This window comes from Methylobacterium gossipiicola, assembly GCF_900113485.1.
Taxonomy (GTDB): Bacteria; Pseudomonadota; Alphaproteobacteria; order Rhizobiales; family Beijerinckiaceae; genus Methylobacterium; species Methylobacterium gossipiicola.
Genome location: NZ_FOPM01000030.1, coordinates 1 through 41,210 on the forward strand (window position 1 = coordinate 1; position 41,210 = coordinate 41,210).

Genomic DNA, 41,210 nt, shown 5'->3' on the forward strand with positions numbered 1-41,210 from the left:
CAAACGGTCGAAACAACAAAAGACCCCGCGACAGCTACGGCTGTCGGTCCGCTTGCCGAACACCCCGATGTGCTGCGCCGGTCTGGTGGTTTGAGCGGTGTGCCCAAAACCCGATCCCATCTCGAACTCGGCCGTTAAACGCACCAGCGCCCATGGTACTGTGTCTCAAGACACGGGAGAGTCGGTCGCCGCCAGACCTGCACAGCACATCACAACAGTCCCTCCAAACGATCCGCCTTTGCCAAAACGGCAAACACCCTGGCGCGGGGTGGAGCAGCCCGGTAGCTCGTCAGGCTCATAACCTGAAGGTCACAGGTTCAAATCCTGTCCCCGCAACCAAACAAAACCAAAGCCCTCGACCCAAAAGGTCGAGGGCTTTGCGCGTTCGGGAAAGCCGTCACGATGTCCGAGCCGCAGCCCGTCCTCATCCCGAGACCGCATCAGGTGGAGGCCGCCCGAGCGATCCTGGCGGCACGGGCGGCGGGGAAACCAGGCTTCCTCCTCGGCGACATGACCGGTCTGGGAAAGACGTTATCGGTCTGGAGCGCCCTGACGCGCATGCCGGAAGCGGATGTCCTCATCGTCTGCCCCAAGGGGGCCATGCCGCAATGGCGACGGACCATCGCGCGATCCGGCTTGGCCGGGAAATCCGTCACCCTGATCAATTACGAGCGAACCAAATCGCTCATGGCCCCGTCGCCAGCGATCAAGCGGCGCTCGGCCCGCGCGAAGAACAACGCCCTGGCCAAACATGGCGCATTGAAGCGGAGTTGGGCGCTGGTCGCGTTCGACGAGAGCCATCGCCTACGCAATCCCACCGCGCAACAGAGCCTGATCTGTCGCCATCTCGCCGAGGCCGCCCGGTTCACGGTCTATCTCAGTGCAACGGCGGGCCAGGCGCCGCACGAACTGTCCTATCTCGGCCGTCTCCTCGGGGCCGCCGCCGGAGCGCCCTGCGAGACCGTCGCGGAGTTTCGCGATCTGCTGCGGCGGCTCGGGATCGGCGGGGCGAAGGGGCGATGGGCCAACTGGCGCTGGGAGGCCAACGCCCGCGACTGTGCCGTGATGGCCGATCTCCTCTATGCCGGGCCGAACGCCATCGGCCTGCGTCGGCGCCCGAGCGACATCGCGGGTTGGCCGGAGGTGCAGCGCGAACTCGCCGCAACCGCCCTCGATCCCGCTTCGCGCAAGCTCTACGTGGCGAACTGGCGTGCCTTCCGCCAGAGTTGGGGCCTGCTCGGCGGCAGCGCCCGCCGCCCGGCCGGGTGGGCCGCCGATCTGCGGTTCCGGCAGAAGGCGAGCTTGCTGCGCGTCGACGGCACGGTGGATTTCGTCGAGACCCTCCTCGACTCCGGACAGGCCGTGGCCATCTCCGTCGCCTTCCTCGAAACGGGAGCGGCCCTCGCCGAGACCCTGACCCGGCGGGGTTGGCGAACGGGCAGCATCGACGGAACGCGGGACGCGGCCGTCAACGAATCCGAGCGGTTGGCCTTCCAGAGTGGCGGGCGCGACGTGATGATCTTCACCGTAACGGAGTCGATTTCGCTTCATCGCAATGAGATGCCGGGGGGCGACGCCGTGCGGGCCTTGGTGATCCACGACATGCGCCACAGTGCGATTCAACTGGCGCAGATCGAAGGCCGCTGCCATCGCGACGGCGAACAGGCGACGATCTACTATGCCTTCGCGGAAGGCACGGTGGAGGAAGCCATCACCGCGACGGTGCTGCGCCGGATGAGGGCCATGGAGGCGATGGCGGGGGAGGATACGGCGCTCCTCGACGCCATCGCGGCCCTCATCGAGGCGACGCCGGAAGAGACGTCGGACTTCGCTGCCGAATCGCCGATCCCCCTCGCGAAAACCGCCGCGATACCGTTTCCCGAGATCGGATGAGCCAAGGACGATCAGGGTCCCTTCATATGTCGAGCCTACGGTTCTGTCTCGACGATTCGGGAAAAAGCGCCGGGAGACGGTCGTAAAGGCCCGCATGCTCTGCGACTTGATCGGAAATCGGATTTCACTCGCGCGGATGATGCCGTAAGGCGAAGCCATGTCAGACTTGGAAACTCTTCTCGATCGCCTGAAGAAGGCTCAGCGCGATCTCATCCTGGACGCCGCGAAGGTCGCGATGCTGCCCCCCGACAGTATGCTTCGCCGGATCGCCGACCTCGAGAATACCATCGCGGCCGTCGAGGCGCTCATCGATGAACAGCGCCACGCCCGCCCCTGATCGCCGGGTCCTGGAAACACCGGACGGCCGCTACATCGTGGTGAAAGGGCGCCTCTGGCGACGGGCGCGACCGGATCTTCCCACCCCTGAGCGAGACCGGCTGGTTCATGACCTCATGGATGCCCGCCGTGGGGTGAAGGCCGGCCGGAAAGCCGGCGACGATGGCGCCATCGCGACGGCACGGGCCGCCGTCGACCGGGCGAAGCAGGGGCTGGGCGAGCGCGGCCCGGTCTGGTGGACGGATGGGGCACCGGATCTCAACCGACGCCTCGCCCGCAACACGCCCTACGCCGAGTGGTATGCGTGCCAGGCGGACCCGAACTGATCCCCGGCCCCGGAAACGCAGTTTCGAGGTCGCCCGCACTGGACCCCGGGCAGGGCGTCGCCTATATTGGGAATGCGGTTGATGACCGATTCGTAATAACGTTTCAGGACCCGGAGGGCAGTACTCCGGCGCCTCCACCAAAAACGCATTCGGCGACCCATTGCGGGGTGCGTTTCTGATGGGGGCGAAATAGGATCGACTGGGCGGTAAAGGGATCGCGAGTTCAGTTTCACTTCGGTGAAATACGATGCGACTGTCGGTAAGGTTTCGACCGGTTTGGCGTAGGCAACCCCTATTCCAGGCATCTGACCAAAACTCTAAATGCCAACGATAACGTTGTCATGGATGCCCGCCTCGCGGCGTAAGCATCTTGCGGTAGGGTAACCGTCGAAACAGAACCCGGGGCCTCGGCTCCGGGACCCATCTCTTCCCATTTTTCGAGACATCGGCCGGATCGCGGACACCGCGAAGATCCGGCTTTTGTCGTGAACTGGATAGCAGAAAGCCCCGTGGCGGATCGCGGGGCTCGTCGATGATTTGCGCTCCGACGCGGCCTCCACGAAGTCCGTGGAGGCCGGGCCGTTTTAGACGGACGTCGTCGGATAGGAGCGAACCCGGGTGCGTCCCTCGGCGGGATTGGCATAGGCCGGCGGATGCGGGGCGGCGGCGACCTGGGGGGCCGTCCAGCCCTCTGCGCGCCAGCCCTCGGCGCGCTCGTCGAGGTCGATGGAGCCGTGCTCTTCGAGGATGTCCATCACCGAACCGGCGCGGGTCTCATCGGCGCGGACCGTGACCAGGGTACCGCCGCGACGGACGCCTTCGGAATAGGTATGCGCGTCCGTCTCACTCAGTCCCGCTCCGGTGAGACCGCCGGCGAGTCCGCCCGCCGCCGCGCCGATGCCGGCCCCCGTGAGGGTGGCGACGAGCCATCCGGCCGCGACCACGGGTCCGACACCCGGGATTGCCATGAGTCCGAGGCCCGTGAGGAGGCCGGCGGCACCACCCAACACGGTCCCAACGGTGGCACCGGTGCCGGCGCCCGTCGCGGCGCTCTCAGTGGTGTCGGTCCGGTCGGCGTTGGACGTCGGCGCCGTGACCCGTCCCGCGTGACGGTCGCCCTCGTTGCTACCGACGATGCTGATATCGCTGTGGGGAATACCCAGGGCCTCGATCTTCGCGACGGCAGCGCTGGCATCGTCGTAATCGTCGTAGAGGGCCGTGATGGTCTGCTGTGCCATGGTGGACTCCTGTTCGGATCCGAAACGAATGGATGGCGACGCGCTTACGGCTGCGCGGCGACGTTGCCCTTGAAATCGACGCCGACCTTCACGGGCTTGCCGTTGAGCAGGGCGTCGGCGCGCCAGATGCCCTTGTCGTCCTTCATGAGACCCTTGACGTCCTTGTAGCCGGCCTCGGTGAGACGGTGGTGGGTCTGCGCCTCGGTGAAGCTGTTGGCCCCCTCTTCGAGCTTGGCACCCGTGGCGGCGTGGGTCGTGCCGGGCTTGGTCATGTCGGGCTTGTCGGTGTTCGGGCGCGTCACCGCCTCCTGCCCGCCGGACGTGGCACTGGACTTCGCGTCGGGTGCAGGCGTTCCCGTCACGGTGGTCTGAGCCAGGGCCGGGCCGGCGCCGAGGACCGCTAGGAACGCGAGGGTTTGCAGAGTCCGGTTCACGGTCTTCTCCTTGTCTTGAAGACCCATTCAATCATCGAGACCGCAGGATCGTTCCGCTTTTGAAAGGGCCGCCCGTCTCGTGCACTCGCTGGCGCCGAGACGTGTTTGAATGACGCCCCTCCTCGAAGGGCAAGCTCTACGCAACACGTCGCGGGAAGATCCGCTGCGTCGTCTTGAAGACGGCCCTCACCAAACATTTCCATTCGGCGCGACAGGGCGTATGCGCCGCTTCGATCATGCGAATTCTTGTCAGCCTACGCCATCGGCGGACTCGGTGTCCGGTGGGGTCCGCTCCTCGACGAGCCGATCCTCTGGAGGATCGACGGGTGGAAACAATTGCGACAGCCCTCGGGCAACCCCGTGCAACACGGGAGCGAGGGCGATGGCGCCGGAATACAGGACGGAGTTGGTTTCGTTCACGGACCCATGCTTTCCCGAATACCTCTCCGCTGGCGACGCGCGACTGCGTCGAACCATGAAGATGCCTGGCAGGGACGTTCAAGTCGTCAGACAGCGATGGTTTCCATCGCATCGATAAAAAGTCCCCCGTCGGCGGCAACGATCTTGCCCCAGCGGAATGAAAGCCGCGCCTTTTCCAAGCGAATCGGTGCGCGCGAAGCGGCGATATCTAAGCCATTTCATGCCGGCCACGGAGGCGGGCCGATCGGTTACACAACCCCTCGGACGACGGGGCGTCGGCGGTCTTTCACCATCCGCGACGAACTGTGAATTCATGTGGGAACTGTTCAGATTGAGGATCCGTTAACGGCTCATCCCAGCGTGCGGCGGGGATCGAGAGCGAGCGCCGATTTTTCCATGACCCGAGCCCGACCTTTCGTGCGCAGTGGCATCGCCGCCGCGCTTCTGCTCCTTCCCATTCTCCCAGGCACGGCCATGGCCGCGGATGACGGTTTGGGTGGGCTGTTCCAGCGCCTGTTTCAGCCGGATCCGCCGGTGGCGATGCAGCCGGCGCCCATGCCGGTTGTCGCGGCCCCGTCCCCACGGCGGTTGGATGTCCGCCGGGCCGCCCGAGCCTTGAATACGCGGCACCGCTCCATCCGCTACGCCGCCCTGCCCAAGGCCGAGCCCCTCAAGATCCGCATCACCGACCGGCAGACGCCCATCGACATGAAGGACGGTGCCGCCGCCGCTTTCCTGAAGGACCCGACCCTGCGCCCCGGCGACATCGTGGTGATGAACGACGGCGCGAAGGTGTTCACCGGGAACCCCGACAAGCCTCACGCCGCCCGCGATTTCGAGAGCATCGGGCGCTCGGCGTTCATCGACCGGCACACCCGCAGCCAACTCTCTGCCATGGTCATGCCCGTGGGTGCCATTCCGGCGGCGGAAGCGCGGCGGATCGCGGCCCGCGCGCGCAAGGTTCCGCTCATCACCACGCTGTCGGCGCCCGTCGAGACCGCAGCCATGCGGATTATCGCGCCCTGGACAGTGGCGGCCTCGAAATAGACTTCCGTTCCAATCGGCCGTCTCGGATCAGCGAGACGCGATAGCCTCCCTTGTCCGATGTGGTTCCGCTTGATGGAACGGGTCGCCGGACCAGCCAGTCCGCGCGGCGTTTGAAGACAACCGAACGCCGCCTTTCCGAGGGAAAGAACGGCGTTCGGAGGAGGGACAGGGCGATTTCAATTGCCCCCGCTCATCGTTCCGGGCCGCCGAGAGCGCCCTCTGCCCCGAAGGAACGCGCCGGGGGCACGATCCAGAGCTCCGGCCCGGCAAGGTCTCGCACCATCAGCACTTTCCGAATTCCGGCCCCCGCTGCGCAGCCGCGGGAAGAGGCCGGATACGGTTTCCGATCGACGGCTTCGGATTGGCGGGGTGACAGAGGCTCCTTCCCCTGAAGGGAGAAGGAGCCCGCACCGGCCAAAGACCGAATGGATCATCCGAAAAACAGTCTGACATCCGATGCGATCCCCCCGTAAAGGGGGGAGGGCGCCGGCAGGCTTGCTAATACACGTCAGCCTGATACCGCCCGGTCTTCTTCAGATGGGCCAGGTACGCCACCGCCTCGTCGGGATTCTTGCCGCCGTATTGGCTGGCGACGTCGATGATGGCCCGCTCCACGTCCTTGGCCATGCGCTTGGCGTCACCGCAGACGTAGAAATGCGCGCCGCCTTCGAGCCACTTCCAAAGCTCGGCGCCGTTCTCGCGCATCCGGTCCTGGACGTAGGTCTTCTCTCCGCCGTCGCGGGACCAGGCGAGCGACAGGCGCGTGAGCACCTTCTTGTCCTTCAGGCCGTTCAGCTCATCCTTGTAGAAGAAGTCGGACGCCTGTTTCTGGTGGCCGTAGAACAGCCAGTTGCGGCCCGGCGCCTGCGTGGCATCGCGTTCGCGCAGGAAGGCGCGGAACGGCGCGATGCCGGTGCCGGGGCCGACCATGATAACGTCCTTCGACAGATCCTCCGGCAGGGCGAACCCGTGCGCCTTCTGCAGGTAGACCCGGACCTTCATGCCCTCGGGCAAGCGCTCGCCGAGATGGGTCGAGGCGACGCCCAGCCGCAGGCGCGAGCGGTGGCTGTAGCGAACGGCGTCCACCGTGAGGGAGACCCGGCCCGGATCGGCCTTCGGCGAGGACGAGATGGAGTAGAGCCGGGGCTGCAACTCGTCGAGGGCCTCCAGGAACACCTCCGCGTCGGGGCGCGCCCCGGGGAACTTGTGCAGCGCGCCCAGCACATCGAGATGGGCGGCATCGCCGTCCGGGTCCTCGCCGGCGGCCAGCGCCTGCGCCTTCTTGCGGGCTTCGCCCGAGGTGAGGAGCGAGAGGAGCTGGTAGAGCCCGTCCGGCGCCCCACCGAGGGCGTACTCGGTCAGCAGGCGGTCGCGCAGGGTCTTGTCGCCGATCTTGCGCTCGGGGCGGGCGCCGAGTTCGGCGATGACGGCATCGACCAGGGCCGGGGCGTTGGCGGGGAACAGCCCGAGGGAATCACCGACCACGTAGTCGATGGGCGTACCGGTGAGATCGATCTCGATGTGCCAGGTCTCCTTCTCGCCGCCCGGCGCGTTGAGGCGCAGGCGCGAGAGGAAGGTCGCCTCGACAGGGTTTTCGCGGCACAGGCCGAGGGGCCCGAGGGTCGGCTCGGCCTTCGGCACGGCCGGGTCGGCGGCCTTGGGGGCAGCCCCGCCGCCGGCGCCGAATTCCTCGTCGAGCTTCTTCAGCATCCGGAGCGTGTCCTTGCCGCCGGGCTGGCAGAGGTTCAGGCGCTCCTCGCTCTTGAGGAAGATGGCGTTGGCGTAGTCGGCGCAGTTGTAGCCGCACTGGCCGCAATCCTGCTGCGCCATGGCGGCCATGAGCTTCTGCGCCTCGGACCGATCCTTGGCGAGATCCATCCGATCGGGCAGCGGCATCGAGGGGTCGTGCCACGGCGCGTCGTCGTTGTCGGCGAGTTTGGGTCCGCCGGGGGCGTCGCCCGGAGCCAGGGCCGTGGCGCCCTCGACGGCGGGGCCCAGGAGGGCGGCGAAGTAGCCCGACAGCCACGCGCGCTGGTCGGGATTGAACGGGGCGTTCTCCGGGATGAGAACGAGCGGGGGGGCGACGTGCTCGCTCATGCGGCTGCCTTCAGGACGGGTTGCTCTTCGGCGCTGTCGCGCAGGGAATCGGGGCCGGTGCGCAGGGTGAAGGCCTGGAAGCTCTCCTCCGGACCCTGGCGGTTGCCGAGGTAGCTGCGCAGGAGCGCCTCGATCCGGGCCGGGCAATCCTCGGCCTTCACGGCCTTCCAGATCTCGGTGCCGATCTTCGGGCTATCCCCGAAGCCGCCCCCGACCACGATGTCGTAGCCCTCCACCGTGTCGCCCTCCTCCGAGACGACTACTTTCGCGCCGATGAGCCCGATATCGCCGATGTAGTGCTGGGCGCAGGAATGGTGGCAGCCGGTGAGGTGCACGTTCACCGGCACATCGAGCTCCTTGAGATTGGCCTCGATGTAGTCGGCGATGGCGAGGGCGTGACCCTTGGTGTCGGAGGCGGCGAACTTGCAGCCGCGGCTGCCGGTGCAGGCGACGAGGCCGGCGCGGATGCTGGACGCCTGCGTCGTGAGTCCCAGGGCCGCGACGCGGCCCTCGACCTCGGCGACCTTGGCGTCGGGCACGCCGGAAAACAGAAAGTTCTGCCACACGGTCATGCGGATGGCACCGTCGCCGCACTCGGCGGCGATCTTGGCGAGCGCCCGCATCTGGTCCGTGGTGAGCTTGCCCACCGGCAGGATCACCCCGATCCAGTTGAGGCCGGGCTGAACTTGGCTGTGCACGCCGACATGGGCGAAGCGGTCCATGGGGCCGCGCGGGGCGACATGGGCGGGATCGACCCGGTCGAGCGTGTAGCCGAGCTCGGCCTCGACGGCGGCGAGGTACTTGTCGAAGCCCCAGGCGTCGAGGACGTACTTCATCCGGCTCTTGTTGCGGTTGGTGCGATCCCCGTTCTTGATGAACACCCGCAGGATCGCGTCCGCGACCTTGTTGCAATCCGCCGGCTTCAGGACCACGCCGGTGTCGCGGGCGAGATCCCGGTGGCCCGAAATGCCGCCGAGCACGAGGCGCATCCACACGCCCGGGGCGACGGCTGCGCCGTCGAGCACCCGCACGGCCTGGAAGCCGATGTCGTTGGTCTCCTCGAGGACCGGCATGACGCCGCCGCCGTCGAAGGCGACGTTGAACTTGCGCGGCAGACCGAACAGCGAACGGTCGTTGAGGATGTGGTTGTGCCAGGATTTGGCGAGCGGCCGCGTGTCGAGGAGTTCCTGCGCGTCGATGCCGGCCACCGGCGAGCCGGTGACGTTGCGGATGTTGTCGGCACCGGCCCCGCGCGCCGTGAGGCCGAGATCGACGAGGCCGTCGAGGAACGGCTGCCCGTGCTCCGGCGCGATCTCGCGGACTTGGAGGTTGGCGCGGGTGGTGACGTGGCTGTAGCCGCCGCCATGGGCATCGGCGAGATCGGCGATGCCGGCGAACTGCCAGTGCTGCAGGATACCGTTGGGGATGCGCAGGCGGCACATGTAGGAATTCTGGGCTGGCGCCACCCAGAACAGGCCGTGATAGCGCCAGCGGAAATTGTCCTCGGGCTTCGGCGCCTTGCCCGTGGCCGCCTCGGCGATGAGCCGGTTGTGGCCGTCGAACGGGTTCTCGGCGCGCTTCCACTTCTCTTGGTCGCAGAGCTTGCCGCCGGCCTTCACCGTGGCGTCCTGGGCCTTGATGTGGATCGCGTCCGGCCCCGTGGGTTCGGCCGGCGGGGTCGCCGCTTGCCCGAGGGCGAGGCCGCCCGTGAGGCGGGCCGCGGAGATGCCGGAGGCGAAACCTTCGAGGTAGCGCTTCTGCTCGGCGTTGAAATCGTCAGCCATGAAAGCCTCCGTCACGCTGCGAGGGGTTGAGGGGCAGGGGGAGAAGGGGTTTGACGCCCGAACATGAGGTCGTCGCGGTGCCCCGCGATGGGGGCGCCGCCGCGGATGAGCTCCTTGCACCAACCCTGTTCGGCGATGTCGCCGACGAAGACCGCGCCGATGAGCCGGTCGTCGGCGATGATGAGCTTGCGATAGAGGCCGAGGCCCGGATCGCTCAGGACGATGGTCTCGGCGCCCTCCGGCGCCTCGATGGCGCCGGCCGAGAACACCGGCAGCCCCGAGACCTTGAGGCTGGTGGCGAGCGACGTGCCCGGATAGGCCGCCGCCTCGCCGACGAGGTGGCGGCTTAAGGTCTCGGCCTGTTCGTAGGCCGGCTCGACGAGGCCGTAGACCACGCCCCGGTGCTCGGCGCATTCGCCCAGAGCGTAGATGCGGGTATCGGAGGTCTGCATCCGATCGTCGACGGTGATGCCGCGCGCCGTGGCGAGACCCGCGGCCTGCGCCAGGGCGACGTTGGGGCGGACGCCCACCGACAGGACGACGAGGTCGGCCGGCAGCACGGACCCGTCCGACAGGACCAAGCGTTCGACCCGGCCGTCGCCCTCCACCGAAGCGGTGTCGGCCCGGAGCAGCACGCGCACGCCGCGCGCCTCCATGGCACGCTTCACGAGGCCGGCGGCGGCGTGATCGAGCTGGCGCTCCATCAGCCGGTCCATGACGTGGAGGAGCGTGGTGTCGATGCCGAGCCGCGCGAGACCGACGGCGGCTTCGAGCCCGAGCAACCCGCCGCCGATCACGATGGCCTTGGCGTGAGCGACGGCGGCCTCGCGGATGGCGGCGACGTCCGCGAGATCGCGGAAGGTCAGCACACCGGGCAGGTCCATGCCCGCCTTGGGCAGGCGGATCGGCACGGAGCCGACGGCCAGCACGAGCTTGTCGAAGGGCAGGACGTGGGTCTCGCCCACCACCACAAGGGCGTTCTCGCGGTCGATCTGCGTCACCGGCGCGCCCGTGATGAGGCGGATGCCGTGCGCCTCGTACCAGTCGAGCCCCCGGAAGGCGCAAGCCGCCTCGTCGACCTCGCCGCCCAGCAGCGACGAAAGCAGGACGCGGTTATAAGCCGCCCGAGGCTCGGCGCCGACGACGGTGACGTCGTACCGGCCCGGCGCCCGCTCGGTGAGGCGCTCGAGAAACCGCAACGACGCCATGCCATTGCCGATGATGACGAGTCTTTCCTTCATCGCGCGCGATCGGATCCTCAGGCCGCGAGGGACAAGGGCGATGCCCCCCCGTTCAGGGCGCGAACTCGGTGATCGAGAAAACCATCACGCATCGAAACCGACATCCTCGCAGGGCTGCAGAGCGCCAAAACAGAAAGCCGCCGACCAAGCACATCCATCGAGCGCGCTCACACGCCCAGGGGGAGTCTCGGGTCAGCGGCTCTGCCGACGGATAAGGCCCGTCGCCTTTGACGAGCGTGAATGTCCAAGCAGGAGCCGTGCCAACGGGCGGATCGCAGTGCGGAAAGCCCTATCGGACGTGTCGGAGAACCGCTTGACGGTTCGCGCGGAGTTTCGACGGGCGCGTCGAAGGCGGTCTTTCGGAACCGGAGACGTCTTTCGGATTCTGGCGCCCGCCCTGCACAATCGAAAGGCACGATGGCGATGGCGCGGGCATATCCCTTCAGGGGGAGACGGTGCCTTCGCCCCAGGCGGCGTCGTACAGGTCCGGTCGGTAGAGGGCGCGGGCGCGCTCGGTCAGGGCCGGCGTGAGGATGATCTGGGCCGCCGCCGCCATCCGGTCGAGCAGCCAGTCGACATGGCTCGGCCTCGGCCGCTCGATATCCGCGCCGAAGGTCACGAAGTTCGCGGCATCCCGCCGCGTACCGTCGGAATCGACCGCCACCGTGCCGGCCAGGGCGCCGCGGACGAGGCCGGGCGCGATGTCGAGATGGTCCGGACCCGCGAGCAGGCGGGCGAGTTCGTCGTGATTGCGGGGGTCGGCGCACCAGCGCCCCGCCAGGCTCACGGCCCGCACCAGGGCGCCGCTCGCCGCCGCCGCGTAGGGCGGCAGGGCGAGCACCTTCTCCGGACAGTCCGGCGCGAGTTCGCAACCGAAGGCGGCGATGCGGCCGTAACCTTCGTCCACCGCGAGGCTGTTCCAGGGCGTTCCGGCGCAGAAGCCGTCGATGTGTCCGGCCTGCAGGGCCTCGGCGATGCGGGGCGGCGGGATCACCACCATCCGGATCGCGGCATCGAGGTCGAGCCCCCCGCGGGCGGCGAACAACCGGAGTTGGTAGGTGTGGCTCGAGAACGGATGCACGGTGCCGAGGGTCAGCGGACGTTCCCGTTGCGCCCGCTCCCGCGCCACCCGCCCGAAGGCGGACGCCACGGCGTCGAGATCTTCGTCCCCCGGGGCCATCTCGGCCCAGAGGTCGCGGGATACCGTGATGGCATTGCCGTTGAGATTGAGGGCCAGGGGCACGGCGAGCCGGGTCTCGGGGCCGCTGATGCCGAGGACGCTGGCGATGGCGAGGGGCGCCAGCATGTGGGCGCCATCGAGGAGGCCGAGGGCCAGCTTGTCCCGCAGGGTCGCCCAGGAGGATTCGCGCACGAGGTCGACGCACAAGCCCTCGGCGGCGGCGAACCCACCCTCTACAGCGACGACGAGGGGGGCCGCATCGACGAGCGGAACGTATCCGAGGGCGAGTCTCATGGGTTGCGTTTCATCCGAGAAGGTCCGCCGCCGTCACGATGGCGCGGGCGATGTCGGCGATCTTGCGCTTCTCGTTCATGGCCTTGCGCCGCATCATCCGGTAGGCCTCCTCCTCGGGCATGCCCTTGGCGGTCATGAGGATGCCCTTGGCCCGCTCGATGAGCTTGCGGTCGGCGAGCTCGCCCCGCGCCTCCAGCAATTCCCGTTGCAGCCGCGCGAAGGCGTTGAAGCGCAGGATCGCGATGTCGAGGATGGAGCGGATGCGCTGCGGCTGCAGGCCGTCGACGACGTAGGCCGAGATGCCCGCATCCACCGCCGCCTGCATCATCGGCACGTCCGAGCGGTCGACGAACATGGCGACGGGCCGCTCCACGTGACGCGACAGGCCGGACATCTGCTCCAAGATGTCCCGGCTCGGGCTCTCGACATGGATCACCACCACGTCCGGGTTGAGGGCGGCGACGCGGGCCGGCAGGTCGGCGGTGTCGGGCAGGATCACGACGCGGGCGATGCCGGCGGCCGCCAGACCTTCTTCCAAGATCGCGGCACGGGCCGGGCTCGGGTCGATCACGGCCACGGTGAGGGAGGGCTCGGTCATCGGAGTCCGACAGGAAGGCTGCCGTCCGCTGATCGCACGCCCCCCCGATTTTCGGCAAGAGCGCGTGTCGGGCAGGGTGACATTATAGGCCGTGCCAGCGAGGGGACGCGCCCGTGGGGATGGCCGACCGCGAATCGGGGACCGGTTACGCGCGCGAAAGAAAATAGCCCAGCTTCCGCCGCAAACCGCCCCGCTTATGGGCGTGGGGATGGCGAACGATTGCGGGGATGCCGGGATGACGGTGCGACACCACTGCGGGTCCGTCGACGAGGGGCTCAGCCTGGAGGCCACCTCCGGCGTGACACCGCCCCTTCTCCCGACCCTGGTCGTCGCCCTCGTGCTCGGCGCCGCCTCGCTCCTCTGCCGCGAGCCCGATGCCCCCACGTCGACGGCCCCGACGACGGCCATCAGCACCACCCTGGCGCCGCGCAGCGTCGCGGAGCCGCGCAGCGTCGTGGAGCCGGTCACCACGGGATCGATCGCCGAGACCTTCGTGCCCGCCACCCTCGCTTTCCCGCGTCAGTTCCCCCTCGTCCTCACGGCGCAGGCCGTCGCTCCGCCGCAGGCATCGGCCCGTCGGCCCGCCGCTCCCCGCGTGGCGACCCTGCGCCGGACGCCCCCCGCCAAGCCTCCGGTCCCGGCCGAGGCCGTGCGCGGGGAGGCGGCGCCGGCGGACCCGATCGCGGGTATCGACACCGCCAGCCGCGGCGCGTCGGACGATTCGATGCCAAACTGGTCCCTGCCCGACTTGGCCCTGCCCTTCGCCCCGGCGATCGAGACGGCGGGCCGGGTGCGCGATTTCGTCGGCGGTCAGGGGGCGATGGCCCGCACGCAGGCCACGGCCCTGAGTGTCGCCGTGGTGGAGGTCGTCGAAGCCCTGCGCTGAGCGCATCGCGGTTTCGCGCCGGTTTCCTGTGCCGTCGCCGGTCAATCGCCTGGCCTACCCTGGACCCTGCCCCCTCGGCGGACTAGGTGGACGCCATCGACGATGCATCGCCGCGAGACGGGACGCATCGGGGGGCGGACGAGGGCCGGAATGGCAGGACGGATCGAGGATTACGCGCTTGTCGGCGACGGCCGCACCGCCGCCCTGATCGGGCGCGACGGCAGCGTCGATTGGCTGTGCTGGCCTCGTTTCGATTCCGCCGCCTGCTTCGCCGCCCTCCTGGGCACCGAGGAGCACGGGTTCTGGAAGCTCGGCCCCACCGATCCGACAGCGAAAACCTCGCGGCAGTACCGGCAAGGCAGCCTCGTCCTCGAAACCCAGCACGAGACCGGAACCGGCTGCGTCCGGGTGACGGATTACATGCCGGCCAATGACGGCTCGCACCTCGTGCGCATCGTCGAGGGGCTGTCGGGCGAGGTCGCCATGCACATGCGCCTCGCCGTGCGCTTCGATTACGGTCTGGCCGTCCCCTGGGTGTCGCACAACGAACTCGGGGACCTGCGCGCCATCTCGGGGCCGCACAAGGTGGTGCTGCGGACCCTCGTGCCCCTGCACGGCGAGAACCAGACCACGGTGGCCGATTTCACCGTGTCGGCGGGCGAGAGCGTCGCCTTCACCTTGAGTTACGGCCCGTCGCACGAGGACGATCCGCCGCCAATCCAGCCGCGCAAGGTGCTGTTCGAGACCGACCGCCACTGGCGCGACTGGTCGAGCCGCGCCGCCCATGGCACCCCGTGGGACGCGATCCTGCAGCGATCGCTCCTCACCCTGAAGGCGCTTATCTACCATCCCACCGGCGGCATCGTGGCCGCGCCCACCACCTCCCTGCCGGAGGAGATCGGCGGGGTGCGCAACTGGGATTACCGGTTCTGCTGGCTGCGCGATTCCACTTTCACCCTCATCGCCATGATGGATGGCGGCTACCTCGACGAGGCCCGCGCCTGGCGCGACTGGCTGGTGCGGGCGGTGGCGGGCAATCCGGAGCAGGCCCACATCCTCTACGGCATCGCCGGCGAACGCATGCTGCCGGAAATTGAACTCGACTGGCTGCCCGGCTACGAGAATTCGAAGCCCGTCCGCATCGGCAACGCCGCCGTGGAGCAGTTCCAGCTCGACGTCTACGGCGAGATCTTCGACGCCCTGTATCAGGCGCGCCAGCGCGGGCTGCTCGGCGATGCCGATGGCTGGCGCGTCGGCAAGGCGCTCCTGCGCCACCTCGAAAACGTCTGGAACACCCCCGACGAGGGCATCTGGGAGGTGCGCGGCGGGCGCCGCCACTTCGTCCATTCCAAGGTGATGGCCTGGGTCGCCTTCGACCGGGCGATCCGCTCCTACGAGGAGGGCGAGCCCTACGACGCCCCCGTGGATCGCTGGCGCACGATCCGCGACCAGATCCACGCCGAGGTCTGCGAGAAGGGATTCGACACGGAACTCAACAGCTTCGTGCAATCCTACGGTTCGAAGCGCCTCGACGCGAGTCTGCTCCTCATCGCCCATATGGGCTTCCTGCCCCAGGACGATCCGCGCGTGGTGGGCACCGTCGAGGCCATCGGCCGGACCTTGAGCCGCGACGGCTTCATCCTGCGCTACGACACCGAGGACCAGACCACGGACGGCCTGCCGGGCGACGAGGGCGCCTTCCTGCCGTGCAGTTTCTGGTACGCCGACAACCTCATCGGTCTCGGCCGCTGCGAGGAGGCGCGTGCCCTCATCGAGAAGCTCATCGGCGTCTGCAACGATGTCGGCCTCGTGTCGGAGGAGTATGACGTCAAGGGCAAGCGCCTCGTGGGCAACTTCCCGCAGGCGTTCAGCCACGTCACCCTAGTGAACACCATCCTGAACTACAGTCGGGCCAACGGGCCGGCGAAGGAACGGGGCGCCCACGCCCCGGAGGAGGTGCACGAAGGTGCCTGCCTCCGGGCGGATCGGGCGGCGGGCCGCGCGACCGTGCCGGCCTGACCCGGGCGACACGACGGGACATCGAGACGGGCGGAGCCGGCATCAGGCCGACCCGCCCCACGGGACGAGGGCCGATCCGCGCGGCGGGCGGTCCCAGACGAGAGTTAAGGAAGGCAGGACCATGAGCGGAGCCGACACCAAGCCGAGCGAGGCCCTCAGCGCCATCGACAAGCTCAGCATCGACACCCTGCGGACGCTGGCCATCGACGCGGTGCAGAAGGCCAATTCCGGCCATGCCGGTGCCCCGATGGCCCTGGCGCCCGTGGCCTATACCCTATGGAACCGCTACCTGCGCTACGATCCGGCCCATCCGCATTGGCCGAACCGCGACCGTTTCGTGCTCTCGGCCGGTCATGCCTCGATGCTGCTCTACGGCCTGCTGCATCTCGCGGGCGTCGCCCAGACGGATGGCGGCAACGAGCCGGCCGTGTCCCTCGACGACATCAAGAACTTCCGCCAGCTCGACAGCAAGACGCCGGGGCACCCGGAATACCACTTCACCACCGGCGTCGAGACCACCACGGGGCCGCTCGGCCAGGGCGTCGCCAACTCCGTCGGCATGGCCATGGGCGGCCGCTTCCTCGGCGAGACCCTGAACCGGCCCGACCTGCCGCTGTTCGACTTCAACGTCTACGCCATCTGCTCGGACGGCGACCTCATGGAGGGTGTGGCGGCCGAAGCCGCCTCCATCGCCGGGCACCTGCGCCTGTCGAACCTGTGCTGGATCTACGACAACAACACCATCACGATCGAGGGGCATACCGAGCTCGCTTTCTCCGAGGAGGTGGCGACGCGCTTCCTCGGCTATGGCTGGCAGGTGCTGCGGGTGGCCGACGCCAACGACGTCCACGCCATCTCGGGCGCCCTCGAGACCTTCCTGCAATCGAACGATCGCCCGACCCTCATCATCGTCAACTCGATCATCGGGTTCGGCGCGCCGAAGAAGCAAAACACCTCCAAGGCGCATTCGGACGCGCTCGGCGAAGAGGAAGTGAAGGGCGCCAAGCGCGCCTATGGCTGGCCCGAGGACGCGCAGTTCCTCGTTCCCGACGGGGTGCGTGAGAACTTCCAGGCCGGCATCGGCGAGCGCGGCGCCGCCCTGTTCGCCGATTGGGAGCGGTTCGTGGGGCAGGCCAAGGCCGACGATCCGGCGCTCGCGCAGGAGATCGACGCCCTTCTTTCCGGCCGCCTGCCCGAGGGCTGGGACAGGGACATCCCGGTCTTCCCAGCCGACGCCAAGGGCCTGGCGACGCGCGAATCGTCCGGCAAGGTGCTCAACGCCATCGCCAAGCATGTGCCGCATCTGCTCGGCGGCTCGGCCGATCTCGCCCCGTCGAACAAGACCAAGCTCGAATTCGAGGGCGCCGGCACCCTGTCGCCGTTCGAGCCCGGCGGCCGCAACATCCATTTCGGCGTGCGCGAGCATGCCATGGGGTCGATCGTGAACGGCCTCGGCCTCGTGGGCCTGCGCGCCTACGGCGCCACCTTCCTGGTGTTCGCCGACTACATGCGCCCGCCCATCCGCCTCGCGGCCCTCATGGAGCTGCCGGTCTTCCACGTCTTCACCCACGATTCCATCGGGGTCGGCGAGGACGGACCGACCCACCAGCCGGTGGAGCAGCTGCTCTCCCTGCGGGCGATCCCCGGCCTCGTCACCCTGCGCCCGGCCGACGCCAACGAGGTCGCGGAAGCCTACCGCGTCATCATGGGCCTCAAGAACCAGCCGGCGGTGCTGGCCCTCTCGCGCCAGCCCCTGCCGACCCTCGACCGTTCGACCTATGCCAGCGCCGCGGGCGTCGCCAAGGGCGGCTACGTGCTGGCCGACAGCGACGGCACGCCGGACGTCATCCTCATCGGCACGGGTTCCGAGGTGCAGCTCTGCGTCAGCGCCTATGAGGCCCTGAAGGCCGAGGGCGTGAAGGCCCGCGTGGTCTCGATGCCGTCCTGGGAGCTGTTCGAGTTCCAGGACGAAGCTTACCGCAATTCGGTGCTCATCCCCGAGGTGCTGGCCCGCGTCGCCGTCGAGCAGGGTTCGGTCATCGGCTGGGACCGCTACGCCGGTTCGGCGGGCACGATCATCGGCATGCACACCTTCGGCTCCTCGGCGCCGATCAAGGACCTTCAGACGAAGTTCGGCTTCACCCCCGAGAAGGTGCTCCAGGCGGCTCGCGACCAGATCGCCCGACACAAGAAGTAGAACGGGGCCGGGGGGCGGAACTCCCGCCCGCCCTTCGACCCTTCGCATGAACTTCGAGACATCGCGCGTCTCCCATGCGGGCACCGGCCCCTGGGATCGGGCATTGAACCAACGCTACGATCTCCGCCGCGCATCGGTGCGGCGGATCGAGACGACGGACGACCGAGGAGTTTTCGCATGAATCCGCTCAAGGCGCTCTTCCCCGAACAGGGCCAGGCCGTGTGGCTCGACTTCGTCGCCCGTGGTTTCGTCCTCGACGGCAAGCTCAAGGCCCTGGTGGACGAGGACGGCCTGCGCGGCGTGACCTCGAACCCGTCGATCTTCGAGAAGGCCATCGGCGGCTCGGCGGAATACGACGCCGCCCTGAAATCCGTGATGGACGAAGGCGACGCGCGGGTCATCGACCTCTACGAGGGCTGCGCCATCGCCGACATTCAGGCGGCGGCCGACGTGCTGCGCCCGGTCTACGAGGCGAGCGACGGGGCCGACGGCTACGTCAGCCTCGAAGTCTCGCCCTACCTCGCCCTGAACACCGGGGAAACGCTCGAAGAGGCGCGGCGCCTGCACAAGGCGGTGGCCCGCGACAACCTCATGGTGAAGGTGCCGGCGACGCGCGAGGGTATTCCGGCGATCCGGGCGCTGACGGCCGACGGCATCAGCATCAACGTCACCCTGCTGTTCTCCGTGGAGACCTACGAGGCCGTGGCCCGGGCCTTCATCGAGGGACTGGAGGAATTCGGCGCCAAGGGCGGCGACGTTTCGAAGGTGGCGAGCGTCGCGAGCTTCTTCATCAGCCGCATCGACGTCACCGTCGACAAGGCCCTCGATGAGCGGATCGCTGCCACGGAGGACGCCGACGAGAAGGCGGCCCTGGAGGCCCTCAAGGGCAAGACGGCCATCGCCAACGCCAAGCTGGCTTACCAGCGCTACAAGGCGGTGTTCGCCGAGAGCCGGTGGCAGGCCCTGGCTGCGAAGGGCGCGAAGGCGCAGCGCCTCCTGTGGGCCTCTACGGGCACCAAGAACAAGGCCTATTCCGACGTGCTCTACGTCGAGGAGCTCATCGGCCCCGATACCGTCAACACCATGCCGCCCGCCACCATGGACGCGTTCCGCGACCACGGCACGGTCAAGGCCGCCATCGAGACCGACCTCGACGGCGCCCGCGTGGTGATGGACGGGATCGCCCGCGCCGGGATCGACATCGAGCAGGTCGGCGATCAGTTGGTCGACGAGGGCGTGCAGCTCTTCATCGACGCCGCCGACAAGCTTCTCGGGGCGGTCGCGGGCAAGCGCATCGACTTCCTGGGTCCCAAGCTCGACGGCCAGACCCTGGTCCTGCCCGAACCCATCGCGGCGGAGGCCAGGAAAGCAACGGAAGCTTGGCGCGCATCCGGCGCCATCCGGCGCCTGTGGGCGCACGACAAGACCGTCTGGTCGAATGCCGACGAGGACAGGTGGCTCGGCTGGCTGCGCATCGTCGAGGACGAGCTTACCCACGTCTCGGACTATACCGCCTTCGCGGACGACGTGCGCCAGACCGGCTTCACCGACGTGGTGGTGCTCGGCATGGGCGGGTCGAGCCTCGGCCCCGAGGTCCTGGCCGAGACCTACGGCCACCGCGAGGGCTTTCCGAAGCTGCGCATCCTCGATTCCACCGATCCCGATCAGGTCCGCGAGACGGAAGCCGCGATCACCCTGGAGACGACGCTGTTCATCGTCGCCTCGAAATCCGGCTCGACCCTCGAGCCCAACGTGTTCCGCGATTATTTCCTCGGCCGGATGAAGGCGACCGTGGGCGAGCGTGCCGGCGCGCATTTCGTCGCCGTCACCGATCCGGGCTCGGCCATGGAGGCGGCGGCCAAGGCCGACAACTTCCGGAAGATCTTCTACGGGGTGAAGCAGATCGGCGGGCGCTACTCGGTGCTCTCGGCCTTCGGCCTCGTGCCGGCGGCGGCCTCCGGCATCGACGTCGAAGCGTTCCTGAACACCGCCCGCACCATGGTCCGCTCCTGTGGGCCTGCCGTTCCGCCGGCCCAGAACCCCGGCGTGCTGCTCGGCACGGCGCTGGGGGCGGCCGCCCTTCAGGCCGGCCGCGACAAGGTCACGTTCATCGCCTCGCCCGGTATCGATACGTTCGGCGCCTGGGCCGAGCAGCTCATCGCCGAATCCACCGGCAAGGACGGCAAGGGCCTGATCCCCATCGACGGCGAGCCCGCCGATGTCCCGGCCGTCTACGGCCACGACCGGTTCTTCGTGTACCTGCGCCTCGACAGCCGCGCCGACCCGCGCCAGGACGAGGCCGTGCGCAACCTCGAACGCGAGGGCCATCCCGTGGCCCACATCACCCTCGCCAACCTCGAACAGCTGCCGCAGGAATTCTTCCGCTTCGAGATTGCCACGGCGGTGGCGGGGGCCTTGCTCGGCATCAACCCGTTCGACCAGCCCGACGTGGAAGCGAGCAAGATCGAGACGAAGAAGCTGTTCGACGCGGCCGAGGCGAGCGGCTCGCTGCCCGCCGAGACGCCGCTCTTCTCCGACGACACCCTCGCGCTCTATGCCGACCCGAGGAACGCCGAGGCCCTGCCCGCCGCCGAGGGGATCGACGCGGCCCTCAAAGCTCACCTCGCCCGCGCCAGGACGGGCGATTACGTGGCCCTGCTGGCTTACGTTTCCCGCAACGCCAAGCACCACGCGATCCTGCAGGAGGCCCGCATCCTCCTGCGCGACAAGACCCGCCTCGCCACCTGCCTGGAGTTCGGGCCGCGCTTCCTCCACTCCACGGGGCAGGCCTACAAGGGCGGACCGGACACGGGGGTGTTCCTCCAGATCACCGCCGATCCGTCGGAGGATCTCGCGATCCCCGGCCGTAGCCTCGGTTTCGGCACCGTGGTGGCGGCCCAGGCGCGTGGCGATTTCTCCGTGTTGGCCGAGCGTGGGCGGCGGGCGCTCCGCGTCCACATCAAGGGCGGCGACGTCGAGGCCGGGCTGAAGCGCATCGCGGCCGCGATCAAGGCCGCCGTGGCCGGCTGATCGGAACGCGGCACACGACTCCTGCGAACACCGGGCTTCAGCGAAGGAGATCACCGATGCAACTGGGCATGATCGGCCTCGGCCGGATGGGCGGCAACATCGTCCGCCGCCTCCTGCGCGACGGGCATACGGCCGTGGTGTTCGACCAGAACCCCGAGGCCGTGGCGGCCCTCGTGGCCGAGGGCGCGACGGGGGCGGCGAGCCTCGAAGACTTCGTCGAGAAACTCGATGCCCCCCGCGCCGCCTGGGTGATGCTGCCGGCCGGCGCCATCACGGAGGGTACGGTGGCCAAGCTCGGCGATCTGATGGCCGCCGGGGACGTGATCATCGACGGCGGCAACTCGTTCTACAAGGACGACATCCGCCGCGCCGCCGACCTTGCGCCGAAGGGCCTTCACTACGTCGATGTCGGCACCTCCGGCGGCGTCTGGGGCCTGGAGCGCGGCTACTGCATGATGATCGGCGGCGACACCGAGACCGTCACGCGCCTCGACCCGATCTTCAAGACCCTGGCCCCGGGCGTGGGCACCATCCCGAAGACGCCGGGGCGCGAGGGCCGCGATGCCCGGGCGGAAGCGGGCTACATCCATGCCGGGCCGAGCGGAGCCGGGCACTTCGTCAAGATGGTCCATAACGGCATCGAGTACGGCCTGATGCAGGCCTATGCCGAGGGCTTCGACATCCTCAAGCACGCCAATTCGCCGGACCTGCCCGAGGGCCAGCGCTTCGACCTCAACATCGGCGACATCGCCGAGGTGTGGCGGCGCGGCAGCGTGGTGTCGTCCTGGCTCCTCGACCTCACGGCCGGGGCGCTGGCGGGCGATGAAAACCTCGACGATTTCTCCGGCTTCGTCGCCGATTCCGGCGAGGGCCGCTGGACCCTCAACGCGGCCATCGAGGAATCGGTGCCGGCCAATGTCCTGTCGGCGGCCCTCTACGCCCGGTTCCGCTCCCGCGAGGACGCCAGCTACGCCGACAAGCTGCTCTCGGCCATGCGCAAGGGCTTCGGCGGACACCAAGAACCAAAATAGGTTCTTGCCGCGTCGCGTCCCGCGCGACACGGCTCATCGCAGCCGTCGAAAGGGCCTGGGATGCTTCCGCTTCCGAAGAACTCCGAAATCCTCGCCGATGCCGCCGCCGTGGCGCGCGCGGCGGCCGACCGGCTCGCGTCCCTCTGCGCGGCGACGCCGGATCGGCCCCTCGCGATCTGTCTCTCGGGCGGATCGACGCCCAAACGCCTCTACACCCTGCTGGCCGGAGCGGAGTATCGCGACGTCCTCCCCTGGGACCGTCTGCACTGGTTCTTCGGCGACGACCGCCACGTGCCGTGGGACGATGCCGTGAGCAACGTCCGCATGGCGCGCGAAGCGTTCGCCGGGGCGCCGATCCCGCCGGGCCATGTCCATGGCATGCCGGTGAGCAACGCGATCGCGGCCGACGCCGCGGCCTATGAAGCGGAGTTGAAGGCGTTCTACGGCGCCGGAACCCTCGATCCGGAAAAGCCGCTGTTCGACCTCGTGCTGCTCGGCCTCGGCGAGGACGGCCACACCGCCTCGCTGTTTCCGGGCAAGCCCGCCATCGCGGAGCGCGGCGCCTGGGTCGCCCCGGTGCCGGAGGCGGGGCTCGATCCGTTCGTCCCGCGCCTCACCTTGACGTTTCCGGTTCTCGCCTCGGCTCGCAGCGTTCTGATGCTGGTCACCGGCGAAGCCAAGCGAGCTCCGCTTCGGCGCCTCGCCGAGGGCGAGGATCTTCCGGCGGCCCGGATCGCCGGCCCGGTGGCCTGGCTGCTGGATCGCAGTGCCGCCGACACGTGATACCGTTTCGATGATCGACCGGTCTCGGGCCAAGGGCCGATCCCCGCACTCGTAGGGGCGCCGGATCCACCCACCGCGAAAAGACAATCTCCCCCAAGGGGATCCGGAACTGGCTCACGCCCGTCGGGAGTGGAAGCCCCGATGGGAAAAGCGTCGACGCGGGCACCGGCCAGCGTTCCCGGCGCCCTCGCGCGATGATGAGCCGTGTGAATACGGCCGTGCGGAGGGAGAGGGCTCGCATCGGGCAGGCCCGAGTCTTGCACCCCTCACTCGATCGAATGAACCCGCCGAGGCTCACGCCATGAACGCGCACGTCCAGGCACCCGCCACCGTCAAGACCACCTGTCCGTATTGCGGCGTCGGCTGCGGCGTCCTCGCCACGCCGGACGGGCAGGGCGGCGTCGGCATCGCGGGGGATCGCGCGCATCCGGCGAATTTCGGTCGCCTCTGCTCCAAGGGCTCGGCTCTGGGCGAGACCGTCTCCCTCCATGGGCGCCTGCTGCATCCGCAGGTCGACGGCGCACGCGCGAGCTGGGAGACGGCCCTCGGCACCGTCGCGGACGCCCTGCGAAGGGTCGCCGAACGGCACGGCCCGGATTCCATCGCCTTCTACCTGTCGGGCCAGCTGCTCACCGAGGATTATTACGTTGCCAACAAGCTCGCGAAGGGCTTCATCGGCACGCCCCACGTCGACACCAATTCCCGCCTGTGCATGTCGAGCGCGGTGGCCGCCCACCGCCGCGCCTTCGGTTCGGACACGGTGCCGGGCTGCTACGAGGACCTCGACGAGGCCGACCTCATCGTGCTGGTCGGTTCCAACACCGCCTGGTGCCACCCGATCCTGTTCCGCCGGATGATCGACGCGCGGGCGAAACGCGGCACCAAGCTCGTGGTGGTCGATCCCCGCCGCACCCAGACGGGGGAGGAGGCCGACCTGTTCCTCGGCCTGAAGCCCGGCACCGACACCGCCCTGTTCTCCGGCCTGCTCGTTCACCTCGCGGCCACCGGCGCCGTCGATGCACGCTATGTCGCCGAGCACACCAGCGGCTTCGACGGAGCCCTGGAGCGGGCCGCGAGCATCGCCCCCAGCGTCGCCGCCACGGCCGCCGCCACGGGGCTCGCCGAGGCCGATGTCGCCGCCTTCTTCGCCCTGTTCGCCGGCACCAAGCGCGTGGTCACGGCCTTCTCGCAGGGGGCGAACCAGTCGGCGCAGGGCACCGACAAGGGCAACGCCATCATCAACTGTCACCTCGCCACCGGTCGCATCGGGCAGCCCGGCGCGGGACCGTTCTCCCTCACCGGCCAACCCAACGCCATGGGCGGGCGCGAGGTCGGGGGGCTGGCCAACATGCTCGCCGCCCACATGCACTTCGCCCCCGAGGAGGTGGACCGGGTCCGCCGCTTCTGGAAGGCGCCCAACATCATCACGGGCGAGGGCCTGAAGGCCGTCGCGCTGTTCGAGGCGGTGGCGCGCGGCAAGATCAAGGCCCTATGGGTGATGGGCACCAACCCCGTCGTCTCCATGCCGCGGGCCGACGCCATCCGCGAAAGTCTGAGGGGCCTCGACCTCTACGTGGTCTCCGAGGCCGTGGCCGACAGCGACACGGCCCGCGCCGTGGGGAAGACAACCGTGCTGCTCCCGGCCCTCGCCTGGGGCGAGAAGGACGGCACGGTGACGAATTCCGAGCGCCGCATCTCGCGCCAGCGCGCCTTCCTGAAGGCGCCGGGCGAGGCGCGGGCCGATTGGGCGATCATCACCGACGTCGCCAAGCGCCTCGGCCACGGCGCCGCCTTCGCGTATCCGAACGCAGCGGCCATCTTCCGCGAGCACGCGGCCCTCTCGGCCTACGAGAACAACGGCGCGCGCGACTTCGACATCGGGGCCCTCGCCGACATCCCGGATGCCGCCTACGCGGGCTCGGCTCCGCTGCAATGGCCCCTGCCGAAGCGCGGCAAGGCCAGGGCGCGGCTGTTCGCCGACGGACGGTTCTACACCTTCGACAAGCGCGCCCGCTTCGTCGCCGTGCAGGCGCCGGCCCTCGCGCAGGCGGTGACGGAAGACACCCCCTTCGTCCTCAACACCGGCCGGGTGCGCGACCATTGGCACACCATGACGCGCACGGGAAAGAGCCAGCGCCTCTCGGCCCATCGCGCCGTGCCGTTCGTGGAGATTCACCCCGACGATGCCGCCCGCCTTGGGCTCGCGGAGGGCGATCTCGCCCGGGTCTCCACCCCCCACGGCGCCGCGATCCTGGAAGCGATGCTCGCCGATGGCGTGCGTCCGGGCAACCTGTTCGCGAGTTTCCATTGGAGCGACGCCACGGCGTCCGATGCCCGCGTCGGCGCCCTGGTGCGCGGCGTGCCCGATCCCGTCTCGGGCCAGCCCGAACTCAAGGCGACCCCGGCGGCGCTCGGTCCGGCCCCCTACCGCAGCCGGGGCTTTCTCTTGACGCGGGCCGAGCACACCCCGCCCGCAGGCTGGTGGTGGGCGCGGGCTACCGTGGAGGGCGGTTCGGGGCTGCAATTCGCCACCCAGGAGAGTTCCCGCGCCGTGGCGCTCGCCATGCGCGGCCTGTTCCAGGGCCTGGAGCTTGCCGAATACGCCGACCATGCCAGGGGCCACTATCGCTGCGCCGTCTATGACGGGAATCGCCTCGTCGCCTGCCTCGCTTTCGCTCCGAGCGCGGCGCGGCCCGCCTGGGATCTGGCCAAGGCGATCTTCGCGCAGACCGAACTGGAGCCGAGCGCGCGGCGCGCCCTGCTGTCGGGCCGCGCGGAAACGGCCTCCGCCGGCCCCACGGTCTGTGCCTGCCACGGCGTCGGTCTCGACGTCATCGCGGGGGTGATCGCGGCCGGTGCCGGCTCCGTCGAGGCGGTGGGCGCCGCCTGCAAGGCCGGCACGAATTGCGGCTCGTGCATCCCTGAGATCCGCAAGCTGCTGCCGCAGGTGCTTGCGCGCAACGCAGCATAAGCTCACCTTGTGGGCACCCTCGTTCCAGTTCCGAGTCCCATGAGCACACCCCGCCAGCCCCGCGAAACCCGGCCCGCCGGCTCCGAATCCGCACGCGGCACCGCAGTGGCGGGCCTGGAGCCCCTGGCCGTCCTGCCGGTCTTCGTGCCCCTGCATGGCAAGCGCGCGGTGCTGGCCGGCTCCAACGGAGGGGCCCCCTGGAAGGTGAAACTGCTCGCCGCCGCCGGGGCACAGGTGGATGTCTATGCGCCCGAGCCCAGCGACGAGTTGCGGGCCGTACAGGGCGAGATCGTCGCCGGCTCCGTCACGCTGCACGAACGCCAATGGCAGGAGGCCGATCTCCAGGGCGCGGCCTTCGTCATCGGCGCCATGGAGGACGAGGCCGACTGCATCGAATTCGTCGCCGCCGGGCGCCGGGCGGGCGCCATCGTCAACGCCGTGGACCGCCCGCACCTCTGCGACGTGAAGTTCGGCGCCATCGTCAACCGCTCGCCCATGGTGGTGGGCATCTCGACGGAGGGCGCCGCCCCGGTCTTCGGCCAGACCGTGCGCGCCCGCATCGAGGGCATGCTGCCGCGCGGGTTCAAGGCCTGGATCGGCGCCGCCCGCGACTGGCGCGAGGAGGTCACCGCCCGCTTCCACGGCTTCTCGGACCGCCGCGCCTTCTGGGAGCGGTTCACCGACCGCGCCTTCGCCGAGCCGGACCGGGTGCCGACCGATCGGGATTTGGCCGAGTTGCTCGGCGAGACCGAGGCCGCGCCGAAGGGTGGCGCCGTCACCCTCGTGGGCGCCGGGCCGGGCGACGCCGAACTCCTCACCCTCAAGGCCCTGCGGGCTTTGCGCAACGCCGACGTCATCCTGTACGACGACCTTGTGGCGCCCGAGATCCTCGATTACGCCCGGCGCGAGGCCCGCACCATGCTGGTGGGCAAGACCGGGCACGGCCCGTCCTGCCGCCAGGACGACATCAACGCCCTGATGGTGCAGCTCGCGAAATCCGGCAAGCAGGTGGTGCGCCTGAAATCCGGCGACCCCCTGGTGTTCGGCCGGGCCGGGGAGGAGATCGAGGCCTGCCGTCAGGCGGGCGTACCCGTCGCCATCGTGCCCGGCGTCTCGGCGGCGCAGGGCGCGGCGGCCTCCCTCGGCGTCTCGCTCACCAACCGCGACGCGGCGCGGCGCCTGCAATACGTCACCGGCCACGACCGGCGCGGCGGCCTGCCCGAGGACCTGAACTGGGGGGCACTCGCCGATCCGAGCGTCACAACCGTGGTCTACATGCCGAAGAAGACCCTGCGGGTGCTGCTCGAGCGGGCCATGACCGAGGGCCTCGAGCCCGGCACCCCGGCGCTCCTCGTCTTCAACGCCACCCGGCCGAACCAGCGCGTGGTGGAAGCCAGCGCCGCCGATCTCGCCGACCGGGTCGAAGCCTCCGGCTTCGAAGGACCGGCCCTGCTCATGGTCGGCGAAGCCCTGCGCCGGACGGGCCTCGACACCGTCCTGGCGACCGTCGAACCGGAAAAGCTCGCGATCTGAGGGGGAGGGCGCGGCGACGTTCGGGGTTGCCCCGTCACGCCGCGCATGGTCTTGGACGCCCCATCCCGGATCAGGCCTGAAAGCTGTCCATGCGTCGCGCCCTGCCGCTCATCCTCTTCGCCCTCGGCCTCGTCGTCCTCGGCGGCCTCGCCGTGGTGGTGCTGACGCCGAAGGCCAACGTGGTCGCCACCAGCAGCGTCGGCGGCCCGTTCACCCTGACGGATCAGGACGGGCGGCGCGTCACCGAAGCGGATTTCGCCGGGAAGACGCACCTCGTGTTCTTCGGCTTCACCCATTGCCCGGACGTGTGCCCGACGACCCTGCAGCAGATCGGCGACGTGCTCCGGGCCCTCGGACCGAAGGGCCGGGACGTGAAGGCCCTGTTCATCGCCGTGGACCCCGAGCGCGACACGCCCGCCGCCCTCAAGACCTATCTCGCGAGCTTCGACCCGCGCATCGTCGGGCTGACGGGCACGCCCGAGGAGGTCGCCGCCGCCGTGAAGGGGTATCGCGCCTATGTCCGCAAGGTGCCGACGAAGGACGGCGACTACACCATGGAGCACACGGCCCTCGTCTACGTCATGGACGGTCAGAACCGCTTCGTGAATGCCCTCAACCTCGCCCGGCCGCCCGAGGCCGCCGCCGCCGAACTCGACAAAATGCTGTGATCAGCCGGCGCGGTTGAGGGCACCGCTGCGGGAACTGCGCGCGAGCCCGTGCTCGGTCTTGTTCCAGCGATCGGGGGCGAAGATGAGTTCGACGAGCCCGAGCCACGCCCCAGCGCTGACGAGGAGAAAATAGGCCGGCATCAGCGGCACGTAACGCAGCAGATCCCCCCAACCCCGGCGCACGCAGCCCAGGGCCGCCGGCAACAGCATGGCGAGGAAGCCGGAGAGGAAGACCGTCAGCGCCGTACCGGTGGGCAGGTTGACCCAGAAGCCGTCACGCGGTTCGACCCCGGCGAACAGGAACCGGTAGACCGCGTGCCCCATGAAGAACGGGTAGACGAGGGCGCAGGCCACGGTGCCGGGCACCAGGGCGAGGGCCGCGAGGCTCCCGAGGGGGCCGAGATCCCGCAGCGTCCGGCCCGGATCGCGGCCATGGGTGAAGCTCGTCTGGATGAAGCCCTTCATCCAGCGGGCGCGCTGGGGCAGCCAGGCCCCGAGGGTGACGGGGGCTTCCTCGTAGGTGCTGCTCGGTAGATCCCCGACCCGGTAGCCCGCCCGCGCCAGGCGCAGGCCCAGATCCGCATCCTCGGTGACGTTCCAGGCATCCCAGCCGTGGACGGCACGCAGGATATGGGTGCGGAAATGCGTCGAGGTGCCGCCCAGGGGAATTGGAACGTTCCAGGCGGCCAGAGCCGGGATCAGCACGTCGAACAGGGCGGCGTATTCGAGGGCGAAGCATGTCTGCAGGAGGCCGTCGCGCTCGTTGTCCATGACGAGGCGCCCCTGCAGGCAGGCGGTCTTCGGATCGCTCCGCGCGAACAACGCCGCGGCCGCGCGCAGCTGCCCCGGATCGGGCACGTCCTCGGCGTCGTAGACCACGAGGCAGCTGCCCCGGGCGAGGGGCAGGGCGGCATTGAGGGCGCGGGGCTTCGTGCGCGGCAGGCCGGGCGGCACCACGACGATCTCCGCCCCCGGCGGCAGGGTGGCGGCCTTCAGGGCGGCCGCCGTCTCGGTGTCGTGGGCCTCGATGAGGAATTTGACGTCGAGCTTCGCCGCCGGATAGTCGAGGGCCGACAGGGCCGCCGCGAGGCGCGGCACCACCTTCGCCTCCCGGTGCAGGGCGACGAACACGGTGTAGACGGGCAGATCCGCGTCCGCCAACGGCTCCGGTACGCGCGCATCATCCTCCGCGATGCTCACGGCTGCGACCCGCAGGGTGACCATGGCGAGGAGCAGGAGTTGGGCGAGGGTCCAGACACCGAGGACGAGGGCGGGCGAGAGTTCGATCATCGCCAGGGCGACCACGCCGACGACGAGGCCCGCGATGGCGAGGGACGGCCCCATGGGTCGAGCCTTCAAGGCCCAGTCCGGTCGATGGACCTGAAGCGCGTCCGCCGCGTGGGCGGCAATGCCCTTGGGGTTGGCGGCGAAGATTGCCAGGCGGAGCGCGCCCGGCGTCGTGAGCGCCGGCATCCGGTCCGTTGGGCTGCGGCCGCGCAGCAATTCCGCGATGCCGCCGCCGCGCGGGGCGAGGACGAAGGCGGCGGGCGCCCCCGGTTCGAGGGGCGCGAGGCCGGCGACGAGGCTGTCGGGGTAGCGTGCCCCGGCCCCCAAGGGGATCGGATCGGCGAGGAAGGGCGTTCCGAGTTCCGCCGCAAGCGCCCGATAATAGACGTCCTCCGTCATGGCGCCCGTGGCCAGGAGGGCACCCGCTCCGTCGGTGCCCCAGGCACGGGCCCGATCGGCGGCGCGGGCCAACACCGCCGGATCGGTGCCGTGACGCAAGAGAAAGGCGAGGTCGGGCGGCAGCGGGGCGATGCCGGCCCGCGATGCGAAGGGGAAACCGAGGATCGACAACGGGATCGTCTCCCGGCGGCTCGAGAACGTGCTAGGGAGACGGCGTGAGCCAGACCGCATCCGCGCGCAACCAGCGCACCATGATCACAACCCTGAGGTCAAGACGGCTCCGGTGGTTACCGGTGGTTATCGCCTTGGCCGTCGGCCTGCCGAGCCAGGGCACGGCAACAGAGGCGCCTCCGGCGGGGCAGGGGATCGCCATCCCCAATTTCTGGAATCCCCGCGCGCGCCAGGAGCGCATCGACACCCCCCAGGCGGGCCGCACGATCCGCTTCCTAACGGACGACGAGTTTCCGCCCCTGCATTTCCCCGGACCGGACGGCACGCCCACGGGCTTCTCCGTCGAACTCGCCCGCGCCGTCTGCGAGAAGCTCGCCCTCACCTGCACGGTGCAGGCCCGGCGCTTCGATACCCTCCTCGACGCCCTCTCCGACAAGCAGGGCGACGTGGTCGCCGCCGCGATCCCCCTGACGCCGGCCCTGCGGGCGCGCTTCCTGGCGACGCGGCCGTATTTCCGCTGGCCGGGGCGGTTCATCGCCCGCACGGACAAGGGCCTACCGGTTCCGTCCGCCGCGTCACTGGCGGGACGCAGCGTCGGCGTCGTGGCGGGCAGCGCCCACGCGGCCTATCTCGCGGCGTTCTTCCCCAAGGCCGTCGCCCGCGACGTCACCGACCTCGCGGCGGCCGAGGGCGCCCTGCGGCGGGGTGAGGTGGACTACGTCTTCGCCGACGGCCTCAATCTCGCCCTCTGGATCGGCGGTATCGAATCGGCCCAGTGCTGCGCCTTCATCGGCGGGGATTACTTGGAGAACCGCTATTTCGGCGAGGGTATCGGCCTCGTCACCCGGCCCGACGACGCGGTCCTCACCCGCGCCCTCGACGACGCGCTCCAGCAGGTCTGGGACGACGGCAAATACGCCGAACTCTACCTGCGGTTCTTCCCCGTCAGCCCGTTCTGAACGCGATGCGGCGCCCGCAGGCGGCGACGCCCAGCAGCATCAGGGCGATGACGAGGAAGGCCGTGTCGAGGCTGGTGGCGTGGGCGACGAACCCGATGGCCGCCGGTCCCGTGAGCACCCCGGCATAGCCCAGGGTGGTGACGGCAGGGATGGCGAGGCGCTCGGGCATCGCGCCCTGGCGGGCGGCGGCCGTGAACAGCACCGGCACGATGTTGGCGCAGCCCGCTCCGACCAGGGCATAGCCGAGGAGGGCGGCGCCCCATCCCGGCACGAGGACCACGATGCCGAGGGCCGCCGCCGCCATCAGGGCGCCGAACCCGACGATGCGGACCCGCCCGACCCGGCGCACGAGGGCGTCGCCCGCGAGGCGTCCCACGGTCATGGTGAGGGAGAATGCCGCGTAGCCGAGCCCGGCCCGGGACAGCTCGACCCCGCGCTCGCGCGCGAGGAACACCGCGCTCCAATCGAGGGCTGCGCCCTCGGTGAGGAACACCACGAAGCAGAGGAGGCCGATGCCGAGGACCGGCCCCCGTGGAATCGCGAAGGCCGGGCCGCCCCGGGCCTCGGCGGAGAGGAGCCCCGGCAAAGCGCCCGCGAACGCCGCGACGATGCCGGCCGCCACGCACAGGGTCGCCGTGGGCGGCGTCAGGCCCAGGCCGAGGAGGGCGCTGACGCCGGCGGCACCAACGATGCAGCCGAGGCTGTACAGGCCGTGGAAGCCCGACATCATCGGTCGGCCGGCTTGGCGCTCCACGGCGACGGCCTGGATGTTCATGAGGCAATCGAGGCCTCCGAGTCCCGCCCCGAGTCCGAACAGCGCCAGGGCCAGGACCGGGATGCTCCCCGACGCGGACAGGGCGGCGAGGGCGGCGCAGACGGCGGCGACACAGGCCGCCAGGACGGTGCGGGCGCCCCAGCGCCCCGCCAGGGCGCCGGCCACGGGCATCGCCGCCAGGGAGCCGATGCCGAGGCAGAGCAGCAGCCCGCCGAGGTTCGCGGCATCGAGGCCGGCCCGCGCCGCCACGAACGGCACAAGGGGCGCCCAGGCGGCGACGCCGAAACCGACGATGAGGAACAGGAGGCGCGTGGATCGAATCTCGACGGTCGAGACCGTCCGGGCGGCGTTCTCGAAATCTTGGGTCGTCATGGAGCCTTGTCGAAGCGGTGCGGTGCGTCGGCACGGAGCCACCCTCGCAGGGCGACGCGGCGAACGTGTGAAGCGCGGGGTGAATGGCGCCGCCTCCCGCCACCGACCGGCATCTTTGTCCGGAAACCGGGTCCCTCTTTCGGGGGCGATGCTCTAGGGTACCGCCCTCCACCGAGAGGCTTCCTGCGCCGAGGCATTCCCCTCGCGAGGACGCTCGTTTCGCCAAGACGCTCACCTGGAACTGACCCCGGCCTCATGTCGTCCCCGATTTCGCCCCCGCTCGCCCTCGATCCCGCCCTCATCGAGGCCGCCGCCTCAGCCACCGCGTGGCCGTTCGAGGAGGCGCGTAAGCTGGTGGCGCGGCTCGAGCGCAAGCCCAAGAGCGAAGTGCTGTTCGAGACCGGCTACGGCCCGTCCGGTCTGCCGCATATCGGCACGTTCGGCGAGGTCGCCCGCACCTCCATGGTCCGTCATGCCTTCCGGGTGCTGACGAAGGACAGCGTGCCGACGCGGCTCATCGCGTTCTCGGACGACATGGACGGCCTGCGCAAGGTGCCGGACAACGTGCCGAACAAGGAGATGCTGATCGCGGCCCTCAACCAGCCCCTGACGCGAGTGCCGGACCCGTTCGGCACGCACGAGAGCTTCGGTGCCCACAACAACGCGGAGCTGCGCCGCTTCCTCGACGCCTTCGGCTTCGACTACGAATTCCGCTCCGCCACCGAGTGCTACAAGGCCGGCCTGTTCGACACCGCCCTGCTGACGGTGCTGGAGCGTTACGAGGCCGTGATGGCCATCATGCTGCCGTCCCTGCGCGCGGAACGCTCGGCGAGCTACTCGCCGTTCCTGCCGATCCATCCGGTGACGGGCGCGGTGATGCAGGTCGCCATCGACGAGGTGCGGCCGAACACCGGCACCCTGGTCTGGCGCGATCCCAAGACCGGAGATGCCTACGAGACCCCCGTCACCGGCGGTCACGCCAAGCTGCAATGGAAGCCCGATTGGGCCATGCGCTGGGTGGCGCTCGGCATCGATTACGAGATGGCCGGCAAGGACCTCATCGATTCCGTGAAGCTGTCGGGCGAGATTGCCCGCGCCCTCGGAGGCGAGCCGCCGGAGGGGTTCAACTACGAACTGTTCCTCGACAAGGACGGCAAGAAGATCTCGAAGTCGAAGGGCAACGGCCTGTCCATCGACGATTGGCTCGTCTACGGCACCGCCGACAGCCTCGCGCTGTTCATGTACAACAAGCCCCGCGAGGCCAAGCGCCTGTTCGTCGAGATGGTCCCGCGCCAGGTCGACGATTACCTCGGCTTCCTCGAAAAGTTCCCCGGCCAGGAGCCGGCCCAGCAGCTCGGCAATCCGGTCTGGCATCTCCATGCCGGTCGCCCGCCCGCAGCGGAGGCCGTGGGCAAGGGCGGCGCCCTGAACTTCGCCATGCTCCTCAACCTCGCGGCGGTGGCCAACACGGAGGACCCGGCGGTGCTGTGGGGCTTCATCCGCCGCTACGATCCGACCGTGGGGCCCGAGACCCATCCGGTCCTCGCCCGCCTCGTCGGCCATGCCCTGGCCTATTACCGCGACGTGGTGCGCCCGCAGAAGACCTACCGGGCGGCGACGGAGACGGAGGCCGCGGCCCTCTCCGACCTGTCCGAGACCCTGGCGGCGCATGAAGGCTCCGTCGATCCGGAGGGACTGCAGGCCGTGGTCTACGAGGTCGGCCGCCGGCATTTCCCCGATCTCACGGGCAAGGCGAAGAGCCCGGACGGGCGCCCCGGCGTGTCGCAGGCGTGGTTCACCACGATCTACAACGTGCTGTTCGGCGAGGCGCGCGGCCCGCGCTTCGGCTCGTTCGTCGCCCTCTACGGCGTCGCCGAGACCCGCGCGCTCATCGCCGAGGCCCTGTCCGGAGCTTTCGTCCCAGCCACAGCTTGAACGTGCAACAAAAACCCACACCCCTGCGGATTGGCGCATCATTCTGCTTGTCGGCGCCGGGGTGTGCGGTTAGAAGCCTGTCTCAACAAGACAAAAAAAGGCCGCCCCTGTAGGAGCGGCCCGAAGTCTAGGGAGGAAACGCCCAAGAAGGGCACACTGTGGCGACGCCATCGCCGCAGTGCATGAAAATCAAATGACATTTTGCATTGCACCCGACAACGCCTGAAATTGGCGGAGGGGGTATGCGCGAAATGCAAGGAATCGTTTTCACCTTGGCTGTAGCGGGACGTTTCGACGTCCCGTTTTCGTTTGGCGGAGCGCTCAAGCGGCCGTCTGCGGCAGGCCGAGCTGGTCGAGGCTCAGGAGCCAGACCCGCTCTTGCAAGTCGAGGTCGGCGGCACGCCGCGAGGTCGCCTTGGGGCGTGAACGCGCGAAGTAACGCCCCGTCACCCCGTCGAGGTCGGAAGCCGTCGCGACGTGGAGAGACGTGCGCGCCCCGTCCACAGGCGTCCGCATGAACGGCCGGATGAGGCGCCAGCCCAAACCGAACCAGCCGCCGGTGTCACCGGCAAACCCGCTCGCGATGACGCCGGGATGCAGGGCATTCACGGTGACGCCGGTTCCTGCGAGGCGGCGGGCGAGGGCGGCCGTGAACAGCACGTTGCCGAGCTTCGCCTGGGAATAGACCGCCATGGCCGAGAATCGGCGGGCATGCCCGAGATCGTCGAACCGGATACGGCCGCGCGTATGCGCCGCCGACGCGACATTGACGATCCGCGACGGCGCGCTCGCCTTCAGTAGATCGAGGAGGTCGAGGCTCAGGAGCACGTAGGCGAGGTGATCGAGCGCCCAGGTGCGCTCGATTCCGTCGGGCGTCAGGGCATGCCGGTCGAAGATCGCCCCGGCATTGTTCACGAGGACGTCGAGGCGCGGATAGAGCGCCCGAACCTCGCGGGCGAGGCGGCGCACCTCCGCCTGCGCGGAGAGATCCGCCGTGAAGGCATCGACCCGCGCGCCCGGCACGGACGAGCGAATCCGCTCGACGGCGGCGCGCGTCCGGGCGACATCGCGCCCGACCAGACCGACCCGGAAGCCGTGCCGGGCCAGCCCGAGGGCGGTCTCGAAACCGATTCCCGAAGTGGAGCCGGTGACGAGGGCGATTCTGTCCTGCACCGGCGTCCCCGATGTCATCGGATCAGAAGACGGCCTGACCGACCGCGAACGCCACCACCACGATGACGATCGCCACCACGAGGAACAGGCCGAACAGGATGCGGGCGAGGGAGCCGGCCCCCGAGGCGATCCCGGTGAAGCCGAGGCCACCCGCGATGAGGGAGATGACGAAACAGATGAGGGCCCATTTCAACAGGGTCATGCGCAGCACTCCAGCACGCGAAATCGAGCGGTCAACCCTGCGGCCACGCTTCCGTTCCCATCGGGCGGGCCGATCGTCGAAACGAACCGGACATTTCGCGCGTCAGCCGGTGCGGCGCGCGTCCTCCCGCGCCAGGAGACTCTCCGCCAGGGCGTGGTAGAGCCCCTCGCGGCATACGGCCTTCGAGACGGCGTCGGCGATGAGGGCCGCGATCATCAGCGGGATCATCAGGGAGTGCTCCTGGGTCATCTCGGTGACGATCACGAAGGCGGTGATGGGTGCCTGTAGGGCGCCCGTGAGGTAGGCGACCATGCCGATCAGCACGAGGGCGGCCACGGGCACCCCCGAAAACAGGTCCTGCAGGGCGCCGCCGAGGCCGGCTCCGACACTGAGCGACGGCGCGAACAGTCCGCCCGGGATCCCGCTGATGGCCGAGAGCAGGGTGGCGAGGAACTTCAGCGGCGCGAAGGTGTACGAGCCTTCCCCGGTGCCGTGCAGGAGGGCGCGGGCCTCCTCGTAGCCGGTGCCGTAGGCGGCGCCGCCCGAGGCGAGACCGCAGAGGGCGACGCCGAGGCCGCAGGCCGCCGCGAAGACGACGGGCCGGCGCCCGATGGCGGCTCCGAGGCGGCCCGGGAATCCGCGCGCGAACAGGATGACGAGGCGGCCGAACCCACCGCCCATCAGACCTCCGGCGATTCCGAGCACCGGCACGGCGATCCAGCCGGAGCCGAACGGCAGGGTCGCGTCCGAGGTGCCGAAATAGGTGTAATTGCCGGTGATCGCCATGGCGGTCAGACCCGCCGCCACGATGGCCGCCACGATCAGGCCGCCGGTCCGGGTCTCGTAGGCGCGCCCGAGTTCCTCGATCCCGAACACGATGCCGGCGATGGGGGTGTTGAAGGCGGCGGCGACGCCGGCCGCGCCCCCGGCGAGGATGAGGCCGGGCTGGCGATGGGGCGTGAGATGGCCGACGGCGGCCATGATCGCCGCGCCGACCTGAACGGTCGGTCCCTCGCGCCCGGTGGAGGCGCCGAACAGGAGCCCCAGGGCCATCACCAGGATCTTGCCGGCGGCGGTGCGCAGGGACACGAGGGCGCGGCGCAGGGTGATGTCGGCGGTCTGTCGGGCCGCGATCACCTGGGGAATGCCCGACCCTTGCGAATTCGGGAACACCGTGCGGGCGAGGAAAGTGCACAGGGCGAATCCCGCCGGCGTCACCACCAAGGCCAGCCAAGGCGACAGGGACAGGATCGCGCGAAACCCGCCCTGCGCCGCATCGGCGAGCTTGGCCATCAGCACGGCGGCGAGTCCGACGCCGATCCCGCCGATTAGGAACATCAGCCGGCGTCGCCACAGCGCGAAGGCATCGACGGCTCCGCTGCGCAGGCGCGTGAAGGCTGGGCGAACGCGGGAACGGGGCTGCATCGCGGTGTCGACTCTGGAACCGGGGGCGTGCGCCGCGTCAGGCATGGAGCGCACCGGCGAAACGTGTACCCGACCCCTCCTCGGCGATCACGCTCAGTTCTTTTCCGCCGCGCACAGGGCCTCGACGGTCTTGAGGTAGGCTTTGGCGTCGAACTTCCGCAGAGAGTTCTCGCTCTGGTAGCGCACGGTGCCGAACACCTTGCGCCGTGCCCAAGGACGGTCGTGCAGACCATAGACCCAGGCGACGTTGGTGAACGAGTTCGCGTCGCGCCCGTCGAGGAAATAGCGGTTGTTGAGGCGCAGGGTGCGGGCGAAGCCGTCCTCGGGGGAGGGTGACCATTCGAGGATCTTCTTGCCCCAGTACATGCGCAGGTGATTGTGCATATAGCCGGTCTCGCGCATCTCGGCCTGGGCGGCGTTCCAGTAGCGGTCGTGGGTACGGCCCTCGGCGAGTTCGTCTTCGGTGTAGGTGTGGGGGCGCCGGTCGTCGGCGTGCTCCGCCAGGGCTTTGCGCGCCCATTCGGGCACCGCCTGCGCGTAGGCATCGTAGCCTTGCGTGTAATGGACGTGGTTCATGGCGAGTTCGCGCCGCACGATGACCTCTTCGAGGTAGGCGGCCTTGTCCTCGGGGCCACCGGCCTTCGCGGCCCGCACGGCCAGCGCGATCTCCACGGGCGAGATCTGGCCGAAATGCAGGTAGGGGCTCATGTGGGAGGCCGCGCCCGCCTCGGGCTTGTTGCGGTCGGTCCCGTAATCGGCGAACGGCCCGGTGAGATAGGCCTTGAGGCGACGGCGCGCCTCGGTCTCGCCGCCGACGAAGCGCTTCACCGGGGGGACCTTCCGGTCGAGGGTCATGCCGGCGAGGACGGCGTCCGGATCGGCGATGTCGACGTCGCCCTTCGGTAGGCCGCGCCCGGCCCGATGCTTCACTGTACGCTCGGACAGGCCCTCGATGTATTCGTCGAACAGGCGATGGAGCTTCGGACGCAGGGTGCGGGCGGCGAACTCGTGCTTGGCCGAGGCGATCTCGACGGGCACGACGACATCGCCCTCGACCTGGACGATACGGGTCTTCACGGCCGCGACGATCGCGCCGTACCACGTCTTCTGAATCGCGAGGTAGCCCCGGTCGAGGACGAGGAGGGCGGCGTCGCGGGCGAGATCGATGGCGATCTCGGCGGGCGAGGTCTTGCGCATGCAGAAGCCGATGCCTCGGGTATCGAGCCCCTTCTTGGCATCCGCCAATCCCTGAAGCAGGAAGGCATAGTGCCGGGCGTTGGCTTCGGGAAAACCGTTGGCCCCGTCGAGGAGACCGAAGCAGGCGACGACGGGAAGGCCGAGGCGGTTGGCTTCCGTGACGGCGTATTCCAGGGCGGGATTGAAATGCGCGCGATTCGCCTGCTGGAGCAGATAGACGACGTAAGCGCCGTCCTCACGGGGGGGAACGTCATTGAGGACCGTGATTCGCCCTGCCTGAATGGCCATCGTGGCTGCGGCTCCCCTGCGCGTGCTGAAAGATTGATCGGTCACGTGAACGTCCCCGCGAGGGACACGCGCGGACTTCAACCGACGAAGGGGGTGGAACGATCCCCGAACGAGGACCAAAACCCATTCGTCTTCAGCGCGTTGCCCCGTCCCGACCCGCCACGGACTGAGAGGCAACCTCGGCAAGCCCCCCTGCGTCATTTTGGATACAGAAACAGCGCAATGTGAACGGGTGCCCGAAAAGCGACAGGGCTGCTGCCCCAACGACCTTGCAATTTCTTACCAGAGGATCAGATTGTGCATTGCGGGAACGCGATGGCGTCGCGGTCCTGCTGCCCTTCTTGGGCGTTTCCTCCCTAGACTTCGGGCCGCTCTTCGGAGCGGCCTTTTTTCTGACCGGTGGCCTAGCCCCTGGCGCGGGCGCGGATCATGAAGTTGTCATAGGTATATTCGGCGACCTGGAACCAGAGATATTCCTCGTTCCGGAAGGTCCGCATCGCCTCGTAGATGCGCTTGAAGTCGGGATTCTTGGCCGCGATCTCACCGTAGACATCCGTGGAGGCCTTCAGGGCCGCTTCCATCACGTCCTGTGGGAACGGGCGCAGCTGCGCCCCGGCCGCCACGAGGCGGCGCAGGGCCTTGGGGTTACGGGCGTCGTAGCGGGCTTGAACGTCGGCGTGAACCTGGGCGGCGGCGGCCCGGAGGATCGCCTGATAGGTCTTCGGCAGACCGGCCCACGCCTCGGCGTTGACCCAGGCGTGGATGAGCGCGCCGCCCTCCCAGAAGCCGGGATAATGATAGATCGGCGCGACCTTCTGGAGATTGAGCTTCTCGTCGTCGACGGGACCGATCCACTCGGCGGCGTCGATCGTCTTGGCGTCGAGGGCGGCGTAGATCTGCGGGCCGGGGGTCGCCTGCGGCACGGCGCCGAGCTTCGCCAGAACCTGGGCGCCGAGGCCGGCGATACGGATCTTCAGGCCCTGCAGATCGGCGACCGTCTTGATTTCCTTGCGGAACCAACCGCCCATCTGCGCCCCGGTGTTGCCGGCCGGCAGGGCCACGAGGCCGTTACGGCCGAAGATCTCGGCGAACAATTCGGCCGCGCCTCCGTCGAGCCACCACGCGGTCTGGCCGCGGGCGTTGAGCCCGAAGGGCACGGCCGCGGCGAGGGCGAAGGTCGGATCCTTCGCGAGCCCCTGCGTCGCGGGCGCGTAGCCCATCTCCACGGTGCGGGCGGTCACGGCGTCGAGGACACCATCGCCGGCCACCGGCTCACCCGGGGCCTGCACGGCGATCTGGAAACGGCCGTCCGTGGCCTCGCCCACGAGGCGAGCCAGGGTTTCGGCGCCGCCGAACAGGATGTCCAGGCTCTTCGGGTAGGCGCAGGCCAGGCGCCAGCGCAGATCCGGCGCCGCCTGCGCACGGGCGGGTGCGGCCATGGCGGTCGCTCCACCGAGACCGGCGGCGAGGAGGGCGCGACGGGGAAAGGTTTGGGACATGAGCCTTCGCTTCAGATAGGATCCGACGCCGCCGGAGCGGCACCGCCGGGCGGCCTTCGCTTCACGAACGAGTACCCGCCGGAAACGATCCCGTCCGGCACGCCTTTGCGCGAGCGGCGCTACTTGGCGTACGTGAAGGTTCCGTCGTTCCAGACGTAGAGAACGTAGCCCTGCGCCGTCACGTCGCCCTTGGCGTCGAACCCCACGGAGCCGAGCACGAGGTCGAAGCGCTCCGTGTGGAGGGTGGCGGCGATGCGCTTCGAATCCTGGCTATGCGCGAAGGTGCCGGCCGCCACGAGGGCCTGGAGGGCGGCATAGCCGTAGATCGTGGAGCCCTCGGGCTCGACGCCTTCCGCCTTGAATGCCGCGACCACGGCGGCGGCTTCGGGCTTGCGGCGGGGGTCGAGGTAGAAGGTCATCAGGACGCCGTTGCTGGCGGTCCCCGCGAGGGTGGCGAATTCCTGAGTGGCGATGGCCGAGGTCCCGAACCATTGCGGCTTGAAGCCCCGCTCGGCCGAGATCCGCACGAGGCGACCCATCTCGCGGGCGTCGCCGCCGTAATAGGCCACCGCGATGCCGGCCTCCTTCAGACGGTCGGCGAGGGCCGCGTCGTCGGCGTCGCTCGCCGTGAAGGCTGTGGCGAGGGTCTCGTTGATGCCGATGCGGTTGAGATTCTCCTTCGTCGCGGCGGCGAGGTTGCGCGACCCCGGCGTCCCGTCGTTGAGGATCGCGATCTTCTTGTCGCGGAACCGCTCGGCCAGCACCGTGGCGGAGAGCTTGGCCTGATCGTCGTCGCGCCCGCATACGCGGAAGATCGTGGGAAGACCGCGATCGGTCAGGCGCGCGGCGACGGAGGCCGCCGTGATCATCAGAGTTCCGTTGGCGGCATAGACGTCGGAGGCCGCGAGGGAGGCGTTGGAGCAGACGTGGCCGACCACGAGGCGCACGCCCTGCGCGGCGTAGTGATTGGCCACCGCCACGGCCTTGTTGGAATCGCAGGCGTCGTCCTGCACGTCGAGGACGATGGTCTGGCCGTCGAGGCCCCCCTTGGCGTTGGCATCACGCGCCGCCGCCCGCACCCCACGCAGCACCTGCTCGCCCACGGCGACATAGGCGCCCGAACGCGGCACCGCGACACCGATGACGACGTCCGCCCGCGCTGCCCCGGCGCCCATCGGCAGGAGGCCGAGCAGGACGAGGCGGGCCACCCACCCGTCGAGCGCGAGGCGCCGGATCATGCGTCTGAACCTCGTCTCGCCCCGTCTCACGCCTCGTTCGACCTCAGGAAGGTTTCAGCGGAACTGTCCGAAGGCGGCGCGTTCCGCCCCAGGACCGGCCGACCCGTGCGGGATGCCGCGCGAGAACGCAAGGGGGGCATGCCTTCGCGTCCTCGACCGGCATCGGCCCCTCCCGTCTCCGCTCAGCGCGAGACGCTGTAGATCGACGCGCCGGCGGCGACGGGGGCGGTGACGGTGGAGAACACCGAGAGGACCTTCTGGACCTCGGTGAAGGGAGCGTTGGA

30 protein-coding genes, 1 tRNA gene, 1 rRNA gene and 1 other RNA gene are annotated in these 41,210 nt (G+C 69.3%); 18 read left to right on the forward strand and 15 right to left on the reverse strand.

Annotated features, from left to right (window positions below):
* The first annotated feature begins 81 nt into the window (after window positions 1-81).
* The 6 genes from rrf to ssrA all read left to right on the forward strand — a co-directional run bounded on the left by rrf (window position 82) and on the right by ssrA (window position 2,962).
* A 5S ribosomal RNA gene (gene rrf, locus BM249_RS18730) occupies window positions 82-197 on the forward strand.
* A 65-nt stretch (window positions 198-262) separates the two neighbouring features.
* Window positions 263-339, forward strand: a tRNA-Met gene (locus BM249_RS18735).
* Between the two features lie 63 nt (window positions 340-402).
* On the forward strand, window positions 403-1,893 hold the full coding sequence (locus BM249_RS18740) for an SNF2-related protein (RefSeq protein WP_143103800.1): 1,491 nt from the start codon (window positions 403-405) through the stop codon (window positions 1,891-1,893).
* 157 nt (window positions 1,894-2,050) lie between these two features.
* Window positions 2,051-2,230 carry a hypothetical protein gene (locus BM249_RS18745; protein ID WP_091974865.1) on the forward strand — a complete coding sequence of 60 codons (180 nt, stop codon included), beginning with the start codon at window positions 2,051-2,053 and terminating at the stop codon, window positions 2,228-2,230.
* Window positions 2,205-2,555 (forward strand): hypothetical protein, encoded by a 351-nt coding sequence (locus BM249_RS18750; RefSeq protein WP_091974867.1) that lies wholly within the window; start codon window positions 2,205-2,207, stop codon window positions 2,553-2,555. Before BM249_RS18745 ends, BM249_RS18750 begins: the two co-directional genes overlap by 26 nt.
* A gap of 35 nt (window positions 2,556-2,590) precedes the next feature.
* Window positions 2,591-2,962: a transfer-messenger RNA gene (gene ssrA / locus BM249_RS18755) on the forward strand.
* Between the two features lie 177 nt (window positions 2,963-3,139).
* On the opposite strand, the gene BM249_RS18760 is transcribed toward ssrA, so the two are convergent.
* Window positions 3,140-3,793 (reverse strand): hypothetical protein, encoded by a 654-nt coding sequence (locus tag BM249_RS18760; RefSeq protein ID WP_091974869.1) that lies wholly within the window; start codon window positions 3,791-3,793, stop codon window positions 3,140-3,142.
* Window positions 3,794-3,837: 44 nt separating this feature from the next.
* On the reverse strand, window positions 3,838-4,227 hold the full coding sequence (locus tag BM249_RS18765) for a hypothetical protein (protein ID WP_091974916.1): 390 nt from the start codon (window positions 4,225-4,227) through the stop codon (window positions 3,838-3,840).
* 894 nt (window positions 4,228-5,121) lie between these two features.
* Here BM249_RS18765 and BM249_RS18770 point away from each other — a divergent pair.
* Window positions 5,122-5,694: a hypothetical protein gene (locus tag BM249_RS18770; RefSeq protein ID WP_244528859.1), complete on the forward strand. Its 573-nt coding sequence runs from the start codon at window positions 5,122-5,124 to the stop codon at window positions 5,692-5,694.
* Between the two features lie 498 nt (window positions 5,695-6,192).
* Here the strand turns inward: BM249_RS18770 and BM249_RS18775 are convergent, their stop codons facing one another.
* The 5 genes from BM249_RS18775 to BM249_RS18795 all read right to left on the reverse strand — a co-directional run bounded on the left by BM249_RS18775 (window position 6,193) and on the right by BM249_RS18795 (window position 12,888).
* Entirely contained in the window at window positions 6,193-7,791 is a 1,599-nt protein-coding gene (locus BM249_RS18775; protein WP_091974870.1) for a sulfite reductase subunit alpha, read from the reverse strand.
* Window positions 7,788-9,575 (reverse strand): NirA family protein, encoded by a 1,788-nt coding sequence (locus BM249_RS18780; RefSeq protein WP_091974873.1) that lies wholly within the window; start codon window positions 9,573-9,575, stop codon window positions 7,788-7,790. The genes BM249_RS18775 and BM249_RS18780 overlap by 4 nt, the downstream gene beginning before the upstream one ends.
* An 11-nt stretch (window positions 9,576-9,586) precedes the next feature.
* Window positions 9,587-10,816, reverse strand: coding sequence for an NAD(P)/FAD-dependent oxidoreductase (locus BM249_RS18785; RefSeq protein WP_091974875.1), 1,230 nt, complete (start codon window positions 10,814-10,816; stop codon window positions 9,587-9,589).
* Between the two features lie 442 nt (window positions 10,817-11,258).
* Window positions 11,259-12,290, reverse strand: coding sequence for a CmpA/NrtA family ABC transporter substrate-binding protein (locus tag BM249_RS18790; protein WP_091974877.1), 1,032 nt, complete (start codon window positions 12,288-12,290; stop codon window positions 11,259-11,261).
* Between the two features lie 10 nt (window positions 12,291-12,300).
* Window positions 12,301-12,888 (reverse strand): ANTAR domain-containing response regulator, encoded by a 588-nt coding sequence (locus tag BM249_RS18795; protein WP_091974879.1) that lies wholly within the window; start codon window positions 12,886-12,888, stop codon window positions 12,301-12,303.
* A 235-nt stretch (window positions 12,889-13,123) separates the two neighbouring features.
* Between BM249_RS18795 and BM249_RS18800 the strand changes: the two genes are divergently transcribed.
* From BM249_RS18800 to BM249_RS18840, 9 genes are all read left to right on the forward strand, one after another.
* Window positions 13,124-13,774 carry a hypothetical protein gene (locus tag BM249_RS18800; RefSeq protein ID WP_143103801.1) on the forward strand — a complete coding sequence of 217 codons (651 nt, stop codon included), beginning with the start codon at window positions 13,124-13,126 and terminating at the stop codon, window positions 13,772-13,774.
* 150 nt (window positions 13,775-13,924) lie between these two features.
* Window positions 13,925-15,793, forward strand: a complete 1,869-nt coding sequence (locus tag BM249_RS18805; protein WP_091974883.1) for a glycoside hydrolase family 15 protein — start codon at window positions 13,925-13,927, stop codon at window positions 15,791-15,793.
* 121 nt (window positions 15,794-15,914) lie between these two features.
* Window positions 15,915-17,990, forward strand: a complete 2,076-nt coding sequence (tkt, locus tag BM249_RS18810) for a transketolase (RefSeq protein ID WP_091974885.1) — start codon at window positions 15,915-15,917, stop codon at window positions 17,988-17,990.
* Between the two features lie 177 nt (window positions 17,991-18,167).
* Window positions 18,168-21,020: a bifunctional transaldolase/phosoglucose isomerase gene (locus BM249_RS18815; RefSeq protein ID WP_091974887.1), complete on the forward strand. Its 2,853-nt coding sequence runs from the start codon at window positions 18,168-18,170 to the stop codon at window positions 21,018-21,020.
* Window positions 21,021-21,076: 56 nt separating this feature from the next.
* Window positions 21,077-22,051, forward strand: coding sequence for a phosphogluconate dehydrogenase (NAD(+)-dependent, decarboxylating) (gnd, locus tag BM249_RS18820; RefSeq protein ID WP_091974888.1), 975 nt, complete (start codon window positions 21,077-21,079; stop codon window positions 22,049-22,051).
* A 60-nt stretch (window positions 22,052-22,111) separates the two neighbouring features.
* Window positions 22,112-22,834: a 6-phosphogluconolactonase gene (gene pgl / locus BM249_RS18825; protein WP_091974890.1), complete on the forward strand. Its 723-nt coding sequence runs from the start codon at window positions 22,112-22,114 to the stop codon at window positions 22,832-22,834.
* Between the two features lie 301 nt (window positions 22,835-23,135).
* Window positions 23,136-25,805, forward strand: a complete 2,670-nt coding sequence (locus BM249_RS18830; protein WP_091974892.1) for a nitrate reductase — start codon at window positions 23,136-23,138, stop codon at window positions 25,803-25,805.
* Window positions 25,806-25,844: 39 nt separating this feature from the next.
* The gene (cysG, locus tag BM249_RS18835; protein ID WP_091974893.1) at window positions 25,845-27,338 is read left to right on the forward strand and encodes a siroheme synthase CysG; all 1,494 of its coding nucleotides are present in this window, start codon (window positions 25,845-25,847) and stop codon (window positions 27,336-27,338) included.
* Between the two features lie 89 nt (window positions 27,339-27,427).
* Window positions 27,428-28,006: an SCO family protein gene (locus BM249_RS18840; protein ID WP_091974895.1), complete on the forward strand. Its 579-nt coding sequence runs from the start codon at window positions 27,428-27,430 to the stop codon at window positions 28,004-28,006.
* Here the strand turns inward: BM249_RS18840 and BM249_RS18845 are convergent, their stop codons facing one another.
* Entirely contained in the window at window positions 28,007-29,863 is a 1,857-nt protein-coding gene (locus BM249_RS18845; RefSeq protein WP_244528860.1) for a glycosyltransferase family 2 protein, read from the reverse strand. It lies immediately after the preceding gene.
* 44 nt (window positions 29,864-29,907) lie between these two features.
* Between BM249_RS18845 and BM249_RS18850 the strand changes: the two genes are divergently transcribed.
* Window positions 29,908-30,822, forward strand: a complete 915-nt coding sequence (locus BM249_RS18850; RefSeq protein WP_244528861.1) for a transporter substrate-binding domain-containing protein — start codon at window positions 29,908-29,910, stop codon at window positions 30,820-30,822.
* Here BM249_RS18850 and BM249_RS18855 read toward each other — a convergent pair.
* Window positions 30,809-31,969 (reverse strand): MFS transporter, encoded by a 1,161-nt coding sequence (locus BM249_RS18855; protein WP_091974899.1) that lies wholly within the window; start codon window positions 31,967-31,969, stop codon window positions 30,809-30,811. The two genes, BM249_RS18850 and BM249_RS18855, sit on opposite strands and share 14 nt — an antisense overlap.
* A gap of 255 nt (window positions 31,970-32,224) precedes the next feature.
* On the opposite strand from BM249_RS18855, the gene BM249_RS18860 reads away from it, so the two are divergent.
* Window positions 32,225-33,904, forward strand: coding sequence for a lysine--tRNA ligase (locus BM249_RS18860; RefSeq protein ID WP_091974901.1), 1,680 nt, complete (start codon window positions 32,225-32,227; stop codon window positions 33,902-33,904).
* Window positions 33,905-34,225: 321 nt separating this feature from the next.
* Here BM249_RS18860 and BM249_RS18865 read toward each other — a convergent pair whose 3' ends face one another.
* From BM249_RS18865 to BM249_RS18890, 6 genes are all read right to left on the reverse strand, one after another.
* The gene (locus BM249_RS18865) at window positions 34,226-35,095 is read right to left on the reverse strand and encodes an SDR family oxidoreductase (protein ID WP_091974903.1); all 870 of its coding nucleotides are present in this window, start codon (window positions 35,093-35,095) and stop codon (window positions 34,226-34,228) included.
* Between the two features lie 4 nt (window positions 35,096-35,099).
* Window positions 35,100-35,279: a DUF1328 domain-containing protein gene (locus BM249_RS18870; RefSeq protein ID WP_091974905.1), complete on the reverse strand. Its 180-nt coding sequence runs from the start codon at window positions 35,277-35,279 to the stop codon at window positions 35,100-35,102.
* Between the two features lie 102 nt (window positions 35,280-35,381).
* A complete protein-coding gene (locus BM249_RS18875; RefSeq protein ID WP_091974908.1) occupies window positions 35,382-36,704 on the reverse strand; it encodes a chloride channel protein in 1,323 nt (440 codons plus the stop codon).
* Between the two features lie 93 nt (window positions 36,705-36,797).
* The gene (locus tag BM249_RS18880) at window positions 36,798-38,189 is read right to left on the reverse strand and encodes a deoxyribodipyrimidine photo-lyase (protein WP_091974910.1); all 1,392 of its coding nucleotides are present in this window, start codon (window positions 38,187-38,189) and stop codon (window positions 36,798-36,800) included.
* A 404-nt stretch (window positions 38,190-38,593) separates the two neighbouring features.
* A complete protein-coding gene (locus tag BM249_RS18885) occupies window positions 38,594-39,688 on the reverse strand; it encodes a TRAP transporter substrate-binding protein (protein WP_091974912.1) in 1,095 nt (364 codons plus the stop codon).
* A 119-nt stretch (window positions 39,689-39,807) separates the two neighbouring features.
* The gene (locus tag BM249_RS18890; RefSeq protein WP_091974914.1) at window positions 39,808-40,926 is read right to left on the reverse strand and encodes a branched-chain amino acid ABC transporter substrate-binding protein; all 1,119 of its coding nucleotides are present in this window, start codon (window positions 40,924-40,926) and stop codon (window positions 39,808-39,810) included.
* Between the last annotated feature and the right edge of the window lie 284 nt (window positions 40,927-41,210).

Coding starts and splice junctions, on each gene's coding strand:
- BM249_RS18740 (WP_143103800.1), top strand. CDS start 403: ATGTCCGAGCCGCAGCCCGTCCTCATCCCGAGACCGCATCAGGTGGAG.
- BM249_RS18745 (WP_091974865.1), top strand. CDS start 2,051: ATGTCAGACTTGGAAACTCTTCTCGATCGCCTGAAGAAGGCTCAGCGC.
- BM249_RS18750 (WP_091974867.1), top strand. CDS start 2,205: ATGAACAGCGCCACGCCCGCCCCTGATCGCCGGGTCCTGGAAACACCG.
- BM249_RS18760 (WP_091974869.1), bottom strand. CDS start 3,793: ATGGCACAGCAGACCATCACGGCCCTCTACGACGATTACGACGATGCC.
- BM249_RS18770 (WP_244528859.1), top strand. CDS start 5,122: ATGGCCGCGGATGACGGTTTGGGTGGGCTGTTCCAGCGCCTGTTTCAG.
- BM249_RS18775 (WP_091974870.1), bottom strand. CDS start 7,791: ATGAGCGAGCACGTCGCCCCCCCGCTCGTTCTCATCCCGGAGAACGCC.
- BM249_RS18780 (WP_091974873.1), bottom strand. CDS start 9,575: ATGGCTGACGATTTCAACGCCGAGCAGAAGCGCTACCTCGAAGGTTTC.
- BM249_RS18785 (WP_091974875.1), bottom strand. CDS start 10,816: ATGAAGGAAAGACTCGTCATCATCGGCAATGGCATGGCGTCGTTGCGG.
- BM249_RS18790 (WP_091974877.1), bottom strand. CDS start 12,290: ATGAGACTCGCCCTCGGATACGTTCCGCTCGTCGATGCGGCCCCCCTC.
- BM249_RS18795 (WP_091974879.1), bottom strand. CDS start 12,888: ATGACCGAGCCCTCCCTCACCGTGGCCGTGATCGACCCGAGCCCGGCC.
- BM249_RS18800 (WP_143103801.1), top strand. CDS start 13,124: ATGACGGTGCGACACCACTGCGGGTCCGTCGACGAGGGGCTCAGCCTG.
- BM249_RS18805 (WP_091974883.1), top strand. CDS start 13,925: ATGGCAGGACGGATCGAGGATTACGCGCTTGTCGGCGACGGCCGCACC.
- tkt (WP_091974885.1), top strand. CDS start 15,915: ATGAGCGGAGCCGACACCAAGCCGAGCGAGGCCCTCAGCGCCATCGAC.
- BM249_RS18815 (WP_091974887.1), top strand. CDS start 18,168: ATGAATCCGCTCAAGGCGCTCTTCCCCGAACAGGGCCAGGCCGTGTGG.
- gnd (WP_091974888.1), top strand. CDS start 21,077: ATGCAACTGGGCATGATCGGCCTCGGCCGGATGGGCGGCAACATCGTC.
- pgl (WP_091974890.1), top strand. CDS start 22,112: ATGCTTCCGCTTCCGAAGAACTCCGAAATCCTCGCCGATGCCGCCGCC.
- BM249_RS18830 (WP_091974892.1), top strand. CDS start 23,136: ATGAACGCGCACGTCCAGGCACCCGCCACCGTCAAGACCACCTGTCCG.
- cysG (WP_091974893.1), top strand. CDS start 25,845: ATGAGCACACCCCGCCAGCCCCGCGAAACCCGGCCCGCCGGCTCCGAA.
- BM249_RS18840 (WP_091974895.1), top strand. CDS start 27,428: ATGCGTCGCGCCCTGCCGCTCATCCTCTTCGCCCTCGGCCTCGTCGTC.
- BM249_RS18855 (WP_091974899.1), bottom strand. CDS start 31,969: ATGACGACCCAAGATTTCGAGAACGCCGCCCGGACGGTCTCGACCGTC.
- BM249_RS18860 (WP_091974901.1), top strand. CDS start 32,225: ATGTCGTCCCCGATTTCGCCCCCGCTCGCCCTCGATCCCGCCCTCATC.
- BM249_RS18865 (WP_091974903.1), bottom strand. CDS start 35,095: ATGACATCGGGGACGCCGGTGCAGGACAGAATCGCCCTCGTCACCGGC.
- BM249_RS18870 (WP_091974905.1), bottom strand. CDS start 35,279: ATGACCCTGTTGAAATGGGCCCTCATCTGTTTCGTCATCTCCCTCATC.
- BM249_RS18875 (WP_091974908.1), bottom strand. CDS start 36,704: ATGCAGCCCCGTTCCCGCGTTCGCCCAGCCTTCACGCGCCTGCGCAGC.
- BM249_RS18880 (WP_091974910.1), bottom strand. CDS start 38,189: ATGGCCATTCAGGCAGGGCGAATCACGGTCCTCAATGACGTTCCCCCC.
- BM249_RS18885 (WP_091974912.1), bottom strand. CDS start 39,688: ATGTCCCAAACCTTTCCCCGTCGCGCCCTCCTCGCCGCCGGTCTCGGT.
- BM249_RS18890 (WP_091974914.1), bottom strand. CDS start 40,926: ATGATCCGGCGCCTCGCGCTCGACGGGTGGGTGGCCCGCCTCGTCCTG.